Source organism: Clostridium sp. AM58-1XD (assembly GCF_003464085.1).
Lineage (GTDB): Bacteria > Bacillota > Clostridia > Lachnospirales > Lachnospiraceae > Lachnoclostridium_A.
In genome coordinates, this window is record NZ_QSDR01000014.1 from 1 (window position 1) to 57671 (window position 57671).

At 46.3% G+C, this 57671-nt stretch carries 58 protein-coding genes, 1 tRNA gene and 4 pseudogenes (1 of these 63 running past the window's edge); 10 read left to right on the forward strand and 53 right to left on the reverse strand.

The window, feature by feature from the left end; translation table 11 throughout:
- The first annotated feature begins 204 nt into the window (after window positions 1-204).
- Window positions 205-275: transfer RNA gene (locus DXA13_RS09950), tRNA-Trp, on the forward strand.
- A gap of 189 nt (window positions 276-464) precedes the next feature.
- On the opposite strand, the gene DXA13_RS09955 is transcribed toward DXA13_RS09950, so the two are convergent.
- A complete protein-coding gene (locus tag DXA13_RS09955) occupies window positions 465-1772 on the reverse strand; it encodes an APC family permease (RefSeq protein WP_181995603.1) in 1308 nt (435 codons plus the stop codon).
- 199 nt (window positions 1773-1971) lie between these two features.
- Here DXA13_RS09955 and DXA13_RS09960 point away from each other — a divergent pair, with 199 nt between their 5' ends.
- The gene (locus DXA13_RS09960; protein ID WP_181995604.1) at window positions 1972-2721 is read left to right on the forward strand and encodes a GntR family transcriptional regulator; all 750 of its coding nucleotides are present in this window, start codon (window positions 1972-1974) and stop codon (window positions 2719-2721) included.
- An 82-nt stretch (window positions 2722-2803) separates the two neighbouring features.
- Here the strand turns inward: DXA13_RS09960 and DXA13_RS09965 are convergent, their stop codons facing one another.
- The 11 genes and pseudogenes from DXA13_RS09965 to coaD all read right to left on the reverse strand — a co-directional run bounded on the left by DXA13_RS09965 (window position 2804) and on the right by coaD (window position 13289).
- Entirely contained in the window at window positions 2804-3271 is a 468-nt protein-coding gene (locus tag DXA13_RS09965; RefSeq protein ID WP_118244005.1) for a RidA family protein, read from the reverse strand.
- A 23-nt stretch (window positions 3272-3294) separates the two neighbouring features.
- Entirely contained in the window at window positions 3295-3990 is a 696-nt protein-coding gene (locus DXA13_RS09970; RefSeq protein WP_118244007.1) for a DUF2848 family protein, read from the reverse strand.
- Entirely contained in the window at window positions 3987-5399 is a 1413-nt protein-coding gene (locus tag DXA13_RS09975; RefSeq protein WP_118244009.1) for a cytosine permease, read from the reverse strand. The genes DXA13_RS09970 and DXA13_RS09975 overlap by 4 nt, the downstream gene beginning before the upstream one ends.
- Window positions 5400-5419: 20 nt before the next feature.
- Window positions 5420-6190: a creatininase gene (locus DXA13_RS09980; RefSeq protein WP_118244011.1), complete on the reverse strand. Its 771-nt coding sequence runs from the start codon at window positions 6188-6190 to the stop codon at window positions 5420-5422.
- 429 nt (window positions 6191-6619) lie between these two features.
- Window positions 6620-7666: an electron transfer flavoprotein subunit alpha/FixB family protein gene (locus tag DXA13_RS09985; protein WP_118244013.1), complete on the reverse strand. Its 1047-nt coding sequence runs from the start codon at window positions 7664-7666 to the stop codon at window positions 6620-6622.
- Between the two features lie 24 nt (window positions 7667-7690).
- Entirely contained in the window at window positions 7691-8473 is a 783-nt protein-coding gene (locus DXA13_RS09990) for an electron transfer flavoprotein subunit beta/FixA family protein (RefSeq protein ID WP_118244015.1), read from the reverse strand.
- A 12-nt stretch (window positions 8474-8485) separates the two neighbouring features.
- A pseudogene (locus tag DXA13_RS09995) lies at window positions 8486-9636 on the reverse strand (acyl-CoA dehydrogenase).
- A gap of 145 nt (window positions 9637-9781) precedes the next feature.
- A complete protein-coding gene (locus DXA13_RS10000; protein ID WP_118244018.1) occupies window positions 9782-10621 on the reverse strand; it encodes a 3-hydroxyacyl-CoA dehydrogenase NAD-binding domain-containing protein in 840 nt (279 codons plus the stop codon).
- Between the two features lie 29 nt (window positions 10622-10650).
- Window positions 10651-11427, reverse strand: coding sequence for an enoyl-CoA hydratase-related protein (locus DXA13_RS10005; RefSeq protein WP_118244180.1), 777 nt, complete (start codon window positions 11425-11427; stop codon window positions 10651-10653).
- A gap of 119 nt (window positions 11428-11546) precedes the next feature.
- Complete coding sequence (locus DXA13_RS10010) at window positions 11547-12728, reverse strand: acetyl-CoA C-acetyltransferase (protein ID WP_118244020.1); 1182 nt, start codon at window positions 12726-12728, stop codon at window positions 11547-11549.
- Between the two features lie 42 nt (window positions 12729-12770).
- Complete coding sequence (gene coaD, locus DXA13_RS10015; RefSeq protein ID WP_118244022.1) at window positions 12771-13289, reverse strand: pantetheine-phosphate adenylyltransferase; 519 nt, start codon at window positions 13287-13289, stop codon at window positions 12771-12773.
- A gap of 311 nt (window positions 13290-13600) precedes the next feature.
- Here coaD and ptb point away from each other — a divergent pair, with 311 nt between their 5' ends.
- From ptb to DXA13_RS10030, 3 genes are all read left to right on the forward strand, one after another.
- Window positions 13601-14512 carry a phosphate butyryltransferase gene (gene ptb, locus DXA13_RS10020; protein WP_118244024.1) on the forward strand — a complete coding sequence of 304 codons (912 nt, stop codon included), beginning with the start codon at window positions 13601-13603 and terminating at the stop codon, window positions 14510-14512.
- Between the two features lie 76 nt (window positions 14513-14588).
- Window positions 14589-15659, forward strand: coding sequence for a butyrate kinase (gene buk, locus DXA13_RS10025; RefSeq protein ID WP_118244026.1), 1071 nt, complete (start codon window positions 14589-14591; stop codon window positions 15657-15659).
- A gap of 196 nt (window positions 15660-15855) precedes the next feature.
- Window positions 15856-16383 (forward strand): isochorismatase family cysteine hydrolase, encoded by a 528-nt coding sequence (locus tag DXA13_RS10030; protein WP_118244028.1) that lies wholly within the window; start codon window positions 15856-15858, stop codon window positions 16381-16383.
- A gap of 237 nt (window positions 16384-16620) precedes the next feature.
- Here the strand turns inward: DXA13_RS10030 and DXA13_RS10035 are convergent, their stop codons facing one another.
- From DXA13_RS10035 to DXA13_RS10090, 13 genes and pseudogenes are all read right to left on the reverse strand, one after another.
- Window positions 16621-17253, reverse strand: a complete 633-nt coding sequence (locus DXA13_RS10035; protein WP_118244030.1) for a CatA-like O-acetyltransferase — start codon at window positions 17251-17253, stop codon at window positions 16621-16623.
- Between the two features lie 68 nt (window positions 17254-17321).
- A pseudogene (gene radA / locus DXA13_RS10040) lies at window positions 17322-18688 on the reverse strand (DNA repair protein RadA).
- Window positions 18688-19101 carry an endosialidase gene (locus DXA13_RS10045; protein WP_118244032.1) on the reverse strand — a complete coding sequence of 138 codons (414 nt, stop codon included), beginning with the start codon at window positions 19099-19101 and terminating at the stop codon, window positions 18688-18690. Before DXA13_RS10045 ends, radA begins: the two are co-directional and overlap by 1 nt.
- A 92-nt stretch (window positions 19102-19193) precedes the next feature.
- A pseudogene (locus tag DXA13_RS10050) lies at window positions 19194-21649 on the reverse strand (ATP-dependent Clp protease ATP-binding subunit).
- A gap of 38 nt (window positions 21650-21687) precedes the next feature.
- Window positions 21688-22674 (reverse strand): ATP--guanido phosphotransferase, encoded by a 987-nt coding sequence (locus tag DXA13_RS10055; RefSeq protein ID WP_347559804.1) that lies wholly within the window; start codon window positions 22672-22674, stop codon window positions 21688-21690.
- 39 nt (window positions 22675-22713) lie between these two features.
- Window positions 22714-22992 (reverse strand): UvrB/UvrC motif-containing protein, encoded by a 279-nt coding sequence (locus tag DXA13_RS10060; RefSeq protein ID WP_243009068.1) that lies wholly within the window; start codon window positions 22990-22992, stop codon window positions 22714-22716.
- Window positions 22993-23009: 17 nt separating this feature from the next.
- A complete protein-coding gene (locus DXA13_RS10065; protein ID WP_347559805.1) occupies window positions 23010-23390 on the reverse strand; it encodes a hypothetical protein in 381 nt (126 codons plus the stop codon).
- A gap of 20 nt (window positions 23391-23410) precedes the next feature.
- Entirely contained in the window at window positions 23411-23797 is a 387-nt protein-coding gene (locus tag DXA13_RS10070; RefSeq protein ID WP_118244034.1) for a GntR family transcriptional regulator, read from the reverse strand.
- 173 nt (window positions 23798-23970) lie between these two features.
- Window positions 23971-25041: a cadherin-like beta sandwich domain-containing protein gene (locus DXA13_RS20990; protein WP_118244036.1), complete on the reverse strand. Its 1071-nt coding sequence runs from the start codon at window positions 25039-25041 to the stop codon at window positions 23971-23973.
- A complete protein-coding gene (locus tag DXA13_RS10080; protein WP_118244038.1) occupies window positions 25011-25688 on the reverse strand; it encodes a cadherin-like beta sandwich domain-containing protein in 678 nt (225 codons plus the stop codon). Before DXA13_RS10080 ends, DXA13_RS20990 begins: the two co-directional genes overlap by 31 nt.
- 18 nt (window positions 25689-25706) lie before the next feature.
- On the reverse strand, window positions 25707-26813 hold the full coding sequence (locus tag DXA13_RS21705) for a cadherin-like beta sandwich domain-containing protein (RefSeq protein WP_243009061.1): 1107 nt from the start codon (window positions 26811-26813) through the stop codon (window positions 25707-25709).
- Window positions 26814-26836: 23 nt separating this feature from the next.
- Complete coding sequence (locus DXA13_RS21710; RefSeq protein WP_243009062.1) at window positions 26837-27826, reverse strand: SH3 domain-containing protein; 990 nt, start codon at window positions 27824-27826, stop codon at window positions 26837-26839.
- Window positions 27827-28179: 353 nt separating this feature from the next.
- Window positions 28180-29277, reverse strand: coding sequence for a hypothetical protein (locus DXA13_RS10090; protein WP_118244040.1), 1098 nt, complete (start codon window positions 29275-29277; stop codon window positions 28180-28182).
- A 243-nt stretch (window positions 29278-29520) separates the two neighbouring features.
- Between DXA13_RS10090 and DXA13_RS20995 the strand changes: the two genes are divergently transcribed.
- Complete coding sequence (locus DXA13_RS20995; RefSeq protein ID WP_181995605.1) at window positions 29521-29664, forward strand: hypothetical protein; 144 nt, start codon at window positions 29521-29523, stop codon at window positions 29662-29664.
- Between the two features lie 294 nt (window positions 29665-29958).
- Here DXA13_RS20995 and DXA13_RS10100 read toward each other — a convergent pair whose 3' ends face one another.
- From DXA13_RS10100 to DXA13_RS10160, 14 genes are all read right to left on the reverse strand, one after another.
- Complete coding sequence (locus tag DXA13_RS10100; RefSeq protein ID WP_118244044.1) at window positions 29959-30141, reverse strand: hypothetical protein; 183 nt, start codon at window positions 30139-30141, stop codon at window positions 29959-29961.
- Between the two features lie 72 nt (window positions 30142-30213).
- A complete protein-coding gene (locus DXA13_RS20750; protein WP_147348016.1) occupies window positions 30214-30468 on the reverse strand; it encodes a hypothetical protein in 255 nt (84 codons plus the stop codon).
- Between the two features lie 86 nt (window positions 30469-30554).
- Window positions 30555-31925 (reverse strand): amidohydrolase, encoded by a 1371-nt coding sequence (locus DXA13_RS10110; RefSeq protein ID WP_118244048.1) that lies wholly within the window; start codon window positions 31923-31925, stop codon window positions 30555-30557.
- Window positions 31926-31980: 55 nt separating this feature from the next.
- Window positions 31981-32748 (reverse strand): GNAT family N-acetyltransferase, encoded by a 768-nt coding sequence (locus DXA13_RS10115; protein ID WP_118244050.1) that lies wholly within the window; start codon window positions 32746-32748, stop codon window positions 31981-31983.
- Window positions 32749-32784: 36 nt separating this feature from the next.
- Window positions 32785-33534 (reverse strand): GNAT family N-acetyltransferase, encoded by a 750-nt coding sequence (locus DXA13_RS10120; protein WP_118244052.1) that lies wholly within the window; start codon window positions 33532-33534, stop codon window positions 32785-32787.
- A gap of 330 nt (window positions 33535-33864) precedes the next feature.
- The gene (locus tag DXA13_RS10125) at window positions 33865-35277 is read right to left on the reverse strand and encodes an oxaloacetate decarboxylase subunit alpha (protein ID WP_118244054.1); all 1413 of its coding nucleotides are present in this window, start codon (window positions 35275-35277) and stop codon (window positions 33865-33867) included.
- Window positions 35278-35316: 39 nt separating this feature from the next.
- Window positions 35317-36468, reverse strand: coding sequence for a sodium ion-translocating decarboxylase subunit beta (locus DXA13_RS10130; protein ID WP_118244056.1), 1152 nt, complete (start codon window positions 36466-36468; stop codon window positions 35317-35319).
- Window positions 36469-36520: 52 nt separating this feature from the next.
- The gene (locus DXA13_RS10135) at window positions 36521-36889 is read right to left on the reverse strand and encodes a biotin/lipoyl-containing protein (protein WP_118244058.1); all 369 of its coding nucleotides are present in this window, start codon (window positions 36887-36889) and stop codon (window positions 36521-36523) included.
- Between the two features lie 21 nt (window positions 36890-36910).
- Window positions 36911-37669 carry an OadG family protein gene (locus DXA13_RS10140; RefSeq protein ID WP_118244060.1) on the reverse strand — a complete coding sequence of 253 codons (759 nt, stop codon included), beginning with the start codon at window positions 37667-37669 and terminating at the stop codon, window positions 36911-36913.
- A gap of 17 nt (window positions 37670-37686) precedes the next feature.
- Window positions 37687-39138 carry a carboxyl transferase domain-containing protein gene (locus DXA13_RS10145; protein ID WP_118244062.1) on the reverse strand — a complete coding sequence of 484 codons (1452 nt, stop codon included), beginning with the start codon at window positions 39136-39138 and terminating at the stop codon, window positions 37687-37689.
- A 163-nt stretch (window positions 39139-39301) separates the two neighbouring features.
- Window positions 39302-40003 (reverse strand): YitT family protein, encoded by a 702-nt coding sequence (locus DXA13_RS10150; RefSeq protein WP_347559806.1) that lies wholly within the window; start codon window positions 40001-40003, stop codon window positions 39302-39304.
- Window positions 39979-40149, reverse strand: coding sequence for a hypothetical protein (locus DXA13_RS23030; protein WP_347559807.1), 171 nt, complete (start codon window positions 40147-40149; stop codon window positions 39979-39981). Before DXA13_RS23030 ends, DXA13_RS10150 begins: the two co-directional genes overlap by 25 nt.
- 169 nt (window positions 40150-40318) lie before the next feature.
- Window positions 40319-41668 carry a D-alanyl-D-alanine carboxypeptidase family protein gene (locus DXA13_RS10155; RefSeq protein WP_243009063.1) on the reverse strand — a complete coding sequence of 450 codons (1350 nt, stop codon included), beginning with the start codon at window positions 41666-41668 and terminating at the stop codon, window positions 40319-40321.
- A 101-nt stretch (window positions 41669-41769) separates the two neighbouring features.
- Window positions 41770-42447, reverse strand: coding sequence for a TIGR00266 family protein (locus DXA13_RS10160; protein ID WP_118244186.1), 678 nt, complete (start codon window positions 42445-42447; stop codon window positions 41770-41772).
- Window positions 42448-42741: 294 nt separating this feature from the next.
- On the opposite strand from DXA13_RS10160, the gene DXA13_RS23035 reads away from it, so the two are divergent.
- From DXA13_RS23035 to DXA13_RS10170, 3 genes are read left to right on the forward strand one after another with little or no spacing between them, the layout of a single operon-like run.
- Window positions 42742-43374 (forward strand): hypothetical protein, encoded by a 633-nt coding sequence (locus DXA13_RS23035; RefSeq protein WP_347559808.1) that lies wholly within the window; start codon window positions 42742-42744, stop codon window positions 43372-43374.
- Complete coding sequence (locus DXA13_RS23040) at window positions 43305-44021, forward strand: hypothetical protein (RefSeq protein WP_347559817.1); 717 nt, start codon at window positions 43305-43307, stop codon at window positions 44019-44021. Before DXA13_RS23035 ends, DXA13_RS23040 begins: the two co-directional genes overlap by 70 nt.
- A gap of 3 nt (window positions 44022-44024) precedes the next feature.
- On the forward strand, window positions 44025-44930 hold the full coding sequence (locus tag DXA13_RS10170) for an RluA family pseudouridine synthase (protein ID WP_118244064.1): 906 nt from the start codon (window positions 44025-44027) through the stop codon (window positions 44928-44930).
- On the opposite strand, the gene DXA13_RS10175 is transcribed toward DXA13_RS10170, so the two are convergent.
- On the reverse strand, window positions 44917-46314 hold the full coding sequence (locus DXA13_RS10175) for an RsmF rRNA methyltransferase first C-terminal domain-containing protein (RefSeq protein WP_118244066.1): 1398 nt from the start codon (window positions 46312-46314) through the stop codon (window positions 44917-44919). The genes DXA13_RS10170 and DXA13_RS10175 overlap by 14 nt on opposite strands.
- A gap of 77 nt (window positions 46315-46391) precedes the next feature.
- Between DXA13_RS10175 and DXA13_RS10180 the strand changes: the two genes are divergently transcribed.
- Complete coding sequence (locus DXA13_RS10180) at window positions 46392-46931, forward strand: hypothetical protein (protein WP_118244068.1); 540 nt, start codon at window positions 46392-46394, stop codon at window positions 46929-46931.
- A gap of 145 nt (window positions 46932-47076) precedes the next feature.
- Here DXA13_RS10180 and DXA13_RS10185 read toward each other — a convergent pair whose 3' ends face one another.
- The 13 genes and pseudogenes from DXA13_RS10185 to DXA13_RS23050 all read right to left on the reverse strand — a co-directional run.
- Complete coding sequence (locus DXA13_RS10185; RefSeq protein ID WP_118244070.1) at window positions 47077-47496, reverse strand: DUF6465 family protein; 420 nt, start codon at window positions 47494-47496, stop codon at window positions 47077-47079.
- A gap of 109 nt (window positions 47497-47605) precedes the next feature.
- The gene (locus tag DXA13_RS10190) at window positions 47606-48121 is read right to left on the reverse strand and encodes a DNA-deoxyinosine glycosylase (RefSeq protein WP_118244073.1); all 516 of its coding nucleotides are present in this window, start codon (window positions 48119-48121) and stop codon (window positions 47606-47608) included.
- A complete protein-coding gene (gene yedF, locus DXA13_RS10195) occupies window positions 48118-48786 on the reverse strand; it encodes a sulfurtransferase-like selenium metabolism protein YedF (RefSeq protein WP_118244075.1) in 669 nt (222 codons plus the stop codon). Before yedF ends, DXA13_RS10190 begins: the two co-directional genes overlap by 4 nt.
- Before the next feature lie 26 nt (window positions 48787-48812).
- The gene (locus tag DXA13_RS10200; RefSeq protein ID WP_118244188.1) at window positions 48813-50051 is read right to left on the reverse strand and encodes a YgeY family selenium metabolism-linked hydrolase; all 1239 of its coding nucleotides are present in this window, start codon (window positions 50049-50051) and stop codon (window positions 48813-48815) included.
- Window positions 50052-50259: 208 nt separating this feature from the next.
- A complete protein-coding gene (gene ptsP / locus DXA13_RS10205; protein WP_118244200.1) occupies window positions 50260-51879 on the reverse strand; it encodes a phosphoenolpyruvate--protein phosphotransferase in 1620 nt (539 codons plus the stop codon).
- A 149-nt stretch (window positions 51880-52028) separates the two neighbouring features.
- The gene (locus DXA13_RS10210) at window positions 52029-52286 is read right to left on the reverse strand and encodes an HPr family phosphocarrier protein (RefSeq protein ID WP_118244077.1); all 258 of its coding nucleotides are present in this window, start codon (window positions 52284-52286) and stop codon (window positions 52029-52031) included.
- A gap of 27 nt (window positions 52287-52313) precedes the next feature.
- Window positions 52314-52604 (reverse strand): PTS glucose transporter subunit IIA, encoded by a 291-nt coding sequence (locus DXA13_RS21715; RefSeq protein WP_347559818.1) that lies wholly within the window; start codon window positions 52602-52604, stop codon window positions 52314-52316.
- Window positions 52556-52816, reverse strand: coding sequence for a PTS glucose transporter subunit IIA (locus DXA13_RS21720; RefSeq protein WP_243009064.1), 261 nt, complete (start codon window positions 52814-52816; stop codon window positions 52556-52558). Before DXA13_RS21720 ends, DXA13_RS21715 begins: the two co-directional genes overlap by 49 nt.
- Before the next feature lie 21 nt (window positions 52817-52837).
- Window positions 52838-54490: an alpha,alpha-phosphotrehalase gene (gene treC / locus DXA13_RS10220; protein ID WP_118244203.1), complete on the reverse strand. Its 1653-nt coding sequence runs from the start codon at window positions 54488-54490 to the stop codon at window positions 52838-52840.
- Between the two features lie 3 nt (window positions 54491-54493).
- Window positions 54494-55908, reverse strand: a pseudogene (gene treP, locus DXA13_RS10225) (PTS system trehalose-specific EIIBC component).
- A 288-nt stretch (window positions 55909-56196) separates the two neighbouring features.
- Window positions 56197-56742: a UTRA domain-containing protein gene (locus tag DXA13_RS10230; protein ID WP_347559809.1), complete on the reverse strand. Its 546-nt coding sequence runs from the start codon at window positions 56740-56742 to the stop codon at window positions 56197-56199.
- On the reverse strand, window positions 56715-56912 hold the full coding sequence (locus DXA13_RS23045; protein ID WP_347559810.1) for a GntR family transcriptional regulator: 198 nt from the start codon (window positions 56910-56912) through the stop codon (window positions 56715-56717). Before DXA13_RS23045 ends, DXA13_RS10230 begins: the two co-directional genes overlap by 28 nt.
- 112 nt (window positions 56913-57024) lie before the next feature.
- Window positions 57025-57671 carry the 3' portion of an SbcC/MukB-like Walker B domain-containing protein gene (locus DXA13_RS23050; protein WP_118244079.1) on the reverse strand. Its footprint extends 511 nt past the window's final position, so 647 of the gene's 1158 nt are visible here — the last part of the coding sequence; its start codon lies beyond the right edge, outside the window — the gene reads right to left on this strand; the stop codon is at window positions 57025-57027.

The window sequence follows — 57671 nt, forward strand, 5'->3', positions numbered from 1 at the left end:
GGATATCGATTTTTGTGAAAACACCTAACTTTTTCTTTTTATTATTGTTTATTTATCGATACAATATCGAATTAAAACCTGCTTTTTCCCTGATAAATACAAGGTTTTTGGAATTTTTTAACTTTAAAAGAAAATACAAAAAGTGTTGACACGCTTTCGATTCTATGGTATTATACTCAAGCACGTAAGAAACATACGTTGTAAAGGGGAATAGTTCAATGGTAGAGCAGCGGTCTCCAAAACCGTAGATGGGGGTTCGAGCCCCTCTTCCCCTGTTGACTATTTTAACGAATAGCCCAACCCGAACGACTGGTTCTGCAGATTTTGTATCTGTAGGGCCTGTTTTTTTGTTACACAGGAAAGTTCTCCGAACTATCCTGTGTAACAAAAAATCCCTCTGGGCAGGGTCGCCCTGCGGCGATAAGGAATGATATCGGTGGGGATATGATGTTTTCTTTCAAAAATCAGTTATTTTTCTTATATGTAAAAAGATAAAGTACAATTCCTCCAGCAATTGCAATTGCCAGCATAACTTTTATAAATGGTCTTTGAATGAGAATAACAAAGCTGCAGTAAGCTGCTGTTATAAATGCAGGTATTGGAAAAAGAGGCATGGCAAAGGGCCTGTATCCTTCCGGCTTTGTAATACGGTTTTTTATACTGCCCAAAGATATCATCAGATAGACAAACGCAATCAGCACCCCTACAAACTCAACCAATTTTTCCATTGAAGCTGTCATAACAACAATGAATGTACACACAGTAATCATTATAGTTGCCGCATATGGCATACATTCTCTTTTCGATATTTTTACCATTTGCCTGCTAAGCAGTTCCGGCCATATCCGATCCCTGGCCGTTGAAAACATTACACGGGAATAATATGTAATCTGGCTTATTAATGCCCCGCAGGAAGCAGTCAATATTCCAGTATTTATAAAAAGTTTTCCTGTATTCCCCATAACTGCTTGAGCCGTGTATAGAAAGGGTGATTTGTCCGATAAATAAGAGTTTAGGTCTGGGGCTGCCAGAATAGACGAACCGATTCCCAGACCGATTAATATAACTGCACACAGAAGGGAAATGATCACAGATTTGGAAATTTCTCTGCTCTCACCCATTGTCTCCTCCGCCAAGCCTAGAGATGCATCGTAACCATTTATAACACAAAACAGCGGCGTAATACCAGCCAGTATAACCCCAAAGTCAGCAGCTGTTATCTCTCCTCTAAAATATAATGGATAAAGTACTGTCTCCCTAATTCCTCTCCTGGTATAGCATAGGCAGGAGACAATATAAGTAATCAGAATTCCCATCTGGACAGCAAACAGAATTTTTGTGGTCGCTGTGCCAGAAGCAAGGTTTCTAGTACATACAAATCCACAGACCATCAGAACAGCGGCAGCAATCATTACAGAAGCCATACGACTCTGGGGAAGAAAAGGAAATAATATTAATATGTAATCGGCAGCTCCCAGGGCAATCGATGCTATAACCACAACAGATTGAAGAAATATAATACATGCGGATATCCTGCTAAATACAGGTGGCAGAGTCATTTGAATAAAACTAAACAGCCCTCCTGATAAGGGATAGGTACCGGCTAGCTCTGCTAGTACCAAACTGTTGCTTACAGCGAATACTGAAAACAGAACAATAGACGACAATGTAGCTGTTCCTGCAATTCTTATTGGTGAAAGTCCTAAAAGGAAAGCTGCCATTAACGGTGAAACTGATGACATTGTCAAAATAATATTATCTGCCGTTGTCAACGATCGATTCAGCTGTTGGTTATATCCCAATTCTTTTAAACGCTGCTCGCTGGTCTTATTCGGTATTCTAATCATTATAATATATTCCTCTTTTCACTTTTACATATTTACTTGACTTCTTGTAATACAAGTTTTACAATACCAAATATACATTTTAATAAGTATTTTTATATTTTAAAAATAAAGGATGGTAATTAACTTGAAACGTTTTATAAATAAAGCTGCTCCCCTGTATATTAACGTTCGTAATGCAATACTCGACTCAATTGAGTGTGGAGATATTGCTCAAGACGGACGTCTTCCATCGGAAGAAGCCCTGGCAAAATATTTTTCCGTCAGCCGGCCTACGATCCGAAGTGCATTACAGCTTTTAGAAAATGACGGAATTATCAGCAAGCACCATGGAAGCGAAACGATTGTGAATAAGGCCTGTCTGAATTTAAAAATGCGTATTGATGAGGCTCAGGGTTATTGGGACTTGATTAAAAACAGTGGACATGAACCTGGAATCCTATCATTATCAATGGAACCTATTATGATTTCCTCTCCTATTAATAAGATTTTTGGTTGTTCGGAAGAAATTGAAGGATATCTTCTTAAAAAGGTATATACTGCTGATAAACAACCGGTTATATTTGTCAAAGAATATATTCCCAAGGATCAATTATATCGGCTCCCTAGTGAAAAAGAACTCAATCAGGATGCGATTGATATTTTTAATCTTTCTTACAATTACTTCCAGCAGCCTATTAACTACAGCATTCTGGAAATCAGTTCGATAAAACCTTCACCTGAGGTTTTGGAGGCCATGCGTTTTTCTTCCGACCACACTTTAGTTCAGTTAAAAGAAACCCATTTTAATATTGAGAATCAGGTAGCTGCATTTTCAGAAATAGCCATTCGGGATTCTATTATTCAGGTGCAGATCGTCCGTAAACGATTCTTCTAGTATAAAAAGAAAGCAATTTTAAGAGATATCTTCTTCTAAAACTGCTTTCTTTTATTTTATCCGGAAAATCAAATATTTTTAATTAATAAAGCTCCACAATGACTTCAATCTCTACAGGAAAACCGTATGGCAATGCTGAAACTCCTATTGATGTTCTGGCCGGAATTCCAATTTTCTCTCCAAACAAACTGGCAAGAAGCTCTGTGGCCGTGTCTGCCACTTCCGGCTGATAGTAAAAATCATGATTACAGCAGATATATGCATTCATCTTTACAAACTTTTTCACCTTATTTAAATCCCCTGTATATATTTTTAATGCACATAAAATATTCTTCACACAGTCTGCTGCACATTCTCGTGCCTGGTCCATTGTTACTTCTACACCTACACGTCCTTTATATTTCAGCTCTCCATTGATTTCCGGTCCGCAGCCCGCTACATATATAAGATGATCCCCAAAAGGAGTTACATGATTAAAAACGCCTGTTCCTTCCGGCTGCTCCGGCAAAACAATCCCTAATTCATTTAATAAATGATTGATATCTGGCATTTGGTTTCCTCCAATAGCAAATATTATAATTTGAAATATGTAATATGATCCTTCAAAACAGTCACTGTATATGAATAGTCAATTTTCCGATTAAGCACAGGATCTTCCAGGGACATATCATATGCCTCTCCAGGCAGGAATTTACCTTCCTCCATCAATAGGGTTCCACAAAAATATACACAACCGTCTTTTGAAGGAAGATTATGGGACTGAATTTCTTCCAATACTTTTTGAGGGGTCATTAAAGTTTCTACCGTTCCCTGCTGGTATGGGATGCGTATTCCTTTCCGGACCACGTTTGTGCTCATTTTCAGGTTATCCCAATGGGGCAGTACGTCATCTAAAGGCCAGGCCTCTCTCGCTATAGGTTTTGCGCATATCTGTTTTGTCAAATCACTGCAAAACCTCTCAAGCACTCTGTCTCCATGATCTGATCCTACTGTTACATACCATTTTCCTCCTGTCATGAAAATTACGATTTCCACTTCTCCTGTAGTATTTTCTCCGAGCACATCAATATTACGCTCCTGTGTCAGCAATATAGGGGATACTATGTTAAATCCTAGTCGCATTTCATTATCATAAGGAATTCCATTACAGCACAATTCTTTCATATGAGCCGCCCGGTCCTCCCCTGTACGCCCTGAATTGCCCAAACAATAAATCCATCTTGGAGAAAATGTAATTTTCTCTGTTCCATTTACTAAAAACTCAATCACTTCAAATCCTCGCTTTCAATTTTTATATCTTTTGCGGTTTCTTTAATAATAGCCGGATAAGTTTTTCCAAAATATTTCGCTAACAGGATATAGATAAGGCATGTAGCTGCCAAAGAAATAAAATAGCTGTAATCAAAACATATAAAAGCAATTATTGTACCAATTACATAAGCTATCATAGCAGCAGGATTCATCCCGTGGAAATAGTAGTATTTTCCGTTTGTCTGGTAAATATCATCCAAACTGTATTTCCGTTTACGAAAATAATAATAATCCGTGGCAATAATTGCAATAACTGGTCCTGCAGTTAATCCAAAAATAGTCAGGACACTATCGAGAGAATTTCCTATTTTCCATGGCTGTATCGCTACTGCGATAACCGCAAAAAGAATTGTGGCTGATTTAAATTTCAGATATTTGGGGATAAGGCTGCATACCACATATACTGATGGAAGCAGATTTGCTGCTGTATTGGTGGAAAGCTGAGCCGCAAAGACAAACACAGAAATCAAAACTGCCAGAATCTTTGACTGCCCTGCCACTATATCAGTCAGAACCTTTAATATTTCTCCTCCTGTCGTTCCAGGCACCACGACCATAACTGCACACCCTAAAATACTGTAAAAAATAAAGGAAGGAACCATACAGATCAAATATGATGTCAGATGCAAATATCCACTCTTTTTATATCCATCCTTTACTTTTCCATCTTTGCTGAAATCATTAAATCCCATTGCCACACTGGCAAAGTTTCCAATTATAACTCCAAACGCAAACAACCAGTTTCTGGAATGACCGCTAAGTTTTCCCAAGCTCATAATCTCTCCCAATGTAACATTATATGTCTTCAATAGGATATGAAACATATACACTCCTACGATAATCAGAAGCGGGGCTGCCAGCGATGTAAAGCGTTCAATTCCTTTTGCACCTGAAATTGTAACGATTACCAGTAAAGCTGCATTTAAGATAATTGCAAACCACATATTGTCCATACCAAACAGTAATCTTGTTACATTGTTAATAGCTGAGGCTCCCAAATAGCCGTTTACTCCGAAAAAAATAGCGCTGGGCATAATTCGCACAATTCCGGCTATCTTTCCGCCTAAAGGACCGAAGCTAGCTACTATTGAGGTAGCAAAAGATATTCCGTACTTTAATCCAATCTCCTGGACGATATAACTGGAAAGGCCAAGTATTGCCTGTCCAATTCCAAATATCCAGAACAATTGTCCAATCGTATAATAATTCAGAAGCGGAGTCATTACCAAGAATCCGCTTACCTGCACAGAAATTCCAAACCATATTGCTCCCATCCCCAGGTAGCCGACTTTTCGTTTATTATACTCTACCGGAGCAAGCGATTCATTGTATAAGTCATGCTCAGTTTTTGCCTGAAAACCAATCATGTGATAACCCCCTCCCTTTTTTATTTATTTCCCAGCTCCTTTGTAATTCCTTCTACAATAAAATCAACACTTTCTTCCCAAATACGCTTTCCTTTCTCCTCTGTTCCCAGAGTTGCTTTCCACAAAGTTCCGGATGGAGCCACAATTCTTTCAGGAATAGGAAGAATATCATATACTGGATAGTACTCTGCGCAATCATCAATCGCCCTGTCAAAATGTACCAGCTCCGGAAATTTATAAAGCATAACAGAGGTTTCACAGATCGACGCATGTTCAATAGCCCAGCCAGGAAACTGGTCTCCGAATACGAATTCCATCGTTTTCGGTTTAAGATCAAAAATAGCGGCCTCATAGACCATGATTGTCACGTCTTGGTAATCTTTCTTAATTTCTTCTGTTACAAGAAAAGCGGCTTCATAAATCCAGTTCTGATTTTCTACGTGCCAGCTTAAAAGCACAATACGTTTAAAACCACTTCTCACGAACTCTTTTAAAATATCCTCAACCATAGCCTGTAATGTTGAACCTCTGAGAGAAGTTGTCGCCGGGAATGTCTGCCCTCCTCCGGAGGTAGGTCTGGAACGGTATCCGTATGCGAGAGGCGGTGCTACAAGCATGTTGGTTCTTTCTCCAACCTCTACTGCCATTTGCTCAGGACAGACTGTGTCCACACAAATTGGTAGATGCGGCCCATGCTGCTCTGTAGCACCAATTGGTAGTATCACTCCGCTTCCGCCGGCAATTGCATCACGTACTTCCATCCAGGTCATTTCTGCCATTTTTCTGGTCATTTTAGTACCTCTCTTTCTTTTTGTAATGTTGTTTGTTGTAAACTCGTCTTACAAGTTTACTGTATCACAATAATATTTCTTTTGCAACTATATTTTCATATGCTGCTGAAAAAAAAACAAAAATTGAGGGTGTTGCAAAAGTAAAATCAGCATTACCGCCGATACCAGATTCCATTCCAGTAAGTGGCTAAGTCACTTCATCTGGTATCGGAGGCAATGCTCTATTCCTTTTTGCAACATCCTCAATAAATGGTATACTACTGTTTCAATTATCTAACAAAAAAAAGAGCGTTGCAAAAGTAAAATCAGCTGCGCTCTTAATACCAGATGCAGCGGCTTGGCCACTGCCTTGAAATGGAATCTGGTATAAGAACACTGCGTTTTCTCTTTTTGCAACGCCCTTTTTTTTATTTCTTCATTTTTAGATCATTAAGCCTTAGCTGCCTTAACTGCAAGAATCTGCTTTGTCAGCTCTGGTACGATCTTATTTAAGTCGCCTACGATGCCATAGTCAGCTACTTCGAAGATCGGAGCTGTCTCATCTTTATTGATGGCAACGATAATGTCAGACTCTTCCATACCTGCAACGTGCTGGATTGCTCCTGAAATACCGATTGCAAAGTAAACGTTTGGACGAACGGTCTTACCTGTCTGTCCTACCTGAAGGTCTTTTGGCTTCCATCCGGAATCTACAACAGCACGTGAGCAGCTTACTTCTCCGCCGATTGCTGCAGCCAGATCTTCCAGAATCTTAAAGTTTTCCGGGCTGCCAACACCACGGCCGCCGGAAACGAGGATTTTAGCATCCATGATATCCACAACATCGACTACAGATTTAACGATATCGAGAATCTCAACATAATTGTTGTTCGGTGTGAATCCTGGATTGAATTCCTCTACAACTGCCTTTGCATCTGCAATCTTGTCAATTGCCTGCATAACGCCTGGACGAACGGTTGCCATCTGAGGACGATGGTTCGGGCATGCGATCGTAGCGATCGTATTTCCGCCGAAAGCAGGACGTGTCATAAGAAGCTGATTATGCTTCTGCTCTCTTCCTTCGATTGGGTTAAGAGGGAAGTCGCCGATATCAAGCTTTGTACAGTCTGCTGTAAGGCCTGTTGCAACTCTTGCAGATACGCGAGGACCTAAGTCTCTTCCGATTGCAGTTGCTCCAACCAGCATAATTTCCGGTTTATATTTGTTGATTACGGAAGCCATTGCATGAGCATACGGCTCTGTTCTGTATTCTTTCAGTTCTGGATCGTCTACAACGATAACCTTGTCTGCGCCGTACTGAGCCAGCTCGTCTGCAAGGCCCTTAACGCCGCAGCCGATGAGAACTGCTGTTACGTCAGTGTTCAAATCTTTTGCGAGGTCTCTTGCTTTTCCAAGTAATTCAAAAGCGATATTGCTTAATTTGTTATCTACCTGCTGCGCAAAGATATATACGCCCTTATATTCTTCTAAACCCATTCTGTTCACCACTTTTCCTTTATATTAAATGATATGTTTCTCAGTTAATTTGCCCATGATGTAGCTTACGGACTCCTGCGGATCCAGATTGACTACTTCGCCTGCTCCCTTTCTGACTTTGTCGGAAGCCTTAGCGATCTGTGTCGGTGAACCCTTCAGACCTAAGTTGCTGTCATCAACGTCTTTAAGGTCCGCTCTGCCCCATACGGTAACTTCTGCATCATATGCATCGAAGATTCCGCCCGGAGTCATGTAGCGCGGCTCATTTAATTCTGAAAGAGCAGTAATCAGGCAAGGCATTTTTGCCTTAACAACATGATATCTGTCTTCATACTGGCGCTCAACGATTACGCTGTCGCCTTCGATCTTGATATTCTGAGCGTAGGAAATAACCGGAATATTCAGGTGTTCAGAAATCTGAGGCCCAACCTGAGCGGTATCGCCGTCGATTGCCTGACGTCCTGAAATAATCAGATCATATTCCAGATTTCTGATTGCGCCGGCCAGTGTTGTAGATGTTGCCCATGTGTCGGCACCGCCTAATACTCTGTCTGTTACAAGGATTCCCTTGTCAGCGCCCATGGCTAAAGCTTCACGAAGAACTTCATCAGCCTTTGGAAGACCCATGGTAACAACTGTTACTTCTGCGCCGTATTCATCTTTTAATCTTAACGCAGCTTCCAGACCTGCCTTGTCATCTGGATTCATAATTGCAAGCATTGCACCTCTATCCAATGTACCGTCTGGATTGAATTTTACTCCACCCTTTGTATCCGGTACCTGTTTTACACAAACGACTATCTTCACAACAAGTCCTCCTTATTTCAAAATATTTCCAGAAATTACCATACGCTGAACTTCAGATGTTCCTTCGTAGATTTCCGTGATCTTAGCGTCACGCATCATACGCTCTACGTCGTATTCTCTGATGTATCCGTATCCACCGTGTAACTGAACAGCCTTTGTTGTCACTTCCATAGCAACTTCTGCTGCGTATAATTTAGCCATAGCCGCTTCAACGCTGTATGACTTCTGTGTAGCCTTCGCCATAGCTGCTTTGTAAACGAGCATCTTGGCTGCCTCTACCTTTGTAGCCATATCAGCCAGCTGGAACTGAGTATTCTGGAACTGTCCAATTGTACGGCCGAACTGCTTTCTTTCCTTTACGTAATCAACCGTTGCGTTGAGTGCGCCTTCTGCAAGACCAAGTGCCTGTGCAGCGATACCAATACGGCCGCCGTCCAGTGTATGCATTGCAATATTGAAGCCCTTGCCCTTCTGTCCCAGTAAGTTCTCTTTCGGGATGCGGCAGTCTGTGAAGATCAATTCATATGTAGAAGAACCACGGATACCCATCTTCTTCTCTTTCGTACCGAAGCTAAATCCTGGTGTTCCCTTTTCAACGATAAACGAGGAGATTTCCTTAATCTTTCTGCCGCGCTTCTCGATGATTCCTGTAACTGCAATAACGATGTAAACGTCAGCCTGTTTTCCGTTGGTGATAAAGCACTTGGAACCATTCAGCACCCACTCATCTCCGTCTAAAACAGCCTTTGTCTGCTGTCCCTGAGCGTCTGTACCGGCGCCTGGCTCTGTAAGTCCGAATGCGCCGAGCTTTCTGCCTGATGCCAGATCCGGAATGTATTTCTGCTTCTGCTCTTCTGTACCGTATGTAAGAATCGGATCAATACAGAGAGACGTATGTGCAGATACGATTACAGCTGTTGTTCCGCAAACCTTTGCCAGCTCTTCTACGCACATAACGTATGTAAGCGGGTCACAGCCCTGGCCGCCGTATTCCTTTGGAACCGGGATTCCTAAGAAACCGCTCTTTGCCATTTTCTCAACAGTTGCCTCGGGAATTCTTCAGTCTCGTCAACTTCCTGTGCAAGAGGCTTTACTTCAGTTTCAGCAAAGCTTCTGAACAGTGTCTGAGCGAGAAGATGTTTTTTTGATAAACTAAAATCCATGTTCGACTCCTCCATCATCAATTTCTATTGCATACCTCAGCGTACAGCCCTGCTGTGCGCCTGCCTATAGGCATGAATCGCGGTATGCCTTTGGGTATAGCCTGCGGCGGTATCATCCTGCCGCAGGCTTCCATCACATTTTTATTTATTTTGTATAATCGTAGAATCCCTTGCCGCTCTTCATACCTAACTTACCGCCGCGAACCATTTTTCTTAACAGCGGATGTGCACGGTATTTCGGATCGCCTGTCTCTGCCTGAAGTACATCCATGATAGCCAGAACTACGTCAAGACCGATCAGATCGCCTAAAGCCAGCGGTCCCATCGGATGGTTAGCGCCCAGCTTCATAGCTGCGTCGATACCCTCTACGGATGCAACGCCGTCGGCATAGATGCCGATCGCTTCATTAATCATAGGAACGAGGATTCTGTTAACTACAAAACCTGCAGCCTCTTCAACCTGTACCGGTGTTTTGCCGATCTCTTCGGAGATTGCTTTGATCTTATCTACCATATCAGCTGGTGTATTCAATCCGGCGATTACTTCTACCAGCTTCATAACAGGCGCCGGGTTGAAGAAGTGCATTCCAATTACCGGACGGTCAAGGCCTGCGCCGATTTCTGTAATGGAAAGAGAAGAAGTATTTGTTGCGAACATACAGTCTGCCTTACAGATATCCTGTAACTCTTTGAATGTCTGTTTTTTAATAGCCATGTTCTCGATTGCTGCTTCTACTACTAAATCACAGTCTGTACAGATATCTTTTACACCTGTTGTGATTTTTGCAAGAACAGCATCTGCTGCTTCCTGTGTCATTTTGCCTTTTGCGATTCTCTTCTCGAATCCCTTAGCAATTTTCTTTTTGCCGTTTGCAGCAAATTCTTCATTGATATCACATAAGCATACTTCATATCCTTCTGTCTGTGCGAATGCCTGTGCGATACCGGAACCCATTGTTCCTGCGCCGATAATACCAACCTTCATTGTCATATCCTCCTTAATATTCTTTATATTTACTGATTAATGAAGTTTTTCTCTTTTCTCTTCTCAAGGAATGCGCTCATTCCTTCCTTCTGGTCATGTGACTCGAAGCAGTCGCCGAACAGCTTCTCTTCGATTACAAGCGCCTGATCCATATCTACCTGAAGGCCGTCGTTGATCGCTTTCTTGCAGTTGCGCACAGCGATCGGCGCGTTCTTTGCAATTCCTGCCGCCATCTTCTTAGCTGCCGGAAGGAGTTCTTCCTGTGTATAAACTGCATTTACAAGGCCGATTCTCAAAGCTTCATCTGCTTTGATATTTCTTGCCGTATAAATCATCTGTTTTGCCATTCCGACGCCCACGATTCTTGCAAGTCTCTGTGTACCGCCGAAACCTGGTGTAATTCCCAAGCCGACTTCAGGCTGTCCGAATACGGCATTGTCTGAGCAAATGCGGATATCGCAGCTCATAGAAATCTCACAGCCGCCGCCAAGTGCAAAGCCGTTAATTGCTGCGATTACAGGAATCGGGAATGTCTCCAGCTTACGGAATACATCGTTGCCTTTCTTTCCGAACGCTTCCCCCTCTGCCTTAGTAAGTGTGCTCATCTCTGCGATGTCTGCTCCTGCAACAAAGGATTTGTCTCCTGCTCCCGTGAGGATCAGCGCGCGGACTGCCTGTAAATCAACGCCGTCTAAAACTGCATCCAGCTCTTCCAGAACTGCGCTGTTTAATGCGTTTAAAGCCTTTGGACGATTAATCGTAATAATTCCAACCTGTCCCTCTACTTCGTATGTAATGAATTCCATCTCCACTACACTCCCTTCTTTATTTATTCACCGGTTACCGGCCGACTTTTACGGCCCTTCCCTGCATAACCATGAGAGGAATGCATGACATCCCCCTCATGAATAAGTAATACTATAAATTAATCGCGTTCTACGATAGTTGCGCAGCCCATACCGCCTCCGATACAAAGGGTTGCAAGGCCTTTCTTTGCATCTCTCTTCTCCATCTCGTGAAGAAGTGTTACAAGGATCCGGCAGCCGGAAGCGCCTACCGGATGGCCGAGAGCAATTGCTCCGCCGTTGACATTTACCTTATCCATATTGAATTCCAGATCATGTGCAACTGCCAGAGACTGAGCTGCAAACGCTTCATTTGCTTCAATTAAATCGAAATCATTGATCGCCATGCCTGTCTTAGCCATAACTTTCTTTGTAGCTGCTACAGGTCCTACACCCATGATGGAAGGATCTACGCCGCCAAGTGCCCCTGCTACCCATGTAGCCATCGGCTTAATTCCCAGTTCTTTTGCCTTCTCTTCGCTCATTACAACGATTGCTGCTGCGCCGTCATTGATGCTGGAAGCATTCGCCGCTGTAACAATACCGTCTTTTTTGAAAGCCGGGCGAAGCTTTGCGATCCCCTCTGCCGTTGTTCCCGGGCGAGGGCCTTCGTCTGTATCAAATACAACTGTTTCTTTTTTCTTCTTGATCTCTACAGGAACGATCTCATCTTTGAATCTGCCTGATTCGATTGCCGCACATGCCTTCTGCTGGCTGGAAGCTGCAAATGCATCGAGCTGTTCTCTTGTAAGTCCCCACTGCTCTGCTACGTTCTCAGCAGTAACGCCCATGTGGTAATCATTGAATGCATCCCATAATGCGTCGTTTACCATGGTGTCTACCATTGGAGCATTGCCCATTCTGTAGCCGTAACGCGCATTCTTCAGTGCGTATGGTGCCATGGACATGTTCTCCATACCGCCTGCTACTACGATATCTGCGTCGCCGCACATGATCATCTGTGCTGCCATGTTTACACAGTTAAGTCCGGAACCGCAAACAACGTTAACGGTAACTGCCGGTGTCTCAACAGGAAGGCCTGCCTTTAAAGAAGCCTGACGTGCAACGTTCTGTCCAAGACCTGCCTGGATTACGCAGCCCATATAAACGTGATCTACCTGCTCCGGCTTCACGCCTGCTCTTTTCAGCGCATCCTTAATTACAACTGCTCCCATTTCAGCAGCAGGAGTTGTGCTTAAGGAACCGCCCATGCTTCCGATTGCTGTACGGCATGCACCTGCTAAAACTACTTTCTTTGCCATTTCTTTTCCTCCTTAAAATTCATTCCTTTTTCATTATTAAATTCAATCCATAAGAGATTTGTCTGCCTGATTTTCGGCGTCATTCGTCTTTGCCTTCTGCTCAAATGCCTTCAATACTGCTGCAGGAACAAATTTCGAAATATCCGCTCCGTAATATGCCACTTCCTTTACAATCGTAGAACTCAGGAATGCATATTCCAGACTTGTAGTAAAAAACATCGTGTCGATGCCCGGATCAATGCTGTGATTCGTCTGTGCGATCTGCATTTCAGTTTCGAAATCCGTAACAGCGCGAAGGCCTCTGATAATGAGGTGTGCATCATTCTCTCTGGCAAACTCCACCGCCATTCCGTCAAACATCTTTACTGTAACGTTCGGAAACTCTTTTGTCACTTCTTCCAGAAGCTGTACCCGTTCTTCCAGTGTGAAAAGAGGTTTCTTCGCAGAATTGACCAGAATGCCGATCACCAGTCCGTCTACTACTTTTGCAGCTCTTCGAATGATATCCAGATGTCCCAATGTAACGGGGTCAAAACTTCCTGGATAAACAGCTTTTACCATCTGCCTTTCCTCCTCATTCTTCTGCGGCTTTTTCTTTTGTTCTTAAATGACTGCGAAACTTGTCATTTTGAACCTCTTTTTTTACTATACTACAAAATATATGTTTTGTCAAATAATTATCAATCTATATTTGTGAAATTTTTATGAATTCCTTGACAGCACTGCTGTGCATTTAGCGGATTTATCTATGAATACTTGATTTTATGGGAAGATTATGTATTGACCTTCCTTCCATTCAGTGGTAAACTTAGATTGTTAAAAAAAAAATTATCAAAACAAATACATAAAGTATGAAAAGGAAGGTGCACAATATGAGCAAGAGTTTTGACGAATTAATCTCAAAGGCTACCAGCTGCGGCAGAAAAAAGATTTCTGTTGCTGTCGCACAGGATGAACCTGTTCTGGAAGCCGTAAAGATTGCCAGAGAAAGAGGAATTGCAGATGCAGTTCTCGTAGGTGATGAGGAAAAAATCCGTGAAATCGCCGCTTCTATTGACATGAATCTGGCTGACTTTGAAATTGTGAACGAGCCGGACGTAGAAAAAGCCGCATTAAAGGCTGTTGAACTGGTTCACAACAAGCAGGCCGACATTTTGTTAAAAGGTATGCTGGAAACGAAAATATTCCTGAAAAGTGTATTAAATAAGGAAGTCGGACTGAGAGCTGGAAAAATGATGTCTCACGTTTGTGTATTTGAGATCGAAGGCATCGACCGTCTTCTCTTCTTTACGGACGTAGCGTTCAACACATATCCGACTCTGGAAGAAAAGGTTAATATCATCAATAACTCTGTCGAGGTGGCAAAGGCATGCGGAATCGAAGTTCCAAAGGTAGCTCCGATCTGCGCCGTTGAAACGGTTAATCCAAAGATGCAGCCGACCGTGGACGCACAGGCTCTTACGGAAATGTACGAAAAGGGTGAAATCAAGGGCTGCGAAGTCTACGGACCTCTGTCTATGGACCTTGCAATCGACGAGGAGGCCGCCGTACACAAAGGAGTAACAAACCCAGTGGCAGGCAATGCGGATATCTTGCTGTTCCCGAACATCGATGCCGGTAATATCACTTACAAAATCCTCGTGCGTACTGCCAAGGTAAAGAACGGAAACCTGCTGGTCGGAACTGCCGCTCCTGTTATCCTTACTTCCCGTTCCGATGACTTTGAAACAAAGATTAATTCCATCGCCTTGGCTGCAGTCATTGCCGGCGCCATCACAGATTAATCACCTCATCAGACCATTTGTATTGCTTTAAAGTTTAAAGATGAAAGGGCTGCGCTGCAGCAGAAGGGAGTTTACTATGAGCCATAAAGTTTTAGCTATCAATCCGGGGTCCACCTCCACCAAAATCGGTGTATACGAGGATGAAAATTTATTATTCGAAAAGACCCTCCGCCATCCTACAGAGGAAATCTCAAAGTACGCAACGATCGTAGACCAGAAAGATTTCCGCAAGCAGGTGATTCTCGACGTATTAGCTGAGAATAACTTCAGCATCTCCGATTTAAGTGTTGTCGTTGGCCGCGGCGGCCTTTTAAAACCGATTCCAGGAGGCACATATCCTGTATCCGAAGAACTGCTTAACGACCTGTATATCGGAAAGCAGGGACAGCATGCTTCCAACCTGGGCGGTATTCTGGCTAAGGAAATCGCAGATACCGTAGGAATTCCTTCTTATATCGTAGATCCTGTTGTCGTTGATGAGATGGAGGATGTAGCAAGACTTTCCGGCGTACCTGAGATTCCGAGAATCAGCATTTTCCATGCGCTGAACCAGAAGGCAGTGGCGAAGCGCTATGCAAAAGAAAAGGGCGTTTCCTATGATTCCCTTCGTCTTGTTATCGCTCACATGGGCGGCGGCGTATCCGTAGGCGCACATGCAGACGGCAGAGTAATTGATGTCAACAATACCCTTGACGGCGACGGCCCATTCTCACCAGAACGTGCAGGCGGCGTACCGACAGGCGGACTGATTAAACTCTGCTTCAGCGGAAAATACACAGAGAAAGAAGTTTATAAGAAAATCGTCGGCGGCGGCGGAATGACTGCATACATGGGAACGAATGACATGCGCAGCATTGAAGACGCAGCTTTCAAAGAGGGCGATCCTAAGGCAAAGGCAATTGTAGATGCTTTCTGCTATCAGGTATCGAAAGAAATCGGCGCCATGGCTGCTGCTCTCTGCGGTAAAGTTGATCAGATCATCCTGACCGGCGGTATCGCTTATGGCAAGCCTGTTACGGATGCGATTAAGGCTCACGTTGGTTTTATCAGTGATGTAACCGTTTATCCGGGCGAGGATGAGCTTCTCGCACTTGCTCAGGGTGCACTGCGCGTATTGAACGGCGAAGAAGAAGCGAAAGTATATTAGGAATCAAAAAAATAAGGGGTGGAGCTCCAGGCAGTGGCCAAGTCGCACCACCCTTATTTTTTCTTCTGGGGACGCGGGAGGTGGAGGCAGTGGTCTAGCCGCACTACTCCTTATTTTTCTTCTATTGGGCGCGGGAGGTGGAGGCAGTGGCCTAGCCGCACCAGCACTTATTTTTTCCTGAAAGGGGGATTTTTTAATGAACCGGTATCTGATTGTTGTGGATATGCAGAATGATTTTATTGACGGCGCTCTGGGCACGAAGGAAGCTCAGGCGATTGTCGATAAGGTAACGAATGAAACACGCAGCTTTGACGGGACTGTTATTTTCACAAGGGATACTCACCATAGGGACTATCTGAATACCCAGGAGGGACAGAAACTGCCTGTTCCCCATTGTATAAAGGGGGAACAGGGCTGGGAAATCTGTGACGTTTTGGAAAAGATACGGCTGTCCCGAAGCTGCCCTACCTACGATAAGCCTTCCTTCGGAAGCCTGGATCTGGCATTTGATCTTCAGCGTGAACATGTAAAACAGCCGATCGATGAAATTGAATTGATCGGGCTCTGCACCGACATCTGTGTAATCAGCAATGCGCTGCTGTTAAAGGCATTTCTTCCTGAGGTAAAAATTTCTGTCCGTCAGGACTGCTGCGCTGGGGTAACGCCAGAAAGCCACTCCGCCGCTTTGACCTCCATGGCGACCTGCCAGATTGAAGTTCGATAGTGGAGAAGGAAAACAATAGATCCGAATGTTAAAGATACAAATGTTAAAGGCCCTGAATACAAGATTCCGTTCCGAAGCGGCGGCTAAGTCACTCCATCTTGTATTCAGGGCCTTTTGCGTTGTTTTTTCTTCCACTGATTAATCACTTTTTTGTGTTGTTTTCTCCTGACACTGGTTGCCCATACTGATTGCCTACACTGGTTATCTATTTATAATTTCACGGTTCTTCCAGTATATTTACGATTCATATGTGTTCAGGTAGTTTTGAAGAGTTTCTGCCAGCTTTCCCACATGCAGTCCGTCTACAAAAGAGTGGTGGGCCTGTACGGAAAATGGAAGAAAAATTTTTCCGTCCCTCTCAAAATATTTCCCCCAGTCGAACAGAGGCGTGGCGTTGTCTTTTTTTCCTGAATTGGTGTGGGATATGTGGGTATATGTCACCCACGGCATAGGTGAAAACTGGAACACATCATTGCCCAGCGGACCTGTAAAATATGCTTTCTGCTCCTCTGCCGCTTTCGAGGCGGCCGCCACATACTCTTCCATCGTATCTTTCATTTCGACATTGACCACTTTAAACAGCTCTGTCTCCCTATTCAGATAAGTAAACGCCGTATCAATACGGTCAAAAAGTACTGCCTTTCCATCCACAAAGCGGCAGCGGAATTCTTCCACCTCGTTCGCGCATTTGGAAACGGCATAGATCAGAGCCATGGTAAAGGAATACCCCTTCTTCTTAACCATCGGCAGAAAATGTGTGATATCCAGCTCGAATGTCACACAGAACGCTGGTTCCACGCTGTCCCTGAAAACCGCGCAATGAAACGCCCTTTTCCAGTTTTTCTCATCGATCACCGTATAACTGTTCATCTTTACCACCCTTCTCGTATGCGGAAGGTTCCGTATACTCTTCACAATCCCATCCACGGCTTATCTTGTCAGGAAATTGCCGCGATTGCCTCTCTCACATTCTTAACACCGATCAGCCGTATCTTTTCCGTCCTCTTCATCTTCTCCAGGCAAATTTCCGGGAGGATACACGTATCGAATCCCAGCTTTACGGCCTCGCTCACACGCTGCTCCGCCATGGAAACAGCCCTGACCTCGCCCGACAAGCCTACCTCACCGAAAATAATCGTTTTCTGGCTGACCGGCCTGTCCTTCAGGCTGGAGATCAGCGCCATTACAATCGCCAGATCGAGGGCCGGCTCGTTCATTCTCATACCGCCTGCGATATTAACGTACGCATCATAGCGTGACATTTCATAATGGCAGCGCTTCTCCAACACGGCCATCAAAAGATTGACTCTGTTATAATCCGTGCCTGCCGCGGTGCGCCTGGGCATTCCAAAATTAGTGGTAGTGACGAGCGCCTGCACCTCCAGCAGAATAGGCCGCGTTCCTTCCATGGAACAGGCGACGACTGCGCCGGAAGCGTCCTCCGGCCTTCCGCTCAGCATATATTCAGAAGGGTTCTTTACCTCACACAGGCCGGATTCCCTCATCTCAAATACTCCGATTTCATTCGTAGATCCGAAACGGTTTTTCACGCCTCTCAGTATCCTGTACGCTGCGCTTCTGTCTCCTTCGAAGTAAAGCACGGTGTCCACCATGTGTTCCAGTACTCTCGGTCCGGCGACTACGCCTTCTTTTGTCACGTGGCCTACAATGAACACGGCAATTCCCGTTCCTTTTGCAATCTGCATGAGCAGGTTTGTCGATTCTCTGACCTGACTCACACTGCCTGGAGACGAGGCGATTTCCTCGCGGTACATGGTCTGGATGGAATCGATAATGACGACTTCCGGTTTTTCTTCCCGGATCGTCTCTTCAATGATGTCCAGGCTCGTTTCACAAAAGAACTTGAGATTTCCTGTCACTTCTCCGATACGGTTTGCCCGAATCTTAATCTGTTTCAGGGATTCCTCTCCCGATATGTATAATACATGGCGTCCGGCGGCAGAAAGGTTTCTGCACATCTGAAGAAGCAGGTAGATTTTCCTATTCCCGGGTCGCCTCCCACCAGCACCAGGGATCCATTTACGATGCCATCCCCCAGCACGCGGTCCAGCTCTTCAAATCCTGTGGATATTCTGTCTTTTTCTTCAATAGAAATTTCATTTAAGAACGCCGGCTTGACGGCCGGCGTTCCTCTCTTCACCCCGGAAATACCGGGTTTTTGTTTTTTCTCAACAGGTTCTTCCACGAAGGTATTCCATTCCCTGCACGCCGGACACTGACCCATCCATTTGGAAGATTCGTATCCACATTCCTTACAGAAAAATACCGTCTTGAGTTTTGCCATTATTTCCTCGCAATCTTTACATCAACTGCCTGGCCTTCATTCAGTTCTACGCCAGCTACCAGTTTGCCGCTCATATTTGTCTTCATCCCGCCGACTGCCGCACCGTCTACAAATACTTCATAGTCCATGTCATCTTCAAGCTGAACCGTAATCTGTGCATCTTTTGCACCTTCAACGGTAAAGGTAACGCTGTCGTCAGTAACTTTGAAATGTTCAACGGTTGTACCTGGAACGGATTCGTACACAAACATGCCATTCCTCTCCAGCTTCGTAATCTCATAAAATGTTTTCACCTTATATAAATCGCCGTCATGTTCAAAATCCTGTAATTTTGATTTTGTCTCCAGCTTATAGTTGCCGAAGCTGATTGTTCCATCCTGTTCTGTACGGATTAATTCTTCAATTACTGGCATATCCTTGCCCTCCTGGTATCATACTTATCCTCTTGTCTTACTGCGCCCCGTTTGCGCTATAAACACATTATACCTTATCCACATCCTTTTTTCTAGTTAATTATGAGTTCCGGAACAGAAAATTTAAGAGCCTCGCCATCACTCGTTATTTCTACATGATCGCCGGCTTTTACTCGTCCGTCGAGCACCTCTTCGGCCAGTTTGTCTTCCAGCTGATTCTGAATGGTACGCCTCAGCGGCCTTGCGCCGTATTTCTCATCATATCCTTTTTCAATCAGGAATTCTTTCGCCTTTTCATCCACGGAGAGCACCATGCCGAGCTGCTGTTTCGTGCGCTTCATAATGGACGCCAGCATGATGTCTGCGATCTTCTTCATATGCTCCTTATTCAGCGGATGATATACGATGATATCGTCGATTCTGTTCAGAAACTCCGGCTTAAACAGACGCTTCACTTCCTCCATCACGCGGTCCTTCATAAACGTGTAATTTGCCTTCTCATCTGTTACCGATGCAAAGCCCAGCCGTTTCGGAGAAATGATATTTTCTGCCCCTGCATTCGACGTCATAATCAGAACCGTATTCTTAAAGTCGATCTTCCTTCCCTGTGCGTCCGTAATATGGCCGTCATCCAGTACCTGAAGAAGGATGTTGAATACGTCGGGATGTGCTTTCTCAATCTCATCAAAAAGGATGACAGAGTAAGGATTTCTGCGCACTTTCTCGCTCAGCTGGCCTCCCTCATCATATCCTACGTATCCTGGCGGAGAACCGATCATCTTGGATACACTGTGCTTCTCCATATACTCGGACATATCGACGCGGATCAGCGCATTTTCCGTGCCGAACATCGCTTCTGCAAGCGCTTTGGAAAGTTCTGTTTTTCCTACGCCTGTAGGGCCCAGGAACAGAAATGAACCGATCGGCCTCTTGGGATCTTTTAATCCCACACGGCCCCTGCGGATTGCTTTCGATACGGCGGTTACGGCTTCTTCCTGCCCTACGACGCGCTCATGAAGAATGGATTCCAGCTTTCTCAGCCGTTCCGATTCCTCTTCCTCCAGCTTTCTTACAGGAATCTTCGTCCATCCTGAAACGACATCGGCGATTTCATTTTCTCCTACTACAAGCTTTCTGGAAGCTTTGTCCTTTTCCCATTTTGTCCTCAGTTTCTCTATCTTTTCTCTCTTCTTCTCCTGCTTCTTCTTAATCGTTCCTGCTTTTTCGTAGGCCTCTGTTCTGATCGCAGTCTCTTTCTGTTTTTCCAGGTCTTCAATGTCCTTTTCCAGTTCCTTGATCTCTGCAGGCTCCACGAAGTTGGAAAGCCTCACCTTCGACGCGGCCTCGTCGATCAGGTCAATTGCCTTATCCGGAAGGAACCTTTCGTTGATATAACGGGCTGATAATTTAACTGCTGCCTCCAGAGCGCCGTCTGTAATCGTAACCTTGTGATGCGCTTCATATCTGCCTCTCAAGCCTCTTAAAATGGCAATGGACTGTTCCTCATCCGGCTCTTCCACAGTAATCGGCTGGAAACGCCGTTCCAAAGCAGCATCTTTTTCAACATACTTTCTATACTCTTCTATAGTGGTTGCACCGATCAGCTGAATTTCCCCTCTTGCAAGCGAAGGCTTTAAGATATTGGAAGCGTCAATCGCTCCTTCTGCGCCTCCGGCACCGATAATCGTGTGAATCTCATCGATAAACAGAAGAACTTCTCCGTCCTCTTTTACCTCAGACAACACCTTTTTAATCCTTTCTTCAAACTCCCCTCTGTATTTGGAACCGGCTACCATGCCGGAAAGATCCAGCGTCATCACCCGCTTATCAGCGATCGTTTCCGGTACGCTGCCTGCTGAGATCATCTGAGCCAGACCTTCCACAACTGCTGTCTTTCCGACTCCCGGCTCTCCGATCAGGCATGGATTGTTCTTCGTTCTTCTGCTCAAAATCTGAATCACTCTCTGAATTTCCGTCTCGCGTCCGATAACCGGATCCAGCTTTCCGTCTCTGGCCAGCTCCGTCAGATCACGGCTGTAGCTGTTCAGAGTAGGTGTAGCCTTTCTTTCCTTTCCCGGCTGATAATCTTCCTTACCGCCAGGTGCATCTTCTCCCATCGCTGCGAATAAATCCACATAAATTTTCTGTATCGATACGCCGATCGTATTGAGGATTCTCGTAGCGACACAGTCATTTTCCCGAATCATCGCAATCAGGATATGCTCGGTTCCGATGAGCGGCGCTTTAAATCTGGCCGCCTCATAATAGCTGTTTTCCAGAACTTTTCTCGCTCTTGGCGTAAGCCCGTCTCCCTCTACCCGTATATTTTTATTCACCGACAAAAGTTCGCTGATTAATTCAATTACTTTATCTTCGTCCACTCCGCATTCCTCCAGGCTCTGGAAGCAACGCCGCTTTCTTCCCTCATAAGGCCTACGAGAAGATGTTCTGTGCCTACGGAATCATGACCCAGTTCTTCTGCCGCCTCTCTTGCAAGGTTCAGCGCTTCTTTTGCCTGCGGAGTAAATCTCTCTAATCCGTCTGTCATATGGCCGATCGCCCTCCTATTTGTTATTTTCTGTACTGTTATTTCAGCTCAGGGAGCGCCTCCCTGATGTAGGCCGCCCTGGCGATATCCAGTTCTTCCTTTGTCAGGGGCCTGTCGGAAATCTTCTGAAGATTTGCCGTCTGAATCCCCAGCATGATCTTATAGACGGAAAGCGGCTCCCTGACTTCCAGCAGCCCGTCTGCCATCCCTGTCATGACGCTGGAAAGAAATTCCTGAGCGTCTTTCCAGGAAAGCCGTCTGGCGTATTTTAAAACGCCGTAAGATTTGTATGCTTCATCCGCCCGTTCCGTCTTATGGGCAGACAGTGCCATCGCTCGCACTTTATTCTCCTGGCTGTTCAGCTGTACTGCAACTTTTCCCACCAGCTCTACGATCTCTTCTTCGGAAACGCCAAGTGTCTTCTGATTGGATATTACGAAGAGAGCACCATAATTTTCACTTCCTTCTCCGCAGATACCCTGAATTCTCGTTCCAAAGCGGCCCATCTCTCCCAGCAGGCTGTTGAACTTTTTTCCCATAGAAAGCGTCGGAAGATGAATGAGTATGGAAGCCCGCAGGCCCGTACCCACATTCGTAGGGTATGCAGTCAGATAGCCATACTTCTCATCGAATGCATAGGCAAATCTCTCATTAATATAGTCATCCATCTGATCTGCCGCATCCCACAGCTCTCTCAGGCACATGCCAGGAGCAATAAACTGCATGCGGATATGGTCGTCTCCATTCAGCACCAGACTGACCGACTCGTCTTCCGAGACGATCATGCCGGAAGGCCCTTTTTTCTTCTCCAGGGTATCATTTAAAAGCCTTCGCTCCTTAAGAGCACGCCTTTCCAGATCACTGGCTTCATCGAGAGCTACATATTCATAATCGCAGCCGTCCCTGTCCGGCAGACCGTTTAATCCCAGTTTCAGCTTCTTGATCATTTCTTTTGCGTCCTCATCCGCAAGCCGTTCAGGAAATGGATAATCGTTCAGATCCTGACCAGGCGAATCCGGCTGCATATGACATTCGGCATATTTTCATCCGTTTTTTCAAACCATTTAAGCATCTGCTTCTTCCTCCGCTTTCAGTGCCCTGATTCTGTCCCTCAGCTGTGCGGCACTGTCATAATCTTCCCGTTCAACAGCTGCCTTCCTTTCCCTGTCCAGAATTGCAATCTGTTCTTTTCTGCTGAGTCCGGAAGCTGTTCCATCCTCTGATTTCAGGACACGGGAATCCTGTTTAGCCGCATGTTCAGACTGGTACTCTTCCCCATCTTTGCCCACTGCCGGCATTTTTAACCCGTCCTGTTCCAATATTTCAGCTCCTTTATTTTTCACAGTGCTTCCATACTTCATCAAAGGCTGGTATTTTGGCTTCTTGCCTTATGGGAATCGCTTCCCTGAAGCTGCTTGATCTTCTCACTGATCAGCAGGTCAAACACTTCATAACAGTCAGGACAACCAAAACGGCTGTTTTTTATAAACTCTCCGTAGCTGGTTTTACAGGTAGGGCAGACAACCTGATTCATCTTCTCTTCCTCGCTTGCCCCGCCTACTCCCAACAAGCTGGACAGCAGCTTTCCTAAGGGAAAATCGCTGTCAAATATGGTGGAGTACTGACCAAAATCCAATTCCTGCGCGCACTGTGCACAAAAGTTATGTTCAGTCCGCACGCCGTTTACCACCTCCGTATACTGGATGGTTGCTTCTCTCACCTTACATCTTTCACATAACATAATTTTTAATCCTCCATTGGTCAGATGTCTTCCTGACCTCCTGAAAACGCCTGATAGATATTGTCTACCAGCTGATGAACTTCCTCTCTGGTCACATTCTTGCATACGCCTCTGGCCAGAACCACGCTGAGTTCTCTGTGCATTTCTTCCAGCATTCGGATCTTGTCAATATCCAGGGAAACGATAGCGCCTTTCCGCCTGTCGAGCTTGACAAAACCTTCCTGCCTTAAAACAGAATATGCTTTATTTACCGTATGCATGTTAATACCAATCGCTTCTGCCATCTGGCGCACCGATGGAAGCACCTCTCCTTCGCGGATACGCTCGGTCGCGATGCCGACGATGATTTGGTTGCAAAGCTGAACATAATACGCTTCATCACTGTTGAAATCAATTTCCAATACCATCTTCTCACCATCTTTCGTTATATCTGTTATAGGGTCAGTATAACAAAATTACATACATTCGTCAACCTGAAAGATTATTCCATATCCGCTATACAGGCAGGACCCTTCGGCGGACATGAATCCAAAAAAGGAAATGCCCGCGGCAATTATCGCCGGCGGACATCCCCCTTTCATTATTTATCTCTTGTATCCTCATCTACATCGATGAATTCAAACTCTTCATCCTCGTCCTCTTCGTCCAGATCCAGATCAATCACTTCAAAATCATCGTCTTCCTCAACCGGTGGAATCACCGACTTTTTCTGCGGCTGAACCGCCGGTTCCTTCTGCCCGCTTCTGCGGCTTTCTCCCTTTGCTTTCTTTGCTGCCTTTCCATCCTTTTTTTCTTCCCTTGAAAGCACTTCGCTTTCCAGTTCCTCAGAAGCCGCCATCTCTGCTATGGCGCGTCTTCTCGTTCTTCCGGCCATATCCGTTTTTTTAACGCTCTTTCCGGATCTGCCTGCCAGAACGGCTGCCACAGCCAGCAGAACAGCAATGACGATTCCCATGATCAGAATGATAATTCCACGGAGGTCATACTTGTGAAGCAGTTCCTGCTGCGCATCCGTCACTTCCTTATACTGTTCCACCGTAATGCTGCCATTTGCCCCAATCGGATCCTGGAAATACCGCTGAATCGTATTTTCTTCCAGATCATATCGGTATAACGCTTTGTCCCCGTTCCAGTTCATGCCATAGAACAGCCAGTATTTCGGATTCTCTTCGCCTGCCGGAACCCATCCGGATGCCTTCTTGCCATTTTCCAGGTTCATGATTCCTTCCGTAAATCCTTCAGGAATCGTAACGCTCTTATCTACAGGAAGAATTACAATCGCCTTGGAAGTTGTGGAAATTTCCGTATATGGGGTCCAACTGTCTGCACTTTCGTTGTAAATGAAGAACGCTCCGCTTTCCTGTGCATCCGTCAGGTACAGAAGGAGAAGATCTTTTTCCGTTCCTCTTGCAGCCATTACATCATTTCCCTTATAAGAGTAGCTGACCTGTTCAAATCCCTCCGGAAGAGCAGCCATATCGAATGCCTCTGCAACCGTGTACTGTTCGCCGTTAATCACTGCTGTCAGGTCTCCGACGGCCGTTACGGCAGCTGTCTCTCCGCCTTCCACCTTGTTGACATGAATGGTATATGTCTTAACTGTCTGTCCGTCTTCAGCCGTTACTCTGCACGTAACCGTATTTTCACCCATCTGAGGTCGGAATCTCCATCAACAGTAACAGTCGCATTTGCACCGCTGCTCTCTGCACTGACAGCAATTCTCGTGACATCGGTTCCCACCTGTACGGTATACTCTTCTACTGCCGGCGAGAATGCAGGATCCAGGCTTCCCGGTGAAACCTTTAAGGATTTCAGCGCTGCATCTGCAGATGCCCCCTCCTGCGCACTTACGGTAACCGTAGATTCTCCCTGTTTGTCCAGAGTCGCAAGCTGTTCATCTCTGTCATAAATCTCCTGAGTCTGTACTGCGATCTTTGTTGCACCTGCTTTAAGCGGTTTGAATTTCAAAGTACAGACCATCTCTTTTCCGTCCCCTCCGTCCGAGGAAGGTTTGACGCTTATGGAACCGGCTCCGCCGGAAGCATTTGTTCCGCTGATAAACTCCAGTGCAGCCGGATCATAAGAGAGCATGATATTGGCACGATCCAGTGCATCTCCGCTGGTGGATGTCACTTTCATAGTGACTGTCACTTCCGCCCCTACGGATGCGCTGGGATCAGAAAATGCTATTTTGGCATTTGATGCCCATGCCGTCATCAGATTGCACGGCATGGACATCAGCAGCACGGCGGCGACCGCCGTCCTCACAATGATGCGTTTGAGCTTATTTTTTATCATATCTTTCCGTCCCTCTCTTTAAATATAATATTCGTCTTCCCGCATGGCCCAAACCGCCTGGCCGAGAGGGGACATCACTGATCCTGAAGATTCCGAACTTCCTTCCCCAGGTCCTACCACAACTCCCGGACCTCCGGAAACGCTTCCGCTGTCGGAATCAGAACCTCCGGGCGACTGGCTGGAACTGCCTGAGCCTCCTGAACCTCCCACTCCGGAAGAATAAGTTGGCCCGTTCGCCTGTCTCACTACGTGGAGAACGTATTCTCTCACGGTTCCGTTTTCAGCTTTGACATTGATCTTGATTTCGTTGATTCCGCTCTGCAGATCGATATTGCCTGTTCCGCTCACGGACGCCTTGGAATCAATCGCATTTGCCCATATTGCCACGCTGCTTACGGAATTATCTACAATCAGGTCATATGACGACGTATCCATATTGAAGGTCGGTGTCAGAGCGAATCCTTCTACTCCAAGACCCGACAGTTTATTGTTCGGGCTTCCGTCCAGAGCCGGTTTCGCACACGGAGACGACGGCATATTATTGTAAACAGGAATTTTAAATTCCAGGGCTGTTTTCTTCAGCTCGTCGTTGTAAGCCTCTGACATATGATAGCCTTCTGAGGCGGCCGCCACGACGTTGCCCATATACTGGTGCTTGTAAATATTAGCTCCCTGAACGTTGAATTTCTTCAGATAAAAGGTATCCTGCCCCGCCTTCACGTAATTGGCTCCATAAAAATCTGCTCCGCCGATAATGGCTTTCTCCGGTGTATTCCACGGCCTTCCGTAGCTGCCGGACTGGGACGCATACCAGAGTCCTCTCGTAATCGCATCCATAGAGTCGGTTGTATAGGCGCCGATATTATAGAAATTGTAATATCCTTCATATCCGGAACTGGTTCCGGAAACGCTCCTGCTTCCTCCTTTTCCAACCTCCTGTATGATCATGGCTGCCAGTACGTAAGGATTGACTCCTGACTGTGCGCCTGCATTCATGATCGCATCCACATAAGAAACATTGCCGGAAGGCATGCTGGAACCGCCTCCCGAAGAACCGGAACTGCTGTCGGAGCTTCCCCCTGGCCCGTTTCCGTCCAGACTGGCGCCTGGACCTGCGCTCGTCATCAAAAGGTTTGTCCTGTGTTTGCTCACAGAAGCGACAGGACTTCGAATTTAATCCCCTGATCTCCGCTTCCGGACGGAGCGCCGCTGTCTGTTACTGGGCTTCCAGAACTCTGTGATCCTCCGCTTGAACCGCCGGCAGGCGGCGCTGCAGGATTACTTGGATCACTTCCTCCCGGTCCTGTCCCGGAGGGAGTACCCGACGAACCGTCGGACTGAGAACCGCCGGATGGGGAACCGCCGGACGATATGGAACCGCTCTCCATGAAGGTTCCTTTCAGCATGGTCTGCAGTCCGTCTGCTGTATGGACGGAGCTGTCATAACTCTGCAGCAGAAACTGGAATATGTACTGATCGTCCATAAAATTTCTCGGATCCATATAATAGCTTATAATATCAGAAGAAGCCGCCACCCAGGCGCTGCCGTCGAATCCGGGCCACGTTCCGGACGACCAGTTATACGCGCCGTCTGCAATGGATTTCCATGATGAAATGCTGTTCTTGGACACCAGGTTTCTGCCCACTATGCTTTCATTTTCAATAACAGTATTCCAGTCGAGACCCGTTTTATGAGCTCTGAATACCCACTGGGGATGCTCCGCATGAAGCGACCTGAGTCCGTCCTTATAGCTTTCCGGAAAGCCTTCTGCGTTCAGAAAAGCTTCGAAATTGCCGTCTGTCGTATATGCTGTCTTAAACTTAATATAGCTTTTTGAAGCATAACCGGTCATCTCCCGACCATTGCTCGTAAATCGGATTTTGTACCAGAGCGCACCATCCGACGCCGTCTCTTCCCCGACTACTACGACAGAAGCTCCTCTGGACAGCTTTGTAACAATCGAATTGGCAGTTCCCGGTCCGCTTCTTACATTTAATGTGGACGCATTGACCGTACCGCTCTTCTCTGTATAGGCATATGTATTCAGCAAAGGAATCATGCTGGCAGCCGGGGGCTGCAGGGCAAGCATCAGGCCTGCGGCAAGCGCTATTCCTCTTTTCAACTTCAGTTTTTTCATCTTTTTCTCCCACAATCACAACCGGATGATACCGGAACTCTTATACCGCCACTTTACCATATTAGGAAAGTACTGGTTTTTTTGACATTGATTCCATTATAATGATAAATCCAAGACTGTGTCAACCAATTCCCGGAAAGTTCACATAATTGGGAATAATTGTAAGATTTCCTTAATAGAAATAAATCAGTTTTTTTAATATCGGTTCTCCCAAAAGTTATTTATGAGAATGTAAATATGGCATGCCATTAAAGTCCCAGGAACCGGTTACTATTTTATAAAAAAGCAGCGGGACGTCTAGTCGTATCCCGCTGCTTTTTTGCATTAACTTGGCTACCACAAGTTCTAGCAATTTAGTTTATAGAATTTATTACATTAGATATGGCCGCAGTATCTAAATCTGATGGTGAAAGAAACATAAATGAACAGAATTTCTCCGAATATAGGAACATATATGTTTGTGAAAGAACTGTAATACCATTGATTTCAGTGCTGCCCTTCACCTTTAATGCAGTGGTATCGTCTAAAATTGTAATATATTCGCTGCTGGTTACATTGAAATCTTCCAAAATAACTTCGCTCAACTTTTCCAAAACATCTTTTTCTATTTCTTTACTTGTTACCTTTTGTTCAAGATTTTCTATCTCATAGCAATTAGCAAATAGACCTTCTGCCCCATCTAAATATGATTTCATATTATCGTTTACTGTCTTTTCGTTCCAGTTCTCAGGAACCTGAAATTCTATTTGTTTAAATGAGGTCTTTTTATATCCGGAAAGAATCTCTCCATTTGAGAATTCTTCTCCTTCTTCTAAGGGATATTTATCCGCTATATTCTTTAATGATTCGTTAGCATGTCTTGTTAAATCAATTTTCTGAAAATATTCACTGGTTTTATAGGCCTGAATAACATAGTCGGATATCTCACTCAAGCTTACAGGCTCTATAGACAAATAATCTCCGGTTACATCCTTCGATAAGGATAATATTGCAATTTCGTTTTTATAATTTAGTGAAATTATATCTATATCATAGTCATTTCCTGCATCTTTTATTATTTTTTCTGCAATACCTAAAAATTGGTCTGCACATTCCTGAGGCGTTCCCTCATTAATTGATACATCTACACCGTAATAATCAGGAAATTTAGTTATTGTAACATCTTTATGAATCTGTGAAACTCTGTCAAACAAATCTCCTTCCGTAACAGCTTCCGCATTCGCCGCCGCTTTTTTGGCCTCTTCCTCAGCCCATGCAACTCTGCTTTCAAGCGGGTTCATCGTTTCAGTTTCTGTCTTCTCAGCTTCCGTACTTTCTGTCTCCTGAGCCGCCTCGCTTTCCGTTTCCTGAGTAGATGAAACCTCAGTTTTTTCAGCTGCCGTCTTGCTTCCCCCATTGCCGCAGCCGATCAACATACACGCCGCCATACCACATAAAATAAGTTTTTTCATTTCCCTTTCCTCCTTAGTTTAAGATATTTATATTATACAGATTAAACCGAGTTAAATCAATCGAAGCCTTCTTATCGCAACACATTTTTGTGGTATATTTCTGTCTTAATCAAAATCCCTATTTTACTCGTTTCAACTTGTTTAGTTGAAAAATTTTACGAATAATGATAGTCTTAGTTTACAAATATCAATTTCTAATTAATAACATGAAAAACTCAATTTTTTATTTAGGAGGCTCTCATTATGGAAAAAATCAAGGAACATTGCTCCTGCTGCAGAAATTTCTGCCCCATCGAGGATTTACAGTGCAGAAAAGGGAAGGAAAAGCTGGCCGAACGGCTGAAAAAAGAGGTGGCTGAGAGAAAGACAGACGCCTCTTCAAAATAATTTTTTATGCTGCGGATAACTATTTTTCCTTCCGGTTTTTTTAATTTGCGGCAGACAGTTTTGACAAATAAGATTATGCCTCCCAAAATCACAACCGCGATTGTATTATAAATGGGACGCATTTTCCTCTGCTCCTGCCGGTTCTGTTCCATAAGCAGATAACAATCAGGAGCTTTCCTCTCGTCCTCTTTTTGCAGGGCCGAATCAGCCAGTTCAATCATCTCCTGGCTGGACAGGTTCGAAGCCTCCAAACTTTCAGAGGCTTCGGACGTCGTTTCTTCAGAAACAGGATTCTCATAAACAACCGAGTTTAAGAAGGCTCACATAGTCATCATAATACCGTTCCTTATCTGCGTAAAATTGGAAACCGTAAAAGTATCCATTTTCAATATGGACTGTTCGTGAAAGAGGCAGCGGAATCGTATCATTGGCCTCGATTTCCGTATGAAAATATTCAATGCCGTTATATGAAACCACTTTCACGTCTTCTTTCGGTATCTCAAAGGCCTCTGCTATGAAAGGTCTTACATAAGAATTATCGATATCCTCTCATGACAGCCCCGACCATTCAGATGGACTCAATAATTCCCAGTAATCCCTGCTGCCGTCAATGATTACTCCCTTATTGCCGTCAATATTTGTGGCAAATTGAACACCGATAAACTCATTTGAATTCTTAAAAGGTATTTCCCGCCAGTTTACAGGCACCGTAAAGGACACCTGCTTCCTCATCCGTATATTGAAAGGAACCGGATTGCAGTTCCTTATCCTCTTCAGGCGGATCAGCGGTAGTTTCCTCCCCATAAGTCCTAACCGCTGTCGAAGCAAACATCAGCAGACAAATAAAAGCAAATAACGATTTCTTTGTCATTTCTCATATCCCCTATTTTTTATTTTACCCTCAACAGCACGCTTCCGTCGTCGTTATAAACGACCGCCCGCTCGTCCCAGGCTATCGCATCGACCGCCTCAAAGTACTCCTCTTTCGAAGCAAATACCGGCTGGTAGCCTTCTACAATTTCGTTCGCCAGTTTGGCATTTTCTGAAAGAAGTTCATGCAGCGAAATACTTATGACCCGCGCCGGATTGAGGCAGAGCCGTTCCAAATCATCCATCCGGAAATCTTTTCCATGAAGCGTTCCCTTTGCTCCTGTCATCATCGGCTGCGCTACCGGCATAATCGAAGACAGGTCTCCCATATCGCAGCTTGATGCCTGCCACGAACCGTAGTGAACACTTCCCGGACCAAATATTTCCAGCGAAACTCTGGCAAACAGGTCATTCAGTCCTTTGCTGTTATGAAGAGGAAGGTTTCCCGGCTTATCCATAATATGTACATTTCCTCCAAACGCGGCAGCCGAAGCCGCTAGCGCACGGTTGATCCTTCCGTTTGTCTGTATCATAACGTCTACGGCGGCAGCGCGGCAGTAAGCATCCATTTTAGCGACGGAAGGAATTGCATTCGCCGCAACACCAGCCTGCGTCACGATCGGATGGAATCGTATGTGGTCTTCATCCCGGAATGTTTCCCGCAGTGCATTACATGCCTGCATGCCGATGGAGGCTTCATAAAGCGCATTAATCCCCTCGTGGGGCGCCACGCCGGCATGGGCGGCTTTGCCTTCAAATTCGATATGTTTCGTGATGCAGCCGTCACAGCCGTCAAATACCTCGATCAGATGTGGACCTCCTGTATCTGCATGCATCATAAAAGCCATATCCACTCCGTCCAGAAGACCTCTGTACAAAAATTCTATTTTCCCTGCCACGTAGCTGATTATTCCCTTTTTAATCAGCTGACTGCGGTATTCCAGATCGATCGTCTCTTCCGCCGGCACCGCTACAAAACGGATGGAACCGGACATCCCGTCCGTCATCCCCTCCTGTGCGAATGCTGCGGCTACCCCCAACAGATAGGCAGGCTGACAATTATGCCCGCACGCATGAACCGCCTTAGTCTCCTGGTCCGCATCCGGATGACCGTCACAGATCAGAGAATCCAGCTCACCGATTACTGCTATCACCGGCCCAGGTCGTCCCGTATCCAGCTGGGCCGTAAATCCCGGAATATTTTCTGCCTTCTGCAGCTTATATCCCAGCTCTTCAAATTTCCCTTCCAGATACTTTGTCGTTTTCCACTCTTTGTAGCCAATTTCGGGATTCTTCCAGATCGTCTGAGCCGCCTCGTAAATCAGCTCTCTCTTTCCGTCCACCTGATCCAAAATTTTCTGCCATCTGTCATTTACCGCACTGTTTCCCATCCAAATACCTCCTTCTCTTATATAGTCAACCGCTGCATATTACTATTCGTCTCCTTTATTCATTGATTTCTTCAATTAATTTTACAAATTTCTTTTCCGACAGAATTTCATGAGTTATAAATCGGCCGTTATAATATAGGCTGAATGTCGTAAACGGCGAGGGCGCGCTTTGCGCCTTTTCTCTCGTATCGATATGGACTACCTGTAAATCCGCTCCTTTTGCCGCAGCAATATCTTTAAGAAGCGGCACGTATTTTGCTGTAAACGGGCATTGGCTTGTATAAAACAGCCAAAATCCATTCTGACTTTGACCATCGATTACAGGTTCTTCTTTTACCTGCGGTCTGAAGCTTGGTTTATCCATCTGTTCTCCAAAAGGCAGATATAGGAGTTCAAAATAAGGCTCAGCCGTATCGGCTAAAATAAATCCCTTATACTCCATGTACTTGGGGTCTGAAAGGAATCCTCTTTTCTTTTTGGAAGATAAGATAACAAGGCCCTTCTTCCCCTTTGATTCTGCATCTTTTATACATGCGTCCAGCAGCAGGCTGGAATATCCCTGCCCCTTAAATTGTCCCGATACCCACAGGCAGTCGATATACATATACCCGTCCGCCTCAATCGGCGCCCATGCATATTCGGCAGGTATATATTCAATAAAACATTTTCCCCGGACATTTCCCTTTAAAAATACAAGTCCCTCATCCAGACGTTCTTTCAACCATGACTTTTTTGACATCACCTGACAGTCCTTATTGTTGGAGATCGCACAGCAGATATGCTCCGATTCCAGGTTTTCGTGGGTCAGTTTTATAAGCTCCATATTTCCTTCTCCATTCTCCCTCTCCCCAGTTATTTTCTATTTTTTAATCAGCTTTTCGATATATGGGGAATCCACCAAATTCACAGTAACAAATTTTCCTTTATAAAATACGCCCCAGTTATTAAATACGCAGGGTAATGCCTTGGCCTTTTGGAGCGTATCAACTTCAATTAAGTCCAGGGGAACTGTCAGTGCGGCGCAGTTCTCTTTTATCTTTTCTATTTTTTGCAGAATATACGGGCACTGCTTGTCGTAATAGATCGTCAGAATCTCGCTTTCAATCTGCTGTTTCTTTGCACTTTCAGTAAATTGCGGCTTTGTCCCATCAAAGGACAGGGCCAGCAGCTCATACCCATCTTCGGTCGTATCCACGGTTTCAAAGCCGTACTTCCTGGCAAAGGACTGGTCGGAAAGCCAGGATTTCTGTTTTTTGGCTCCCAGCATACAAACGCCGGATCTGCCCTGCTTTCTGGCGTCTTCCAGGCAGTATTCCATCAGCTCTTTTCCATATCCCTTGCCCTTGCAGCCTCCGGTAACCCACAGGCAGTATATATATAAATAGTTAGCGCCTGTTATGGGCGCCCAGGCTGATTCAAGAGGCGCATATTCGATAAAAACCGTAGCTTTTGCATTTAATTTCCGAAAAACGTGGCCTTCGTTAAGACGTTCAGAAAGCCATTTTTTCTTGGCCTCTATACCCGGATGGGACTTTTTGCTGCGGATAATGCAGCATAGATGCTCGTCGGCAAGATTTTCCGCCGTTATATTTATAAAATCAGCTGCCATGTATACCTCCTTATCAAATCAATATCTTCATACTTACCAAATACATGCCAAAATAAATCCTGCTATAAAACGCAGTAATGTCCCGGCAGAGTCCGCTGGAGCAGATCGCTTCAGCAACTCGATTCCCTTCCGCCGCAGTGCGACGCCCGATTAAGCGGGGCACGCCATCCACCGGAGGTCTTTTATTACACGGGGAATGAAGGTTTCCGATGTTATAAAAAGACCCGTCCGGCAGAAGGTTAATACCTTTGTACCGGGCGGGTCCGCCTTACCTGATTATTTGATTGCCCACGGTATCATTCTATGAAAAATGGGGCGCGCAGATATCTATTATACAGGATAAGCCTTATTCTTCGTATCTGCTTTTTCTGCATCTACCTTTGTCTGCTGAGCTTCTCTATACTTGAAGAACTCTTCTGCTACCTTCGGGAACAGTGCGTAGGATAATACATCTTCATCCTGCTGTTTCCACTGAGCACATTCCTTCTCAAATTTCGGAAGCTGCGGCTCTAACAGATCAGCCGGTCTGCATGTGATCGGAGTCTCATCGCCGATAATCTTCTTCTGAACTTCAGCGTTGAACGGCTTAACTGTCTGGCCGAATTCGCCGAGCATGATCTTCTTGGATTCCTTCGGAACCATTTTGTAGCGCTCGCCTGCAATTACGTTCATAACGGCCTGTGTTCCCACGATCTGAGAAGACGGGGTAACCAGCGGAGGCTCACCGAAGTCTTTACGTACTCTCGGAATTTCTTCCAGAACTGCCATGTACTTGTCTTCCTGTCCTGCTTCCTTTAACTGGGAAACCAGGTTGGAAAGCATACCGCCAGGTACCTGATACTGAAGAGTCTTGATATTAACGCCCAGCACCTTCGGGTTAAGAAGTCCGGATGCAAGAGCCTCTTCACGCATTGGTCGGAAGTACTCTGCAATATCTGCAAGCAGGTTCTGATTGTAGCCTGTATCGTACGGAGTTCCGCGGAAGGTTTCAACCATAACTTCTGTTGCCGGCTGGCTTGTTCCAAGTGCGAATGGACTCATAGCACAGTCGATGATGTCACAGCCTGCTTCTACAGCTTTTAAGTAGGTCATGGAAGCAACGCCGGAAGTATAATGTGTATGAAGATCGATCGGAAGCTCTGTGGATTCCTTTAAAGCTGAAACAAGTTCCTGAGCTGCATATGGCGTCAGAAGTCCTGCCATATCCTTTATGCACAGGGAGTCAGCTCCCATATCTTCAATTTCCTTTGCAATATTTTTCCAGTAATCAAGCGTATATGCCTCGCCCAGGGTATAGCAAAGTGCTACCTGTGCATGGGCCTTCTCCGCATTAGCAGCCTTCACGGCTGTCTGCAGGTTGCGGATATCATTCAGACAGTCAAAAATTCTGATAATATCGATACCGTTTGATACGGATTTCTTAACGAAGTATTCTACAACATCATCTGCATAGTGATTGTATCCAAGGATATTCTGTCCTCGAAACAGCATCTGCAGCTTTGTATTCTTGAAGCCTGCTCTTAATTTACGCAGTCTCTCCCATGGATCTTCTTTCAGGAAACGCAGGGAAGCGTCGAAAGTTGCGCCGCCCCAGCATTCTACTGCATAATAGCCGACCTGATCCATCTTATCAATGATAGGAAGCATCTCTTCGGTCTTCATTCTGGTTGCGATTAAGGACTGGTGTGCGTCACGAAGGACGGTTTCCACAATCTTAACCGGCTTTTTCTCTATCTCTGCCATGTTATTTCCTCCTGTTATTTATACTATCAATTGTATTGCTTATTTCACACCGAAGATAGCCATAAAGGTTCCGGCTGCAACTGCCGTACCGATAACGCCGGCTACGTTCGGGCCCATTGCATGCATGAGCAGGAAGTTTGTAGGATCTGCCTCAGAACCAACCTTCTGAGAAACGCGGGCTGCCATAGGAACGGCAGATACGCCTGCAGAACCGATCAGAGGATTTACCTTTCCTCCCGTTACCTTACACATAATCTTACCGAAGATAACGCCCATTGCCGTACCGAGTGCAAATGCAATCAGACCAAGTGCAACGATTTTAAGAGTTGTAACCTTCAGGAAAGCCTCAGCACTTGTGGTAGCGCCTACAGAAGTACCAAGAAGGATAACCACGATGTACATAAGTGCATTGGAAGCTGTCTCTGCCAGCTGCTTTACAACGCCGGATTCACGGAACAGGTTGCCTAACATCAGCATACCAACGAGAGGTGCTGTTGTAGGAAGAATCAGGCAGACAACTACGGTAACGATGATAGGGAACAGAATCTTCTCCAGTTTGGAAACCGGTCTGAGCTGTTCCATCTTGATCTTACGCTCTTTTTCTGTTGTCAGAGCCTTCATAATCGGAGGCTGAATGATCGGAACAAGTGCCATATAGGAATAAGCAGCTACGGCGATCGGTCCCATGAACTCCGTCTGTCCAAGCTTACCGCAAAGGAAGATGGAAGTCGGGCCGTCGGCGCCGCCGATAATGGAAATTGCTGCTGCAGCCTTGTCGTTGAAGCCCATTAAAATAGCCATGAAATAAGCTCCGTAAATACCGAACTGAGCTGCCGCTCCCAGAAGGAAGCTCTTTGGGTTGGCGATTAACGGACCGAAGTCTGTCATGGCGCCTACACCCATGAAAATCAGAGACGGAAGAATACTCCATTCATCTAACAGGTAGAAGTAATGAAGAAGTCCGCCGACCCCATTGGATGAATCTTCAATCGTCAGCATAATATCCGGGTAAATATTAACGAGCAGCATACCGAAGGCGATCGGTACCAGAAGAAGCGGCTCAAATCCCTTTTTGATCGCAAGATAAAGGAATATAAATGCCACAATAATCATAGCGAAGTTGCCCCACGTTAAATTGACGAATGCTGTCTGCTGAAGAAGATTCACCATTGTATTCGTAATGTAATCCATGTTAATCCCTCCATGTGGGATGCATCACTGCATCTCTAGTCTACTATGCTCCTTAGTTTAAAGTAGCGATGGTTGCGCCAGCTTCTACGGAGTCGCCCGTTGCCACGTTGATAGTAGCAACAGTTCCGTCCTGTGGAGCTACGATTTCATTTTCCATCTTCATTGCTTCCAGAACTACAAGAACATCACCTTTCTTGACTGCCTGTCCTGCGCTTGCTTTAACACCAAGGATCTTGCCTGGCATTGGAGCGGATACCGTTACGCTTCCTGCTGCACCAGCCGGAGCTGCTGCCTTAGGAGCTGCTTTTGGTGCTGCCTTAGGAGCTGCTTTCGGCGCCGCTGCCGGTGCTCCTGTGGATACGCCTTCCTCTACGGTTACATCATAAACATTACCATTAACTGTAATTGTATAATTTTTCATGTTGTTCTTCCTCCTAATCGATTAAGCTCTTTTCCATTTGGATGCGCCTGCACGCTTGATGGAACGTACCACCAGGCCGTCTGCGGAAGCGCCTGTGGATGCTGCGATAGCTGCGGTAATAACAGCCACAAGCTCCAGATCATCTGCAAGTTCTTCTTCGGCTGCCGGTGCTGCCTGAACAGGCGTCGGTTCCGGTATTGCCGCAGTCTTGTCGGTTTTCATTCTGTTTTCCCACTGATTAATGAATTTGAAACATGCAATCAGAAGGCTGATGAAGATCAGAACACAGAATACAGTTCCCATACCCAAAAGCGTATTAAGCCCTGCCTTTTCCATATTTTCACCGAATGTATACTCCGGCACAAAGCTTGTGGAACTGATCAATCCCTGTTTATCATAATAAACAGTAAATTCTACTACTCTCTTTTCAAACTGCGCATTGACTTTGCAGGAAAAACCGTCCTTGTCCTTGTCTGCTTCTGCAGACTTCACTTCGACAAGCTTTCCCGTATCTCCAAGGACGTTTCCCCAAGTGGAGATAGCTGCCGCATACGGCTGCTGGTCATCCTCTTCCGCTTCCGCCACCTGGCTCTCGATATCAGCCTTCTCAATAGCTGTAATTTCCTTCAGCAGATCCTCTGATACCTGACAGATCTGTCCTGCCAGCATCTCATCCAGCTTTTTTGTCTCGGTCGCCTCACCCTTGCTGCTGCAAGCCGTCAGAGCAAAGAAGCAGGTTATCATGCACAGTGTCAGTAATACACGCTTAATATTCTTCATATACCTGTCACCTCGTCTTAGACCGTACCATGTTTTTTCGCTGGACGTTCCTCTCTCTTTGTGAACAACATTTCAAATGCTGCGATTACACGTTTTCTTGTGTCGCAGGCTTCAATAATATCGTCTACATATCCTCTTCTGGCGGCTGCCTGAGCGCTGGACTGAAGAGCTGCATATTCTGCTGCCTTTTCATTAATCAGTGCTACTGCGTCGTCAGCTTTTGCAATTTCGTCAGCATACATAATCTTTGCTGCTTCCTTTGCATCCATCATGCCGATTGCTGCGTTCGGCCACGCATATACGATATCTGCTCCGATTGCCTTGCTGCACATGGTCAGATATGCGCTTCCGTATGCCTGTCCCACGATAACGGTTACTTTCGGAACGGTTGCGTTTGCATACGCATATGTTAATCCGGCTGCCGCCTTAGCGATCTTCTTCTCTGTGCATTTTACAGCCTGGTATCCTTTGACATTGACAAGTGTCAGGACAGGAATCTCGAATGCGTCACAGAAATTGACGAACTCAGCTGCCTTGTCACATCCGCGGGATGTAAGACTTCCGTCAAATGTATCCTTCTTCTGTCCGTCTTCCCCGTAAACTTCTGTACGGTTTGCAACGCATCCTACGGTTGATCCGTTTAAACGGATAAAGCCCGTTACCATAGACGGTGCATAAGCCGCTTTCACCTCCATAAAGAAGTTGTCATCGGAAACTGCCTTCAGAGCCTCTGCAGTATCTCCTGCCCAGCCTTCCAGGCCTTCACATACGCGGTTTAAGTCATCTGTGCATTCATCATAGGACATGTCGTCTTCATTGTTTGCCGGCAGAATGGAAACAAGGCTTCTGATTTCAGAATAGATCTCTTCTTCTGTTCCTACGAAGTCTGCAACACCTGTCTCTTCACTCTGGAAGACTGCAGATGAAGTATCGCATTTGGAAACGTGATTGCCTTCCAGGGCATTAGGGGAATTCACGAACAGCTTGCCGTTCTTGCCTTCCATAAATGTAAAGTCGGTCATAGCAGCTGAAACTGCCATACCTCCGCCGCATGTGCCAAAAATTGCGGAAATCTGTGGAATTACGCCAGATGCCATAGCCTGATTCAAATATAAGTTTCCAAATCCAGACAGTGCATCGGTTGCTTCCTGCAGACGTAAACCTGCACAATCCAAAAGGCCGATTACAGGTGCTCCCATCTTCATAGCCATTCCATAGATATTGGAAATCTTCTTCGCGTGCATTTCGCCGACAGAACCGCCCAGTACGGACGCGTCCTGGCTGTACACATACACCAGATTGCCTTCGATCGTACCATAACCGGTAACTACGCCGTCAGCAGGTGTTTCCTGTGCAGTCATGTTGAAATCAGTGTTTCTGGCAGTCACATAGCCGCCTACTTCAACAAAACTGTTCTCATCAAGTAACAGATTGATACGATTACTTGCTGATGTTGCTGAATTACTCATTTTGCAGTCCTCCATTTTGTAATATTTTTACAATGGTCGTCAAAACCTTAACAGAACATTGCTTTTTAAATCAAATTTCTGCCAATTATAATTGTATAATGATTCCAGAGAAATTTCAAGCTGTTTTTGGCAAAATATGACCAACAGGAGGCGCTGTGCCTTTTCAGGCTGTATCTTTTTTACGAAGAGTGAATCCACGTCCCCTGACTTCGTTGACTTTATTAATAATCATAAATGCATGAGGGTCGTACTCCAAAACCAGCTCGTTCAGCTTAACAAGTTCCCTTCCCGAAAGCACGACCATAACCTCAAATGTATCGTTTTTACTGTGCCCGCCCTTCATGTACAGAAGCGATGTTCCCCGGTCCAGCTTCGTCTGTATGGCTTCGTTGATCGCCTCATATTTCTCACTGATAATCTTTACCTGCATTTGATTCAGGCCGATCGTCATGATCTTGTCGATCACAGCCGTATAGATCATCACCAGCACCAGGCTGTAGAGCGCTTTTTCCAGGCTGGAAAAAGTAAGCTGTATTAAAAGGATCGTACAGTCCGCCACATAGATGGTCACGGATACGGGAATCCCCATTTTCTTTTTCAGAATCAGCGGCGGTATATCCATTCCTCCGGTCGATGAACCGGCTCTGAGTACGATTCCGATGCCCAGGCCGGCCACTAAGCCGCCGATAATGGTTGCCAGCATGGGGTCTCCGGTAAAAGGCTGTGTAACCAGAGCCTCTATATGCCCCAGTGCCACCGGAAAATAAAATGTACTGACGATCGTTGTGAGGGCAAATGTTTTTCCCAGTATCATGGCGCCGGCAATAAACAGCGCCAGGTTCAGGACTCCCACTGCCGCGGCCACCGGTATATGGGTATAATGACTGACGGCAAGACCAAGGCCTGTCGCGCTCCCATCATCAGATCCGCCTTAATGATAAATCCCCCGATTCCAAATGCCGCAATGGTATTTCCGGCCATTACTAAAATAATTCGTTTCAGTTCCTTCATGATTTCTTCCTCCGTTTAACTTGTTAAAGCACTAAAAAAGCAGGCTTTTCGCCTGCTCTGTTATCACTATGCTGTTTTCCCCCATCATTTCCCCTATGGGTATGCTTCTCCCTCTCAGCCTCATCATCCATGCCGCCTTTCAGGGAAAAGTATATCATTAATGAATTATTTATTCAAGATACAGCTCTGCGATTTTTTCCATGCACCACTTCAGGGTGATCGGGTCTGCGTCTTCCTTTACAACGACGGGATAAGCGGCCACCGTCCTGCCGTTCAGTTCATATTCCACCTTACCTGCGGTATCCCCTCTGCGGACCGGCGCTTCCAGCTCTTTTTTCATACTCAGCCGTACGTCTGGTTGTTCATCCTCCCTCAGAAGCAGATAAAGGCTTTCACCGCCGTTTTTCTGTTCCTCAGGCCCTGCTTTTTCCGGCACCGCCACTTCTGCCTGCACCGTCATACCGCGCGAAATGTCACCGTCTTCAGGAATTCCGTTTTCCACCGTTATTTCAGGAATTTCCACATCCTTCCACACGTTTCTGTATTCATAATTTTTCATTCCATACTGAAGAAGCGCTCTGGCGTCCGCCCATTTGTAAGTTTTGTGCGGCGGCCAGCCGCAGCCGAGCAAAGCTACGATAAAATTTTTTTCGCCGTCTTCCAGCGCCCCCACGTAACAGTAACCGGCTCCCCCTGTAAATCCTGTTTTACCGGAATACGCGCCGTCCATCATAGTCAGAAGGGCATTGTGGTTGACGCAGGAATACGTGCCCTTTCCTTCCGCGTCGGAAAATGTATACGCTTTCGTGCCTGTTACAGCTAGGAACTCATCTTTTTTCGGCGATTCCGAAATACAGTATTTCATAATGCGCGCCAAGTCTGCGGCGGTAGTGCTGTGAGCTCTTTCTTTTCCTTCTGTATCCGTTCCGGAGGCATCCAGGCCGTTGGGCGTAATGAAATATGTATCCGTACAGCCTAAGTCCCTGGCTTTCTGGTTCATCAGCCCGGCAAACGCTTCTACGCTCCCGCCGACGTGTTCCGCTATCATGACAGCAGAATCGTTATGAGACTCCAGCATAAGGGAGTACAGCAGATCTTTCAGGTAAAACTGGCGTCCAGACGGCGCCCCCAGATGAACCTGAGGCTGGGAAGCCGCGTTCTTTGATACCGTTACCAGATCGTCGCCATTTCCCAGCTCCAGCGCCAGAATACATGTCATAATTTTCGTGGTACTGGCCATTGGGTGGATGTCACTCTCATTTTTTCCAAACAGAATCCTCCCGGAATCCCCGTCCATAAGCACGGCCGACTGTGCATAAAGCCTGAAATCAGGCCCTGTCCTCTCTTCATTTTCCGTTCCTGCCGCAGCGTCTCTGGAGATATCCTCTTCTCTTTGTTCTGTTTCATATTTTCCGGCCTTTTCCCATACGTCCTTCCAGGCCGGCACGGCTTCTTTCGAAACGGCCGCGCCTCCCAGAAGGACGCAGAAAAGGGCAAATACAGCCATCTGCTTCTTCAAATAAAACTGCCTCTTTCCGGTAACCATTATTCCATCTTATTCCGAAAAGCTGCGTCTTATGAACAGGCAGGCTGTCTTTGCCCTTCTTTTATCTGCTCAAATTATTTGCCAGACGGGATTCCCTTAGCGATTTCTCCAACGAATTCCGACATGTTCATAGTCTGGAGATACACCTTTCCCGGTCCTGTCAGTCTCGTCAGGAAAAGACCCTCTCCTCCGAACAGCATGTTCTTAAACCCTTTGATCGTCTCAATCTCATATGTTACGGATTTCTCAAATGCAAAAACGTTGCCCGTATCTACCTTCAAAACTTCTCCCGGCGCCAGTTCTTTTTCATAAAGGCCTCCGTCCACTTCCAGAAATGCCGTTCCGCTGCCGGACAGCTCCTGAAGGATGAATCCTTCGCCGCCGAAGAATCCGGCGGACAGTTTTTTCGTAAATGCCACTTTCAGTTCTACCGATGTCTCCGCACAGAGAAACGCCCCCTTCTGGCAGATCAGCCCCTCTTCTGATACGTTAACAGGAAGTATCTTCCCCGGTACGGTCGCAGCAAATGCGATGACTGCGTCCTGGCGTTCTGCCGTATATGTAGCAAGAAACAGGCTTTCACCTGAAAACATCCTTCCAAATCCCTTGGCAAGACCGCCCTTAACATTTGATTCCAGTTTCAGTCCGTCGCTCATCCATGCCATACCGCCTGATTGAGTACACATGGCCTCTCCCTTATTCAGTGTTACCTCCACTGCCTGTACAATGCCATCCACAATTCTGTACTGCATAATATCCTCCAGTCTGCCCATCACTTCCCAAGAGCGTTTTTTCACACTTATATTCTACCTGATCCGACCCGCTACGGCAATCTTTTTTTTACGCAGCCGTCCAGACGGCGGAAAAACCGGCGTATTAAGCAGCGTTTATCCTGCTTGTAAGCAGCTTCCCATACCGCTTTTCCATCGGATGGATATCCGCTGATTTTTGATGACGCTTTTCTTTTCCCCTCTTTACATCCGAACATATATTCTGATATACTGACATTATACAAATTGTTTGATCTGAATGGAGGTGACTGGCTGATGACGAAAGAACGTCTGATTTTTCATATCGATGTGAATTCCGCTTTTTTAAGCTGGGAATCCGTATACCGCCTGGAGCAGGATCCGGAGGCTCTGGATCTGCGGACCGTTCCGTCGGCCGTGGGCGGCGACGCAAAGCAGCGCCATGGCATTATCCTGGCGAAATCCACTCCCGCTAAAAAATACGGCATTACAACAGGGGAGCCGATCGTACAGGCGCTCCGAAAATGCCCGGAGCTGCTCATTGTTCCATCCTGCTTTGAACTGTATGTGGAAAATTCCAGAAAGCTGATCCGCCTCCTGGAAGAATATACGCCTGATATTGAAAAATTCAGCATCGATGAGGCCTTTCTCGATATGAGCAGCACCATTCATCTCTTCGGCGATCCCGTTTCCACAGCGGACAGACTCCGGGAACGAATCCGGCAGGAGCTGGGTTTTACAGTCAACGTCGGCATAGCCCTAACAAGCTTCTGGCTAAGATGGCTTCTGATTTCGAAAAGCCGGACAAGACACATACCCTTTATTCCAGCGAAGTTCCTGTCAAACTGTGGCCGCTTCCGATCCGGGAATTATTTTTCGTCGGCGGAGCCGCTCAGAAAAAGATGGAGGGAATCGGCATTCATACAATAGGCGATCTGGCCAGGGCGGATCTGAATATCCTGAAGGCCCATCTGGGAGATAAATACGCTGTCCTGATCCATCAGTATGCCAATGGGATCGATCCCGACCCGGTCGCAGAACGTAATCCGGTCAACAAGGGCTACGGCAACAGCATTACATTATCACAGGATGTATCGGACTACGAAACTGCCAGCCAGGTCATCCTTTCCCTGGCTGAAACCGTAGGCGCCCGCCTTCGGGCAGACCATGTACTCTGCAATTCCGTATGTGTAGAGTTGAAGGACTGGCAGTTCCGGGTACAGACCCATCAGGCCCCTCTTCCCTTTGCAACTGATTCCACCTCCGTAATCTATGAAAAGGCACGCTCCCTTCTAAAGGAATTCTGGGATCTGACGCCTGTCCGGCTGATCGGCGTGCGAACCGGAAAGATAGCCGATCACACCTATGTTCAGATGAGCCTCTTTGACGATGATCAGGCTGAAAAAAGAAAAAATCTGGAGAAAGCAGTTGATTCCATCCGCAGCAAATACGGCACTGACAGCATCAAAAGAGCCAGCTTCCTGAAGAAAGACGCCATCGTCGATCATGCGGCCGGAAAGCACAAACACTTAAATCCCAGAGGAAAAGAAATCTTTGAAGATAATGAGGACAAATAGACGATGAATTCCGTTTACAGCAGACGATTTACTTATACGATCTCAGAACAGGATGCCGGACAGACCGCCGAGCAGTTTCTCCGCAGCCAGGGATATTCCAAAAACCTGATTGTTCAGCTCAGAAAGAATCCCATGGGCATTACCATGGACGGAGAGCTGATTTACACCACCAGGCGCCTCTTAAAAGGCGACCGGCTATCCATTCTTCTGACTGAGGAGGAATCTTCAGCCAATATCGTTCCCTCTGCCATGCCTCTGGACGTGGTTTATGAGGACGGGGATATCCTGATTATCAATAAAGCGGCCGGCGTACCAATCCATCCATCACAGGGGAATTTTTCCAACACGCTGGCCAATGCCGCCGCCTGGTATTTTCAGCAGAAGCAAGAACCGTTTATATACAGAGCGGTGAACCGCCTTGACCGTGATACGACGGGGCTGCTCATTCTGGCCCGCCATTCTCTGGCGGCGTGCATTCTGTCTGAAATGGTTGCCAGACGGGAAATCCACCGGGAATATCTGGCGGTCGCAGAGGGCAGAGTTCCTGATGCAGGCACCATATCCGCCCCGATTGCCCGTGTAGACGGCTCCACCATCGAACGGTGTGTCGATTTTGAAACAGGCGAAGCCGCCGTTACGCACTACCGATGTCTCCGCTACAATGCAACGTACGACTGTTCTCTTGTCAGCCTCCGCCTTGAAACAGGCCGCACCCATCAGATTCGTGTCCATATGAAATATATCGGCCATCCCCTGCCGGGGGACTTCCTGTATAATCCGGACTACCGCCTGATCGGTCGGCAGGCCCTTCATTCCTGCCGTCTATCTTTTCTCCATCCGATCACAAAAAAAGAGCTTCATTTCGAAGCTCCTCTTCCGGACGATATGAAATTTGTTACAGAAACCTGAGACCCTTGGGATAGTGGTTCTTTAATATCCCGCCGGCCTCTTTCGCCCACCCAAGGGGAAAACCGTTTACACACATCAGTGTCCAGCCTTTTTCACCGTCTCCTGCTGCAGTTTCTCCACGCAGATAACGGACCGCCGCTTCCTCGTCCATATCATGGATTCGGGCGGCTTCCTCCTTTTTCAGCCAGAGAGCCAGTCCATGTGCCGGTTCCAGCCTGTTCTTTTTTACAGCAGCCACATGAAGACCTGGCCTCACCACTTTCATTCCTTTTATATCCCGCATCTCTGCCGGCACATGATAAATCTGGTCTCCAAAAAGAATCCATTCATTTCTGTTTTTCAGTTTCCCGGCATTTGGACAAACTTCTCCCAGAAAATCTTCAATCTCCTTCAGAAGCTTTTTATCTTTGATATACGGAGGCTCTTTTTGCTGCTCTTCCTTCCGAACCTCTCCTCTTTTCTTAAAAACCGCCAGATAATGGCCCTCTCCCCTTGTTCGATGAGGCCATATCCGGAACGTATTTTTCAGATCTTCTCTCTGATTCAGCCCCCATTCCGGGCGGCCGCACGAAAGGCCGTATACGCCGCTTTCCTCCAGGAACGTACTGCAGTCCTCGATCGCAAAGTCGGGATGACTGTCCAGAAACAGCTCTGCCGCCTGTTCGTCTTCTTCCGGGGAAAACGTACAGGTGGAATACACAAGGGTACCGCCTGCCTTCAGCATAAGCGCCGCATTATGAAGAATTTCCTGCTGGCGTGCTGCGCATATGTTCACATTTTCCGGACTCCACTCCTCACATGCCTCTTCGTCTTTCCGGAACATCCCTTCTCCGGAACATGGCGCATCGACTGCTATGCGGTCGAAAAAGCCGGGGAAAAAGGCCGCAAGACGGGCAGAGTCCTCATTTGTCACAACAGCGTTTCCAATCCCCATCCGTTCCACGTTCTGAGACAGGATTTTCGCTCGTGCCGGATGAATCTCATTGCTTAACAGAAATCCAGTTCCGCGGAGTCTGGAAGCGATCTGCGTCGTCTTTCCTCCCGGGGCCGCGCACAAATCCAGTATTTTTTCTCCCGGCTGCGGATTTAGCAGAGTGACGACAGCCATAGCGCTGGGCTCCTGTATGTAATACAGGCCGGCCGCATGATAGGGATGCCTGCCCGGCCGTTTTTCTCCGTTGTAGTAAAAGCCTTCTTTTGCCCACGGTACCGGTGTCAGGCCAAAGTTTTCTGTCAGCCATTTTCCGTCTTCCGGCAGCAGTTTCAGAAGATTCAGCCTCAGTCCCTGTACACGCGCTGAATCATAGCTTTTTATAAACTCCTCATATTCCTCGTTTAAAAGCCCGCTCATTTTATTTTTGAATTCTTCTGGCAATCCTGTCATCTTCTCTTCTCCTGTTGGAATGATATTCGCTTATCTGTGGAACAATAAACCTATTATAACCGGAGGTCATCGTCATCATGCTGCTGAATGTTCTGGCTTACTTTATTATCCCTGCCTATACTGTACTATTTGCTGGAAGGACTGACTGGGTCCATGCCAACTTCTCGATCATACGCAATTTTGGAGCGAGGAAAATGGCATTTATCCTGTGGGGTATGATTGTTGTATATTATTTTTATATTTCCATGCGTGACATTGTCAATTCTCTTTCCAATCCCCGTTTGGAACGATTTCTCAGCCGCGCATCCCTCTGTCTTCTGGTTCTCACCCTGCTCACCCCGTATAAACCGGAAATTTTCCCTTTTTTCTCGGCGCTCCACGTATGGTTTGCCTTTTCATGTCCGACAGCGCTCATGCTCTGCATTCTCGTCATTCTGTACCGCTGCCGTAAAAGAAATCCCCGAATCTATCATCCATATATGGTGTATTTCTGGGGAATCGTTGCGGCTTCCGCAGCCTTCTTTTTCAGTGCGGGCATGATTAACAGTGCTCTGGAAATCTTCTTCGTCACATCCTGTTCCATACTGGTCCGCCGGATACACAGAAGGCTGGCCTGATTGGTCATATCCCTTTCCCGAAAAAGTTCGTTCCTTTTCCGTCATATCCGCAGCGCGAACCGGCCGAATGGAAAAAGAGGCCCCACCAGGAGCTGCTTATAAAGCCCGCTCCTCATGGAACCTCTTTTCTTTCCTCTACAGCTGATTATAATTCAATCTTGTAATCATCAGAGCCTTCGCCGTTTACTACGTAGTAAGCAACCGCCTCTTCCGGTTTTACATAAATCTCGATTGTTTTGATTGCAACATCCTTATGAGAATTCGCAAATGCTGCTTTTGCTGCATCCAGTATCTCTTTCGCTGCGATCTGATTTCCTGCATATTCTACATATACGGATGCTACTGGCTCAGCTGGTTTCACAGCTGCCTTCGCCGGCGCTTTCTTTGCCGGTGCTTTTGCAGGCGCCTTCACCGCTTCTTTTACAGGGGCTTCTTTTGCCGGTGCTGCTTTTACCGCCGCTGTTTCCTTTGCGGCTGCTGCCTTAACTGCAGCTGTTTCCTTTGCCGGTGCTGCTGCTTTTACTGTCTTAGCTGACGTTTTTGTTTCCTTTTTAACTGTTGCCATAATTATTCTCCTCCTCGCAATCCCTAACTCAGATTCCTTCCAGCCAATGCACAAGATGTCATACTTTATGTTGAGGCGATTATAAATCCAATCTTATTTTTTGTCAACATTATGGTCGGATTTCCTTGCTCTTCCTAACGATTTCCTGGTAAGCATCACATAGATTTTCGAAAGTGATCCTGCAGTTGGCCGGGCTGGTGGACGGAAGCGGAACAGGCGCCAGGCCCGTCTGTTTCTGACAATATTTCTTAAACAGCGCCGTAGCTTTTCCACCCGTAGTGAACACGGCGCGGATGTCCGCATGTTCAAGAATCCGGCTCATATCGTTTGGTACGGGATTCTTAATGCTCGTATCATCAGCACCGTGTATTTCACAGGATGCCAGCACATCCCATATGGCAATTCCGTGTTTTAGAGCCATCTTCTTTTTATCCTCAATCGTCTCCGGATTCGGCTCGCCAAGTACCTCTGCCAGCACAGGCCAGAAACGGTTCCTTGGATGGCCGTAATAGAAGCCCTGTTCTCTTGATTTAGGCGACGGCATAGTCCCCAGCACCAATACTCTGGAATTTTCATCAAATACCGGTTCAAACCCATGCTTCACCGTTTCCAGCTGTCCTTTCATGGTTTCACCACACTTCCTGCAGCGACCATTTTTTCTGCGATTTCATACATATTTGTCACCCTGCCGACAGCCAGCTTGTCTGCAATGCCATAGTGATTCAGACAAGTTCCGCATGTTATGATTTCCACCCCCTGCGCCTCCAGGTGTTTCAGATCCTCCAGGGAATCGGAGCCTTCCACAGAAAGCTTTGCCCCTCCGTTATAGAGCAGAATCGTCTCCGGAAGGCGTTCCAGCTCTGTGAGCGCATACAGAAATCCTTTCATCAATATCCTTCCCAGGACTTCGTCCCCTTCCCCCATATGGTCCGCAGAAATCACCACGATTTTCCCATGGTCTCTGGAATCGGGAACACAGGCGCCTTCCTGTCTGTCCGCCTGTTCTCTGCCTTGTTCCCTGCTTTTTTCCGCTCTCTTTTCATCCGTCTTTTTATCCGTCTTTTTACCCTGCTTTTCTTCTCTGCAAAAGTAAACGGAATAATCGTGTTCCGACAGCTTTTCCGCCACAGTTTTCAAGCTCATATATGACCCCAGCTTTTCCAGATTCTGCACTGCGATCGGATTATCCACAAAAATCTGCAGTTCCTTCTCATCCATCACCTGAAGAGCCTTTTTCGCCTCAATGACCGGCTTCGGGCACGGTAGCCCTCTTGCATCAATTGATTTCATTACAATGTATTCCTCGTCCTCATTATTTATTCCTGTGCCTTTGCGTCATCCGTCTCCTTTTCCTCAAAATATGCGGATGGTATGAGAGCATACACAGACGCGCATTTCACCAGACCGTCTCTGCACATTGTCTCATTCGGCGCATGGGCTTCTTTTTCGCTTCCCGGGCCGAATCCGACGCACGGAATCTTGTACCTTCCCATAATGGAAACGGCATTGGTGGAAAACGTCCACCGGTCAATTCTGGGTTCACCCAGCAGTGTTCTGTATGCTTTTGCTGCAGCTTCTACCGCCGGATGGTCTTCGCTGATTACCCATGTGGGAAAATAACATTCCGTCGGATATACAAGACCTGTCCACGACGGTTTTTCATACGGATAAAGCGTCACTTGCGCGTTGTATTTCCGGCACGAAGGGAGATTCCTCAGCTCCTCCAGAGCCATTTCCCAAGTCTCTCCATCCGTCAGCCTTCTGTCCAGGGAAACGGCGCAGGAATCCGCCACTGCACATCTGGCCGGAGACGTGAAGAAAATTTCAGAAGCCGTCACGGTTCCCTTTCCAAGGAATCCGTCATCTTTCAGGCTTTCCCCCATGGCGCGTATTTCCTGGAGGATGTCCGCCATGCGGAAAATGGCGTTTTCTCCACGCTCCGGAGCCGATCCGTGGCAGGAAATCCCCTTTACTTCTACACGAATCTCCATCCGTCCTCTCTGCCCGCGGTAAATACCTCCGTCCGTAGGTTCCGTAATAACGACAAATTCCGGCCGGATATGATCTTCATTGCAGATATACTGCCAGCAAAGTCCGTCACAGTCCTCTTCCTGAACCGTACATGTAACCAATACTTTTACACCATCCGGGATCAGGTCTAAATCTTTCATGATCCTCGCTCCGTAAATTGCGGAAACAACGCCTCCAAGCTGATCGGATGCGCCGCGCCCACCGATTCTGTCCTCCGTCTCACATCCTTCGTACGGGTCAAACGTCCAGTTGGACAGCTGTCCGACTCCTACCGTATCCACATGCCCGTCAAAGGCAATAATCTGTTTCCCGCACCCCATATATCCCAGCAGATTTCCAAGACCGTCTATGAAAACCTCATCAAATTCCAGCCTTTTCATCTCCTCTTCCAGACGCCGGATTACGCCTTCTTCCTCACAGCTTCCACTGGGAATCGCGATCACTTCCCGAAGGAGCCGTTCCATCTGCCTGCTGTATCCTTCCGCTGCCGTTCGCACACGATCGGCGACGCTGCATTCCCTCATAGTTTCTCCTCTCCATTTCTGCCTTTCGGCCCTGCTTTTATTCGTCCAGTTTATCATATTTTCAGCACCTCTTCAATTGCCGAACCATGCCTTCCTGAAAAATAAAACGGCAGGGACATCCTGAGCAGTCCGGCGTTGCGCCGGCTGCCATGGAGTGTACCTGCCATTTCCTGCAGTTGTGATATTCCCTATTCAAATTACAGCTTGCTCAAATCCGTCTTTCTGACTCATCTCTTACTCTTAATACCATGGACGGGGAAACAGACAATTCGTCCATACCCATCTTCAGGAATTCTTTCGTAAGTGTTAAATCAGCACCAAGCTCTCCGCAGATTCCGACCCATATTCCGTTCTTGTGAGCGTTGTCGGCAACCATCTGAAGAAGACGGAGCACTGCCGGATGATGAGGATCGTAAAAATCATCCAGGCTGTTGTTCTGCCTGTCGATTGCAAGCGTATACTGGGTCAGGTCGTTCGTTCCGATGCTGAAGAAATCTACTTCTTTTGCCATTTCGTCACTCATAATGGCGGCTGCAGGGGTTTCGATCATAATTCCCTGCTCCATATTGCCGAACGTAATATTCTGGCTCTTCAGCTCTTCCTTGATATCCTCTACGATCCTCTTGATCTTACGGATCTCTTCTACGGAAATAATCATTGGATACATAACGGCAATATTGCCGTATACGCTGGCACGAAGGAGTGCTCTCATCTGCGTTCTGAAGATTTCCGGCCGTTTCAGGCAGATGCGGATTGCGCGGAATCCGAGAGCCGGATTTTCCTCTTCATCGAGATTGAAATAATCCACCTTCTTGTCCGCTCCGATATCCAGTGTACGGATAATGACCTTCCTGCCCGCCATCAGCTCTGCCACCTGGCGGTATGCCTGTAGCTGTTCTTCTTCTGTCGGATACGTATCGCGGCCTAAGTACAGGAATTCACTTCTGAAAAGTCCGATTCCGCCGGCGTCGTTAGCCAGAACGCTGGCCACATCTCCTACATTACCGATATTGGCGTAAATATTGATCTTCTTACCGTCAATTGTAATATTTTCCTTGCCTTTTAATGTCTGGAGCAGGCGCAGCTTCTCCTTTTCCTCCAGAATTTTCTTGGAAGCAGAACTGGCAGTCACTTCATCCGGTTCTACGATCACTTCCCCTGCAAAACCGTCCACGACACCGACTTTTCCGTTCATAGCAGAATCCAGTGGGATTTCCACCCCAACCAGCGCCGGTATATTCATCATTCTGGCCAGAATCGCCGTATGGGAATTAGCGGAACCATGTACGGTTACAAATGCGAGCACCTTTTCTTTGTCCAGCTGTACGGTCTCACTTGGAGTCAGATCATCTGCTATGATAATAACCGGTTCGGAAAAATCCATTCCGCCTTCTCCCGCTCCATGGAGTACGTTGATCAGCCTCTCAGAAATATCTTTGATATCAATGGATCTGGCTTTCATATAATCGTCATCCATCTCTGCGAACATCTTGGAGAAGTTGTCTCCCGTAGTTGCAACTGCATACTCCGCATTCACTTCCTGCGTACGAATGATATTTTCAATGGATTCCAGATAATCGTCATCCTCCATCATCATCTGATGAACTTCAAAGATTGCGGCATTCGCCTCTCCTACTTCTTTCAGAGCTTTTTCATATAAAGCACCCAGCTGTCCCAGGGCTTTCGTTTTCGCTTCCTCGAAGCGCTCCATCTCTGCATCCGCATCTGCGATATGTGTTCTTTTAACAAGATTATCCTTTTTTTCAAATACAGCAAGCCTGCCCATCGCAATGCCTTTATAGACAGATTTTCCAAAATATTTTTCCATAACCGGTCCTCTTTTCTCAAGCATGCCGAAACGGCGCAGTCCCTTTCCGTTTTGACATCCCAGCTTTTTATAGCACGAAAAGGCTGTCAGAAAACACGGCTTGTCCGCGCTTTCCGACACCCTTTATAGATTGTTCAACCGTTCTAGTTTTACAGGTTCTCCTTGAAGAATTTCTCGATCTCAGGACCAGCTGTCCCTTCGTCTTCTCCTTCTACCGTAACCGTCACTTCATTGCCGCACTTTACTCCAAGGCTCATGACAGCCATCAGTTTGGAAGCGTCAACTGTCTTTCCTTCCTTGTCGATCGTAACCTTGCTGGCATATTTTTTAACTTCCTTAACAAGAATTCCCGCTGGTCTTGCGTGGATACCTAATTCGTCTTTGATTGTGTACTGAAACTGAAACATGATCTCTTTTCCTTTCTATTGGCAAAATTATTTTTCATATGTGATGACTGCGGTTTCGCCTGCCTTCGCATCTCCCGTAACCATCTTCACATTCTTTACATCATCCATGTTGGTAATCAGGATCGGCGTAATCGTATTATACCCCTTCTCTTTTACAAACGCCAGATCAACTTCTGCCAGAAGATCGCCTGTCTTCACTTTCTGCCCGTCTTCAACACAGCACTTAAACCCTTCCCCATTCAGAGCTACGGTGTCAAGGCCGATATGGATCAGTACTTCTGCTCCCTCATCCGCCTGGATCCATAAGCATGCTTGGATGGAATCAGACTTACGATCGTTCCGCTCACAGGGCTGTAGATCTTACCCTCCTCCGGAATAATCGCCACTCCGTCTCCCAGCATCTTCTGAGAGAATACAGGGTCCGGCACTTCCTCAATCGGAACTACCTTACCATTCTGGATTGCGAGGATTTGCCCTGTCTTTGCAGCAGCCGGTTCCTCTACTTTCTTTCCGAATAACTTTTTGAACATCCCTTGTTCCTCCTTGCTGTTTCACTCTTCGCGCAAAAATGCGACTGACTCGTAGGGCTGTAAGGAAAACTTATTTGCCAGCTTTCTTTCCTGATAATTGGTCAGCAGGCAATTATATTCTTCTAAGCCACTTTCTTCTATCGTCATCTCCGCCTCTGTCCCGTAAAAATTGCTGAACACCAGAAGAGTCTGACCTCTGTAAGTCCTCTTAAAGGCAAATACGCTGTCATGATCTTCCTGAAGCGGCGTGTATCCACCATAGGCGATTACGTCGTACTGTTTTCTGAGCTCTACTAATCTTTTATAATAATACCACACAGACCCCCTGTCTTGCAAACAGTTCCTGACATTTATTTCACTAAAATTTTTATTTACGGAAATCCAGGGCGTATAATCAGAAAATCCCGCATTTTTACTTTCATCCCACTGCATCGGCGTTCTGGAATTATCGCGGGACCGTTCCCTCAAAATGTGATATATTTCCTCTTTATCTATTCCTTTTTCTTTTAAGATTGTAAAATAATTAACACTCTCCACATCCCGGTACTGGCCGATCTCCGTAAATCCGGCATTTGTCATCCCGATTTCTTCCCCCTGGTAGATATAAGGCGTTCCTCTCATCAGATGAATGGTCATCGCCAGCATGGCTGCCGATTCCAAAGGATACTTCTCGTCATCCCCAAATCTGGACAGCGCCCTCGGCTGGTCATGATTATTCCAGAATACGGCGCTCCATCCATCGCCGTTCTCCATCCCTTTCTGCCATCCGTGAAGCAGGCTTTTCAATTCAGCGAAGTCAAATTCCTGCAGCTGCCACTTGTCCTTATTTTTATAATCGACCTTCAGATGATGGAAATTGAAGCACATGGACAGCTCCCTGCTGGACGGCCTCGAATAGCGGATACAGTTGTCCATGGTTGTAGACGACATTTCTCCTACTGTTACAAGCCCCTTTTCCCAAATACCGCTTTCCCTGCACATCTCATTCAGGTATTCATGGACGTGAGGCCCATCTGTATAGAATCTCCGTCCGTCTCCCTCTTCATCATCTGTGAATATTCCTGGTTTGGAAATCAGGTTTACCACGTCAAAGCGGAATCCTTCCACTCCTTTTTCTATCCAGAATTTAAGAACATTGACGAGTTCTCTTCTCACATTCGGGTTATCCCAGTTCAGGTCCGCCTGCGTCCGGTCGAAGAGGTGGAGGTAATACTCGCCCGTCTCCTCTGTATATTCCCATGCGCTTCCTCCAAATTTGGAGGTCCAGTTCGTCGGCGGCAGGCCATTTTCGCCCTTTCGGAAAATATAAAAATCTTTATAATACGGATCGCCTTCCATCGCTTTTTTAAACCATTCATGCTCAGTCGACGTATGGTTGAACACCATATCCAGCATGAGCCCGATTCCACGTTTTTTTCCTTCGGCAATCAGCTCTTCCACATCTTCCATGGTTCCGTAAGATGGTTCGATCCCATAATAGTCTGCCACATCGTATCCATTATCATTCTGCGGAGAAAGAAAAAATGGTGTGCTCCAGATATAATCCACGCCAAGTTGTTCCAGATAATCCAGTTTTTCCGTAATTCCTCTGATATCACCGACTCCGTTTCCCGTCGTATCTTTAAAGGATTTCGGATAAATCTGATAAACTGTTGATTTTTTAAAATCTTTCATCATTCAGTGTACTCCTTTCTTTCTGCCGATAACCGTTGTCAGAATAAACGGAACGGCTATGGCAATGGCCATCGCGACCGCGAATTTCAGATAGAATTCCGGTTTGATTGAGAGAATTCCAGGCAGTCCGCCTACGCCGACCGTAAACGCCATGATTCCCGTTCCTACAGAAAATACGGCTGCGCATGCCGATCCCACCATACCGCAGACAAATGGAAACATGTATTTTAAATTCACGCCGAAGATCGCCGGTTCCGTTACTCCCAGATAGCAGGAAATACATGCCGGTACGGATACCTCTTTTGCCTCAGCATTCTTCTTCTGAAGAAAGATCATAGCCAGAACGGCGGAGCCCTGAGCGATGTTGGACAGTGCAATCATCGGCCACAGGTTCGTGCCACCGTAAACGGCCTGAAGCTGAAGATCAATTGCATTCGTCATATGATGAAGTCCTGTAATTACAAGAGGAGCATAGAGGAAACCGAAAATGCCTCCGAAAACTGTTTTAAATCCGGATGTCAGGCCTGCGTATACAATGTCGGAAATCACAGAGCCGATTTTCCATCCGATCGTCCCAGAACTGCATGTGCCACAATCGCAGAGATCAACAGGGAAAAGAATGGTACGACGATCATGGAAATCACTGCAGGACAGATTTTCCTGAAAAAACGCTCCAGAAAAACCAGGGTAAATCCTGCAAGCACGGCCGGAATAACCTGGGCCTGATAGCCGATCATATTCATATGGCAGAATCCAAAATCCCAGAACGGAATTTCGGCTGCGGGAGTAGTTGCTACTGCATATGCATTCAGCAGCTGGGGAGATACGAGCGTAAGCCCGAGCACGATACCGAGAATCTGCGTCGTACCCATTTTCCTGGTAATTGACCAGACGATTCCGACAGGCAGAAAATGAAATATCGCCTCACCTAAAAGCCACAGAAAGCTGTTGACGCCTGCCCAGAACACGGAAATCTCCACAAGGGTCTGCGTCCCTTCATTAAAAAGTTTCAATTCTCCGATACAGTTGCGGAATCCCAGAATCAGGCCGCCTACGATAATAGCCGGAATCAGAGGCGCGAAGATCTCCGCCAGATTCGTCGCTATTCTCTGGGCCGGATTCTGATTTTTCTTAGCTACTTCCTTCACCGCCTCTCTGGATCCCCCTTCTATACCTGATACGGCGATAAAATCATTATAGAAATCAGAAACCGTGTTGCCGATAATGACCTGAAACTGGCCGGACTGCGTAAAGGATCCCTTTACTGCTTTCATCCCTTCAATCCCCTTCACATCTGCTTTAGAAGGGTCTGCCAGCACAAAGCGCATTCGTGTCATGCAGTGTGTAACCGCCGATACATTTTCTCTGCCGCCCACCAGTTTCAGCAACTCTTTTGCATCCTCTGCATACTTACCCATAAAACCATCCTCCTGTTTGAATTAACTTGTTTAAACAACTTTCCTTTGATTTCAATATATCATGTTTAAACAAGTTAGTCAAGATCTTTTTGTAACTTTCTCCATTTCAAATTGCGCCCCCTGCCGTTCTCTGAATGCCCTCTGATTCACAGGAACCGGGAGGTTCCGAACCATTACAGAGGAATAAAAAACAAAGAAGACCGTTAAAAAACGATCTTCTCCACCTGACATTTTATATTGCATAAATTCCAAATCACGAAAGCCGGTCTTATCTTTTCCGTCAGGTTTTTACTCTTTTGGCCTGATCAAAGAATGCAAACCGGTCAGGGCGGTGGCGCGACTGGGTAAATTCAAACATGATTCCCTGGCATTAAAGGTCACGCTGCTCACCACCGCCACACAGTTATAGCCGTTCATTTTCATGTACTTCTCATCCAGTTCCGTAACCCGTTCAACGGTCATCCGCCGCTTCGTCGTCACAATATCCTCTCCGAGGACCTTTTCCATATATTCATAGACCGATTTTCCTGCTATCTCCGCAGTCAGTCCCCGGACAATATCCCTACGGAAATAATTATGATCAATAATCAGCGCCTCTCCATCGATATATCGGACTCTCTGCATATAATAAATTTCCGTTCCTTCCGGAAAACCCGTCCGCTTTTTCATTTTCTTGTCCACCGTCAGTTCGGCAAAACAGATTACATCCGTCGTATACTCCTGGTTATTACGGGCTACCGCCTCTTTCAGGCTCTCGATTCCTCCCAGCATGAATTCCGCCTGAGCGGTCGGCTGATAGATTACGACTACCCCTTTGCCATGTATGCTCTGCACATATCCGATATCGGCCAGGCGGGCGATCGCCTTCTTACCGTGTTTCTGGAGCAGCTGTACTCTGTTACCATGGTGTTTTCTGACGGGATCAACTCCTGATATTCGTATTCTCCGCTCTCTATTCTGTTTTTAAGGTCTTTATAGATTTCTTCATACTTCACTGCTCCCATAGTTTCCGTTCACTTCCTCTTTTCCTTAACCATTCCGCTCAGTTTCTACAGCGTCCATTTTATCAGAAGCCCCTCTTATTTGCAAGGTGCTTTCCAGGAAGAGGCGGCTGCCTCACTCCTGAATCCCCAGAGCCAGGGAAGGGAATTCCTTCTTTTCAAACTCCTGTACGGATATGTGTTTCTTGTTCGGATTTGCAAAAACAAATGTCTTATCTACATTTTCCAGATAATTCTGTATCTTATCGTTTGTCGCACTGATGATCGCCTGAAATCCAAGCCCGCGGATCAGGCGAATACAGCTGGCAACCTTCTCCGCGTCCATTTTTGAAAATGCCTCGTCCAGGATAACAAGGCGCATGGTAGGCGTCCTCTGGGTTCTCGCAGAAGCATGAATTCTGTAAACTTGGGCAAAACTGGCCAGTAGGGCCACATAAAACGGGTTCTGCCCCTCTCCGCCGGAATTTTTTTTAATCATTTTGCTGAGAGGAATCCTCATGGTCTCTTCCCCTTCGATAATCTGCTGCATATCAAAGGACAGGTAGGTCCGGTAATCTGCATACCTGTCCATCTGACGTTTCGCCTCTTCCATCTCTTCCGCCGATGCATGTTCCGGTGGAATGAATATCTGAATCAGTTCATTCGTCATCTGGCCGTAATTTGTCTCATGTTCCATCGTGAACATGTTGATCTGATTTTCCACGCCTTTCTGCAGACTGGATGGGTTGACTTCCAGAGCCTCATCCATGAACATATCGTAAT

Coding starts and splice junctions, on each gene's coding strand:
- DXA13_RS23045 (WP_347559810.1), bottom strand. CDS start 56,912: ATGGGAGCAGTGAAGTATGAAGAAATCTATAAAGACCTTAAAAACAGA.
- DXA13_RS10140 (WP_118244060.1), bottom strand. CDS start 37,669: ATGAAGAATATTAAGCGTGTATTACTGACACTGTGCATGATAACCTGC.
- ptb (WP_118244024.1), top strand. CDS start 13,601: ATGAGCAAGAGTTTTGACGAATTAATCTCAAAGGCTACCAGCTGCGGC.
- treC (WP_118244203.1), bottom strand. CDS start 54,490: ATGAAAGATTTTAAAAAATCAACAGTTTATCAGATTTATCCGAAATCC.
- DXA13_RS10110 (WP_118244048.1), bottom strand. CDS start 31,925: ATGGGAAACAGTGCGGTAAATGACAGATGGCAGAAAATTTTGGATCAG.
- DXA13_RS10210 (WP_118244077.1), bottom strand. CDS start 52,286: ATGTTTCAGTTTCAGTACACAATCAAAGACGAATTAGGTATCCACGCA.
- DXA13_RS10190 (WP_118244073.1), bottom strand. CDS start 48,121: ATGAAAGGACAGCTGGAAACGGTGAAGCATGGGTTTGAACCGGTATTT.
- DXA13_RS10185 (WP_118244070.1), bottom strand. CDS start 47,496: ATGGCAACAGTTAAAAAGGAAACAAAAACGTCAGCTAAGACAGTAAAA.
- buk (WP_118244026.1), top strand. CDS start 14,589: ATGAGCCATAAAGTTTTAGCTATCAATCCGGGGTCCACCTCCACCAAA.
- DXA13_RS23030 (WP_347559807.1), bottom strand. CDS start 40,149: ATGAAGGAACTGAAACGAATTATTTTAGTAATGGCCGGAAATACCATT.
- DXA13_RS10145 (WP_118244062.1), bottom strand. CDS start 39,138: ATGAGTAATTCAGCAACATCAGCAAGTAATCGTATCAATCTGTTACTT.
- DXA13_RS09980 (WP_118244011.1), bottom strand. CDS start 6,190: ATGACCAGAAAAATGGCAGAAATGACCTGGATGGAAGTACGTGATGCA.
- DXA13_RS20990 (WP_118244036.1), bottom strand. CDS start 25,041: ATGGGTGAAAATACGGTTACGTGCAGAGTAACGGCTGAAGACGGACAG.
- DXA13_RS10170 (WP_118244064.1), top strand. CDS start 44,025: ATGAATTCCGTTTACAGCAGACGATTTACTTATACGATCTCAGAACAG.
- DXA13_RS10180 (WP_118244068.1), top strand. CDS start 46,392: ATGCTGCTGAATGTTCTGGCTTACTTTATTATCCCTGCCTATACTGTA.
- DXA13_RS09965 (WP_118244005.1), bottom strand. CDS start 3,271: ATGCCAGATATCAATCATTTATTAAATGAATTAGGGATTGTTTTGCCG.
- DXA13_RS21720 (WP_243009064.1), bottom strand. CDS start 52,816: ATGTTCAAAAAGTTATTCGGAAAGAAAGTAGAGGAACCGGCTGCTGCA.
- DXA13_RS10175 (WP_118244066.1), bottom strand. CDS start 46,314: ATGACAGGATTGCCAGAAGAATTCAAAAATAAAATGAGCGGGCTTTTA.
- DXA13_RS10065 (WP_347559805.1), bottom strand. CDS start 23,390: ATGTTATGTGAAAGATGTAAGGTGAGAGAAGCAACCATCCAGTATACG.
- DXA13_RS20750 (WP_147348016.1), bottom strand. CDS start 30,468: ATGGGGAGGAAACTACCGCTGATCCGCCTGAAGAGGATAAGGAACTGC.
- DXA13_RS09985 (WP_118244013.1), bottom strand. CDS start 7,666: ATGGGTTTAGAAGAATATAAGGGCGTATATATCTTTGCGCAGCAGGTA.
- DXA13_RS10070 (WP_118244034.1), bottom strand. CDS start 23,797: ATGGTATTGGAAATTGATTTCAACAGTGATGAAGCGTATTATGTTCAG.
- DXA13_RS10045 (WP_118244032.1), bottom strand. CDS start 19,101: ATGCCAGTAATTGAAGAATTAATCCGTACAGAACAGGATGGAACAATC.
- DXA13_RS09975 (WP_118244009.1), bottom strand. CDS start 5,399: ATGATTGGTTTTCAGGCAAAAACTGAGCATGACTTATACAATGAATCG.
- DXA13_RS10200 (WP_118244188.1), bottom strand. CDS start 50,051: ATGAGGGAATGCAGCGTCGCCGATCGTGTGCGAACGGCAGCGGAAGGA.
- DXA13_RS21710 (WP_243009062.1), bottom strand. CDS start 27,826: ATGAAAAAACTGAAGTTGAAAAGAGGAATAGCGCTTGCCGCAGGCCTG.
- DXA13_RS10080 (WP_118244038.1), bottom strand. CDS start 25,688: ATGATAAAAAATAAGCTCAAACGCATCATTGTGAGGACGGCGGTCGCC.
- DXA13_RS21705 (WP_243009061.1), bottom strand. CDS start 26,813: ATGACGAGCGCAGGTCCAGGCGCCAGTCTGGACGGAAACGGGCCAGGG.
- DXA13_RS10135 (WP_118244058.1), bottom strand. CDS start 36,889: ATGAAAAATTATACAATTACAGTTAATGGTAATGTTTATGATGTAACC.
- DXA13_RS10115 (WP_118244050.1), bottom strand. CDS start 32,748: ATGGAGCTTATAAAACTGACCCACGAAAACCTGGAATCGGAGCATATC.
- DXA13_RS10120 (WP_118244052.1), bottom strand. CDS start 33,534: ATGGCAGCTGATTTTATAAATATAACGGCGGAAAATCTTGCCGACGAG.
- DXA13_RS10055 (WP_347559804.1), bottom strand. CDS start 22,674: ATGCAGCCGGATTCGCCTGGTCAGGATCTGAACGATTATCCATTTCCT.
- DXA13_RS10160 (WP_118244186.1), bottom strand. CDS start 42,447: ATGCAGTACAGAATTGTGGATGGCATTGTACAGGCAGTGGAGGTAACA.
- DXA13_RS10125 (WP_118244054.1), bottom strand. CDS start 35,277: ATGGCAGAGATAGAGAAAAAGCCGGTTAAGATTGTGGAAACCGTCCTT.
- DXA13_RS10090 (WP_118244040.1), bottom strand. CDS start 29,277: ATGAAAAAACTTATTTTATGTGGTATGGCGGCGTGTATGTTGATCGGC.
- DXA13_RS10000 (WP_118244018.1), bottom strand. CDS start 10,621: ATGAAGGTTGGTATTATCGGCGCAGGAACAATGGGTTCCGGTATCGCA.
- DXA13_RS10010 (WP_118244020.1), bottom strand. CDS start 12,728: ATGGCAAAGAAAGTAGTTTTAGCAGGTGCATGCCGTACAGCAATCGGA.
- ptsP (WP_118244200.1), bottom strand. CDS start 51,879: ATGGAAAAATATTTTGGAAAATCTGTCTATAAAGGCATTGCGATGGGC.
- coaD (WP_118244022.1), bottom strand. CDS start 13,289: ATGGTAAAAGCTGTTTATCCAGGAAGTTTTGACCCCGTTACATTGGGA.
- DXA13_RS10035 (WP_118244030.1), bottom strand. CDS start 17,253: ATGAACAGTTATACGGTGATCGATGAGAAAAACTGGAAAAGGGCGTTT.
- yedF (WP_118244075.1), bottom strand. CDS start 48,786: ATGAAATCAATTGATGCAAGAGGGCTACCGTGCCCGAAGCCGGTCATT.
- DXA13_RS23035 (WP_347559808.1), top strand. CDS start 42,742: ATGACGAAAGAACGTCTGATTTTTCATATCGATGTGAATTCCGCTTTT.
- DXA13_RS10130 (WP_118244056.1), bottom strand. CDS start 36,468: ATGGATTACATTACGAATACAATGGTGAATCTTCTTCAGCAGACAGCA.
- DXA13_RS10030 (WP_118244028.1), top strand. CDS start 15,856: ATGAACCGGTATCTGATTGTTGTGGATATGCAGAATGATTTTATTGAC.
- DXA13_RS20995 (WP_181995605.1), top strand. CDS start 29,521: ATGGAAAAAATCAAGGAACATTGCTCCTGCTGCAGAAATTTCTGCCCC.
- DXA13_RS10005 (WP_118244180.1), bottom strand. CDS start 11,427: ATGGAATTCATTACATACGAAGTAGAGGGACAGGTTGGAATTATTACG.